Below are 56,133 nucleotides of genomic sequence, written 5' to 3'. Positions count from 1 at the left end.
GTCCACTGTCAGCGTCTCTCCCTTGACCAGCTCAGCGTTGGCCAGCAGCGCATCCACCACGTTCTGCGCGGCAGTTACGGTGGTCCGGATCCGGTCGCTGACGTTGAGTCCGGCGTCCTTCCGGGCCTGCTGGATCGCGCGGACCGTGTCGCGCGCCAGGCCTTCGGCCTCCAGCTCGGGGGTGACTTCGGTGTTTAGGACGACAAACCCGCCGCCGGGCAACACGGCAACGGCCGCCGAACCGCCGTCGGATTCTGCCACCACTGTCTCCAGCGTGTACTCCTGGGGCTCCAGCTGCAGCCCACCCGCGGTGACTACACCGCCGTCGTCCACTGACCAGTCGCCGGACTTCGAACCCTTGATGGCTACCTGGACGTTCTTGCCCAGGCGCGGGCCGGCGGCACGGGCGTTAACCACCAGCTTCTGCTCGATGCCGAATTCCTCCGGGGAAGCCGTGGCGGCGTCCAGCAGGCGGACGGACCGGAGGTTGAGTTCATCGGCGACGACGGCGGCAAAGCCTTCCAGCGCGCCGGCGCCGGGTGCCACCACGGTGAGTTCCTGCAGCGGCAGGCGGACACGCAAATTTGCTGCCTTGCGGAGCGAGGACCCGGTGGAGCAGATCTGCTGGACCCGGTCCATGGCTTCCACCAGGGAGGGGTTGGCGGGGAAGAGGTCAGCGTCCGGCCAGTCGGCGAGGTGCACGGACCGGCCGCCGGTCAGGCCGCGCCAGATCTCCTCGGAGACCAGCGGCAGGAGGGACGCCGCGGCACGGGTGATGGTCTCCAGTGCGGTGAACAGTGCGTCGAACGCGTCCTGGTCCTCGTCGAAGAACCGTTGCCGGCTGCGGCGGACGTACCAGTTGGTGAGCATGTCCAGGTAGCTCCGCAGCGAGTCGCAGGCGCCGGAGATGTCATACGTGTCCAGCTGCGCGGTCATGCTGCGCACCAGGTCGCCGGTGTTGGCCAGCAGGTACTGGTCCAACGTGTCCCGGTAGCCCTCGTAGCGCAGTTTGGCGTCGTATCCCGCGGCAGTACCGTCAACTACGTTGGACGCGTTGGTGTACAGGGTGAAGAAGCTGTACACGTTCCACAGCGGCAGGATCACCTGGCGAACGCCGTCGCGGATGCCCTGTTCGGTGACGATCAGGTTGCCGCCGCGCAGGATGGGGCTGGACATGAGGAACCAGCGCATGGCGTCGGAGCCGTCGCGGTCCAGGACCTCGGACACGTCCGGGTAGTTGCGCAGGCTCTTGGACATCTTCTGGCCGTCGGAGCCCAGGACGATGCCGTGGCTGATGACGTTCCGGAACGCGGGCCGGTCGAACAGCGCCGTGGACAGGATGTGCAGCATGTAGAACCAGCCGCGGGTCTGCCCGATGTACTCGACGATGAAGTCGGCCGGGTTGTGGGTGTTGAACCAGGCCTCGTTCTCGAACGGGTAGTGGACCTGGCCGTACGGCATGGAGCCGGAGTCGAACCAGACGTCCAGGACGTCCTCCACGCGGCGCATCATGGACTGGCCCTCTTCGGGGGTGCGGGGGTCGTCCGGGTTGGGCCGGGTGAGCTCGTCAATGAACGGGCGGTGGAGGTCCACCTCGCCGTCCTTGTTCAGCGGCAGCCGGCCGAAGTCGGCTTCGATCTCCGCCAGGGATCCGTAGACGTCGGTGCGCGGGTACTCGGGGTCCGTGGACTGCCACACCGGGATGGGGCTGCCCCAGAAGCGGTTGCGGCTGATGGACCAGTCGCGGGCGTTTTCCAGCCACTTGCCGAACTGGCCGTCCTTGACGTTCCCGGGGATCCAGTTGATCTCCTGGTTCAGCTCGGACATCCGGTCCTTGAATTTGGTGACCTCCACGTACCAGGAGGAGACGGCGCGGTAGATCAGCGGGTTGCGGCAGCGCCAGCAGTGCGGGTAGCTGTGCTCGTAGCTGGCCTGGCGGACCAGCCGGCCCTGGGCACGGAGCACCTGGGTGATGGGCTTGTTGGCCTCGAAGACCTGCAGCCCCACGATGTCGTGGAGGGCGCCGTGCTTGAACAGCGGCAGGAACTTGGCGCCCTCGTCCACGGAGAGCACCACGGGGATGCCCGCCTCCTCGCAGACCTTCTGGTCGTCTTCACCGTAGGCAGGCGCCTGGTGCACGATGCCGGTTCCGTCCGTGGTGGTGACGTAGTCGGCCAATACGAAGCGCCAGGCGTTCTCCATGCCGTACTTCTCGTTGTCGGCGAAGTCGTCCCAGAGCCGCTGGTACTCCAGACCCTCCAGCTCGGCACCCGTGTGGGTGGACACGACCGCGGCTTCTGCATCCTCGAAGCTGTCGTAGCCCAGGTCCTTGGCGTAGCTGCCCAGCAGGTCCGCTGCCAGCAGGAAGCTTCCCGTGACGGGGGCGTCCGCAGAGGCCGCCTTGATGCCGTTGGGGCCGGCGGGCAGCACGGCGTAGGTGATGGAAGGGCCGACGGCGAGCGCGGCGTTGGTGGGCAGCGTCCAGGGGGTGGTGGTCCAGGCGAGGGCCTGCACGCCTGCCAGCTTCCGGGAGAGTTCCGATTCCCCCGCGAGGATGGGGAACGTGACGGTGACGGTCTGGTCCTGGCGGTTCTTGTAGACGTCGTCGTCCATGCGCAGTTCATGGTTGGACAGCGGCGTCTCATCCTTCCAGCAGTAGGGCAGCACCCGGTAGCCGTTGTACGTCAGGCCCTTGTCGTGCAGCTGCTTGAAGGCCCAGAGAACGGACTCCATGTACTCGACGTTGAGGGTCTTGTAGTCGTTGTCGAAGTCCACCCACCGGGCCTGGCGGGTGACGTAGCTGCGCCACTCGTCGGCGTACTTCATCACGGAGGCGCGGCAGGCGTCGTTGAACTTGTCGATGCCCATGGCTTCGATCTGGGTCTTGTCCGTCATCCCCAGTTGCTTCATGGCCTCAAGCTCGGCGGGCAGGCCGTGGGTGTCCCAGCCGAAGCGGCGTTCCACGCGCTTGCCGCGCTGGGTCTGGTAGCGGCCCACCAGGTCCTTGGCGTAGCCGGTGAGGAGGTGGCCGTAGTGCGGGAGGCCGTTGGCGAAGGGCGGGCCGTCGTAGAACACGAACTCGTTGCTGCCGGGCTCGCCGCCGGGGACATCGGCGCTGCGCTGGTCGATGCTGGCCTGGAAGGTGCCATCCTGGTCCCAGTATTTCAGGATGCGCTCTTCGATCTCCGGGAACTTCACGGAGGCGGAAACGCCGGCGCTGCCGTTGGAAGAGGGGCTGGAGGCTGAGGCCTTGGGGTAAAACGTCATGTTCGACATCCTGGGTTGAGCGCGGTGAACCCCGGCCGGGCCGGATGTTCCGTTCAGGATGCGAGGACGGCTGCCGCGCCATCTTTGAAAGACTGCACGCCCACCGCGGTACCACCTCACTTACCGGCGCTGCGTGTGTCCGTGAGGAACACCTGCTGCCCCGGCCTCTCATTACTGCTGTGACGGGCTTACCCGTCCGGTTCTACTGGCGCAGCCGCCCTGCAGGGGCGCGTTGCGCGTTCTTCCGGAAGCTCACCGGTGATTGCCGGGTCATCGCCCTATCGAGTCTACTATCGCCGCGGCGTCCTGTGCCATTCGGAGAGGAGCACCATTCAGGCAGTTGCGGGGCTGACGCGGGAATGCTGCATTGCCTAGACTCGCCTCATGACAGCTCCCGGCCGCTCCGCGGGGCACCGCCGTTTGGCCGCGGTCTCCAGATGGCTGTTTCTCCCTGCCGCCCTGCCGGTGGCAGTGGTGGCCACCCTCCGGTCAGTGCCCGTCGAGTGGCCCGTCCTTGGCGTCCAACTGGTGGCGTTCACGCCCTGGGCCGCGGTGCCCGCCGCCGCGGCCCTGCTCCTGGCCTTCCTGGGGCGGAGCCGGTGGCGGCAGGTCCTGGCCGTTTGCCTGGCCGGCTGCCAGGCATTCTGGCTTCTCCCCCTCGACGTCCGGGGACCTGCCGCGGAGGCGGCCGGCCACCCCGTCCCGCTTGTCGCCATGAGCATCAACGCCGAGCTGGGCCAGGCGGACGCCGTCGGCATCGTGGACCTGGTCCGTGAACAGCACGTGGAGCTGCTGGCGGTGGAGGAGTACACGCCGGAACTGGCGCAGCGGCTCGCGGCGGCGGGTCTGGGCACTTTGCTCCCCCACCGGGTGGCACATGCGCGGGCACGGGCCGCCGGCACGGCCATCTACTCTTCGCACCCGCTGGAGGACGCGGGAACGGTGCCGGGAACGCGGTTCGCCATGCCGATCTCCCGCCTCGACCTTAGCGGCAGCAGCGGGGGCAGCCTGCGGGTGGTGGCGGTCCACGCCCTGGCGCCGGTGGGTGACGCCGTCGCGCAGTGGCGCAGCGACCTGGCCGCCGTGGCCGGATCCGGCGGCGGTTCCGGTCCCCTGCTGCTCGCAGGGGACTTCAACGCGACCTGTGATCACCGGGAATTCCGGGCGCTGCTGGTCGGGACAACCGGCGGCCGCAGCCTGGTGGATGTTGCGGCCTCCCTGGGCAGGAGGCTGGTGCCCACCTGGCCCATGCGCGGCTACCGCCTGCCGGGGATCGCGCTGGACCATTTGGTGACCAGCCGCGACATTTCCGCCTCCGGGTACTCAGTCCACCGGATCGAGGGCACGGACCATGCCGCAGTGGTGGCCACCCTGAACATCCACGTGCCCTAGCCCTTCCTGATGAGCTTGTGCGTGGCCGCCTGCGCCACCGGCCGGATGACGATCTGGTCGAGGTTGACGTGGTGCGGGGCGCTGACGGCATACCGCACAACGTCGGCCACATCCTCTGCTGTCAGGGGTTTCTCCACGCCCCGGTACACCTTTTCAGCGGACTGCGCGTCTCCCAGGCGGTTGAGGGCGAACTCCTCTGTCTGCACCAGCCCCGGCGCCACCTCGATGACACGGACGTTGTACTCGGCTTCTTCGAGCCGCAGGGCGTTGGTCATGGCGTGCTGCCCGAACTTGGCAGCGTTGTAACCACCCCCGCCTTCGTACGCGTCCAGTCCCGCAGTAGAGGTGAGGTTCAGGACGGTGCCCTCGCCGGTGGCCCGCAGCATCGGAAGGAACGCACGGGTGAGCTTCAGTGTTCCAAGGACGTTGACCCGGAACATCCACTCCCAGTCCGCGGTGTTGGCGTCGCCTATCCTGTCCGCACCGCGGGCGCCGCCGGCGATGTTGATCAGCGTGTCGATACCGCCCGCCCCGGTGACCTCCGCCAGAAGCCGGGACACGTCGTCGTCCTCTGCAATGTCTGCAGGAATGGCGACAGCGCCCGTCGCTCGTTCCAGCGCCGCCAGGCGCTCGGCCCGGCGCGCCACGGCGAAGACAGTCCACCCGTCGGCGCGCAGCGCACGCACTGTTGCCTCTCCGATTCCGCTGCTCGCGCCGGTCACCAATGCTGCCTTTTTCTGCAAGTCCTCAGTCATGGCACCACCCTAGCGGGATCAGCCGGCGGGCCGTTCCTGGAGGTAATCCAGCAGGACACGGGCGTTGTTGGCTTCCGGGTTCTTGGCAGCGTAAAGGAGGGTGATCCGGGGGTGTGAGCGGGCCAGTTCCAGCAGCGTCTCCACGGCTGGGTTACCGTCCAGTTCACGCCGGTAGCGTTCGCTGAAGTCCGCAAACCGCTCCGGGCGGTGGTTGAACTCCTTGCGCAACTCCGTGGAGGGTGCCACGTCCTTGAGCCAAAGGTCGACGGCGGCGTTTTCCTTGGGCATCCCCCGCGCCCACAGCCGGTCCACCAGCACCCGGAAGCCGTCGTCGTCCGCCGGTGGCTCGTAGATGCGCTTCACGCCAAAGGCGGCCCGAAACTCTCCCATGGGCCGTATGCTATCCCGGTCCGCGTCCGCCTGCCCGGGATGGGTTGGGCGGGATGGAAGCAGGCATGAAAGAATTGCCCAATGGCTGAAGACACGCAGGGTACAGACACGCCCACCACCGCCCCCATCAACGTTCCGGATAAGCCGGCCCTCGAGGGCCTCGAAGCCGCGCTGACCCAGCGCTGGCTGGCCGAGGGAACCTACAAGTTCAACCCCGACACCACCCGGGAGCAGGTCTACTCGATCGACACTCCCCCGCCCACCGCGTCGGGATCCCTGCATGTGGGGCACATGTTCTCCTTCACCCAGACGGACGTCCAGGCGCGCTACATGCGCATGACCGGCAAGAACGTCTTCTACCCCATGGGCTGGGACGACAACGGCCTGCCCACCGAGCGCCGTGTCCAGAACTACTACGGTGTCCGCTGCGATCCCGCCATCCCGTACAACGCCGGCTACCGTCCCCCGGCGCAGCCTGCCAAGAACCAGCGCGATTTCGACGTCGTCTCGCGGCAGAACTTCATCGAACTCTGCGAGGAACTGGCGGTCGAGGACGAGAAGGTCTTCGAGAACCTGTTCCAGACCCTGGGCCTGTCCGTCGACTGGGACCTGACCTACCGCACCATCGATGACACTTCCCGCGCGGTGTCCCAGCGCGCCTTCCTGGCCAACCTGGCCGCCGGAGACGCCTACATGGCCGAGGCTCCCACGCTGTGGGACGTCACGTTCCGTACCGCCGTGGCCCAGGCCGAGCTTGAGGACCGCGAAGTTCCCGGCGCTTACTACCGGTATCCCTTCTTTGCAGAAGACGGCACCAAGGTGTTCATCGAGACCACGCGTCCGGAGCTGCTGGCCGCCTGCGCCGCCCTGGTGGCAAATCCCGACGACGAGCGGTACCAGCCGCTGTTCGGCAAGACCGTGAAGTCCCCGCTGTTCGACGTTGAGCTCGAGGTCAAGGCCCACCCGCTGGCAAAGGCGGACAAGGGTTCGGGCATCGCCATGGTCTGCACCTTCGGTGACCTGACCGACGTCACCTGGTGGCGCGAACTGCAGCTCCCCACCCGCGCCATCATGGGCCGCGACGGCCGCATCATCGCCGAAAACCCCGAGTGGATCACCACCGACGCCGGCAAGGAGGCGTACGCCGCCATCGCCGGCAAGACCGCTTTCTCCGCGAAGGAAGCCGTGGTGGAACTGCTCAAGGAAGCAGACCTGCTGGACGGCGAACCGAAGAAGATCACCCACCCGGTGAACTTCTTCGAAAAGGGCGACAAGCCCCTGGAAGTGGTCACCTCACGCCAGTGGTACATCCGCAACGGCGGCCGCGACGAGGACCGCCGGGAACGCCTGATCGGCCGGGGCAAGGACATCGACTTCCACCCGTCCTTCATGCGCTCACGCTATGAAAACTGGATCGCCGGCCTGAACGGTGACTGGCTGGTCTCCCGCCAGCGGTTCTTCGGCGTCCCCATCCCCGTCTGGTACCCCCTCGACGCACAGGGAAACCCGGACTACGACAACCCCATCCTGCCCTCGGATGAGCTGCTCCCCGTGGACCCGGCCGCTGACGCAGCTCCCGGCTTCGACGAGGCGCAGCGGGACCAGCCCAACGGCTTCACCGGTGATGCGGACGTCCTTGACACCTGGGCAACGTCGTCCCTGACGCCCCAGATCGTGGGCGGCTGGAGCCGGAACGAGGACCTGTTCGGCAAGGTGTACCCGTTCGACCTGCGCCCGCAGGGCCACGACATCATCCGCACCTGGCTGTTCTCCTCGGTGGTCCGCGCCGACGCCCTCCAGAAGAACGCCCCCTGGAAGCACGCGGCCATCTCCGGCTGGATCCTGGACCCGGACCGCAAGAAGATGTCCAAGTCCAAGGGCAACGTGGTGGTGCCCACGGACGTCCTGAACGAGTACGGTTCGGACGCCGTCCGCTACTGGGCCGCCTCGGCACGGCTGGGCGCAGACACGGCCTACGAGATCGCGCAGATGAAGATCGGCCGCCGCCTGGCCATCAAGCTCCTGAACGCCTCCAAGTTCGTGCTGAACCTGGGCGCCACCGAGAACTCGGTGCTGTCTGGCGACCTTTCCGTCCTGGCGAACCCCCTGGACCGGGCGCTGCTGGCCCAGCTGGCCGAGGTCGTGGCACAGTCCACCAAGGCATTCGACAACTACGACTACGCCCGCGCCCTGCAGCTCACGGAATCGTTCTTCTGGCAGTTCACGGACGACTACGTTGAGCTGATCAAGGACCGTGCGTACGGGGCGGCCGGCGAATCCGAGCAGGCCTCCGTGCTGGCCGCGCTGGCCACAACGCTGGACACCCTGCTGCGGCTCTTCGCCCCGTTCCTGCCCTTCGCCACCGAGGAGGTATGGAGCTGGTGGCGCAACGGGTCCGTGCACCGCGCCCAATGGCCTGCCGCACTGGAAATCCCCGGCGGCGACACCACCATGCTGGCAACCGTGGGCGTGGCCCTCAGCGGTGTCCGCAAGGCCAAGTCCGAGGCCAAGGTCAAGCAGCGCACGGAAGTGCTGTCCGCAACCATCACCGCCCCGGAAGCGCTCACCGCACAGCTGCAGGCAGGGCTGGCTGACTTGAAGGCCGCGTCCAATGCCCGGGAGATCACCCTGGCTGTCGGCGACGGCGACCTCACGGTCTCCGACGTTGCCCTGGCACCGAGCGACGAGCCCGCCAAGGCCTGACAGCAGACCGGATCCGCATCAGCCTGATTCCAGGCAAAAGGGGAAGCCCCATCAGCGTGTTGCCGTTGGTGGGGCTTCGACTTTTTCGGCCATCCGGTGACGTGCTCTGATGGTCTGGCAGGATCCTCTGATATTCAGGTCTTACTACCCCGTCACTGGTAGCTTGCATTCAACTTTGCCGATGGCTGCGTCAACTTACATATCACTGAATCTTTGGTTCCTGCGTCCCCTTCTTTCGAAGTGGTAGGAACTATTGTTCTCCTGCGCCGGACCACGTGCAAGGGCCCCGGGATAACTACATTCAGGTAGTTCTCCCGGGGCCCTTTCAGCGTGCTGCAGCCTGGCGTTTAGTTGAATTCCGGGCTCTCCGTGCGGCTGCGCTTCAACTCGAAGAAGTGCGGGTAGGCAGCGATGGCCGTGGTGGCATCCCAGATCCTGCCGGCTTCCTCACCGCGGGGAATACGGGTGAGGACGGGCCCGAAAAACGCTGTTCCGTTGAAGGCAACCACAGGGGTTCCAACGTCCTGCCCCACCAGCGAGATGCCTTCCTCATGGCTGGCCCTGAGTTGGCCGTCGTAAGCGTCAGTGGTGGCAGCATCCGCCAAGGAGGCGGGGAGGCCGCACTCCGCCAGGGCCTTGGTGATGACCTCGGCACGGTTTTTTTCGCCGTGGTTGTGGATCAACGTTCCCATGGCGTCGTACAGCGGCTTGATGACCTGCGGCCCGTGCTCTTCCCGGGCGGCGATGATCACGCGGACCATGCCCCAGGCGTTGTCCATCGATTCACGGTAGCCGGGGTTCAGGTCACGTCCCTCATTCAGGACAGCGAGGCTCATGACGTGCCATTCCGTCTCGATGTCCCGGACGGCTTCGACTTCTCCGATCCAGCGGGAAGTGACCCATGCGAACGGGCACAGGGGGTCGAACCAGAAATCGGCTTTGTTCTTTGCAGGTGAAGTCACAGAGGTCCTCTCGGTCAGGCAGACTTGCGGCGCTTGGCCACGTGCGGAATCATGGTGGGCTCGGCGCCCCGCAGAACCACGTCCTCGGTGATCACCACGCTGGCCACGTCCTCGCGGCTGGGAAGATCGAACATCACGGGAAGCAGGACTTCCTCGAGGATGGCGCGCAGACCGCGGGCGCCGGTGCCCCGTTCCAGGGCCTGTTCGGCAATGGCGTCCAGGGCGGCGTCGTCGAACACCAGTTCCACGCCGTCGATCTGGAACATCTTCTGGTACTGCTTCACCAAGGCGTTCTTGGGGGTGGAAAGGATCTGGATCAGGGCGTCGCGGTCCAGGTTGGACACCGTGGTGATCACGGGGAGCCTGCCGATGAATTCCGGGATCAGGCCGAACTTCAGCAGGTCCTCCGGCATGACCTCACCGTAGGAGTCCACCTTCTTGCTGGCCTCGTTGAGCGGAGCACCGAAACCGATGCCCTTGCGCCCGGAGCGGGAGCCGATAATCTCCTCCAGGCCCGCGAAGGCACCGGCGACGATGAACAGGACGTTGGTGGTGTCGATCTGGATGAATTCCTGATGCGGGTGCTTCCGCCCGCCCTGCGGCGGCACCGACGCCACGGTCCCTTCGAGGATCTTCAGGAGTGCCTGCTGCACCCCCTCGCCGGATACGTCACGGGTGATGGAGGGGTTCTCGCTCTTGCGGGAGATCTTGTCAATCTCGTCGATGTAGATGATGCCCTGTTCGGCCTTCTTGACGTCGTAGTCAGCGGCCTGGATGAGCTTGAGGAGGATGTTCTCCACGTCTTCGCCCACGTACCCGGCCTCGGTCAGGGCGGTAGCGTCCGCGACGGCGAACGGGACGTTCAGCCGGCGGGCGAGGGTCTGGGCAAGGTAGGTCTTGCCGCAGCCCGTGGGGCCGATCAGGAGGATGTTCGACTTGGCGATCTCGACGTCGTCGTGGTGGCCGCCGTCCCCCAGGTTTCCGGACTTTGGCGCATGGCCGGCCTGGATCCGCTTGTAGTGGTTGTAGACCGCGACGGCGAGGGAGCGCTTGGCGGGCTCCTGGCCGATGACGTATTCCTGCAGGAAGTCGAAGATTTCACGCGGCTTAGGCAGTTCAAAGCTGCCGAGGTCGGCGACCTCCGCAAGTTCCTCTTCGATGATTTCGTTGCACAACTCGATGCATTCATCGCAGATGTAGACACCGGGGCCGGCAATAAGCTTGCGCACCTGCTTCTGGCTCTTTCCGCAGAAAGAGCACTTCAGCAGATCCGTGCTCTCGCCAATCCGAGCCATATATGAACCCCTTAGTATCCTGCTGCCAGGCAGCCCTGCACCATTGCTGAAATGTATCCCGGCCGGCACGGCCCGGTTTGTGACAACATCCACTCTAGGTCACATTCGGCCCCAAGGGTGGAATGAAAAGGCCGGTGCGGCCAAATGAGAACTGGACCGCACCGGCTTTGGGTACTGCTACCTCGTGATCGCCTGGGGCTTGATCTTGCGTGAATCAAGGACCTGGTCGATGAGGCCGTATGCCTGGGCCTCTTCGGCGGTAAGGATCTTGTCGCGCTCGATGTCGTTGTTGACCTGCTCCGATGTGCGTCCGGAGTGGTGCGCCAGGGTGTCCTCGAGCCAGGACCGCATGCGCATGACCTCTGCTGCCTGGATTTCCAGGTCGGACGCCTGCCCGCCCTGGCCGCCGGACAGTGCCGGCTGGTGGATCAGGACACGGGCGTTGGGCAGTGCAAGCCGCTTTCCGGGCGTACCTGCCGCCAGCAGGACAGCAGCCGCGCTGGCGGCCTGCCCCAGGCAGACGGTCTGGATCTCGGGGCGGATGTACTGCATGGTGTCGTAGATCGCCGTCATGGCCGTGAAGGAGCCGCCGGGCGAGTTGATGTACAGCGTGATGTCGCGGTCGGGGTCCGTGGACTCCAGGACCAGCAGCTGGGCCATGATGTCGTCAGCTGAGGCGTCATCCACCTGGACACCGAGGAAGATAATGCGGTCCTCGAAGAGCTTGGTGTAGGGGTCCTGGCGCTTGAAGCCATAGGGGGTGCGTTCTTCGAACTGCGGCAGGACGTAGCGGCTGGACGGAAGATTCCCGGCTGACCACCCGAAGTTGTAGTTCATTGTGTTTGCTCCTGATCGAAGGGGTTCTGGGTGCCGGTTAGTTCTGGGAGGCTGATTCGCCGGAGGAACCGTTGGACGTTCCGCCGCCGCCTGAGACGGAGCCGGCGTGCGCCGCGATCTTGTCGAAGAAACCGTATTCGAGGGCTTCCTTGGCTGTGAACCACTTGTCGCGGTCGTTGTCCTTGAGAATGGTGTCAACGGTCTGGCCGGTCTGCTCTGCGGTGAGTTCCGCCATGACCTTCTTCATGTGCAGGATGAGTTCGGCCTGGATCTTGATGTCGGATGCGGTGCCGCCGATGCCGCCGGAGGGCTGGTGCATCAGGACGCGGGCGTTGGGCGTGGCGTAGCGCTTGCCCTTGGTGCCCGAGGAGAGCAGGAACTGTCCCATGGATGCGGCCAGGCCGGTGGCGACGGTCACGACGTCGTTGGGGATGAACTGCATGGTGTCGTAGATGGCCATGCCTGCCGTGACGGAGCCGCCGGGCGAGTTGATGTAGAGGTAGATGTCCTTTTCCGGGTTCTCGGCGGAGAGCAGGAGCAGCTGCGAGCAGATCGCGTTGGCGTTGTCGTCACGCACCTCCGAGCCCAGCCAGATGATCCGCTCCTTGAGAAGGCGGTTGTAAATGTAGTTGTCCTGGGCTGCAGGATCGACGGTCGCCATCCGGGGGGCCTCCGAGTGCTGTGACATGTTTATTTACCTCTCACTGGTGACGGTGACATCACTGAAAATCACTACTTGGACACTAACCGGTTTCACGGGTGTTTTGTTCGCGCACCGACGGCTGTTCGCTGACGGCGCACGATCATCGAATCAGCAGCGGGCGGCTTTCGGTCAAACGCGAACGGCCCCCGGATCGGAAGGATCCAGGAGCCGTTGCTGCGGTTCGGTAAGGGCTATGCCTTGGCGTCTGCCGTGGTGTCCTCGGCTTCGACAACCTCAGCCTCGGCGGCGTCGGTTGCGTCGACGTCGGCCGCTTCTGCGGCAGGTGCCTCTTCGCCGGCGGGGCGGACGAAATCGCTCAGGTCAACAGCCTTGCCCTCGGTGTCGGTCACCGTGGCCTGGCCCAGGACGACGGCCAGTGCCTTGCGGCGGCGGACCTCGGAAACCATCATGGGGACCTGGCCGCTCTGATCGATGATCTGGGCGAACTGGTTGGGGTCCATGCCGTACTGGCTGGCCGTGGTGACGATGTAGTCGATCAGCTCGTTCTGGCTGACGTTGACTTCTTCCTTTTCCGCGATGGCGTCGAGGATGATTTCGTTCTGGAAGGCGCGGGCCGTGTTGGCGCGGACCTCTTCGCGGTGCTCTTCGGTGTCGTGCTCGCCGTCGCCGTGGCCGTTGCCCTCCTGGAAGTGGGCTTCGAGCTGCTCTTCGACAACGGAGTCCGGAACCGGGACCTCAACCAGCTCAACCAGCTTGTCCAGGACCTTGTCGCGGGCTTCAACGCCCTGCTCCACGACCTTGGAGTCCGCAGCCTGCTTGGCCAGGTCTTCGCGGAGCTCGGCGAGGGTGTCGAACTCGGAGGCCAGCTGGGCGAAGTCATCGTTCGCTTCGGGCAGTTCGCGTTCCTTGACGGCCTTTACGACAACCTTGACCTGGGCGGCTTCGCCGGCATGGTCGCCGCCTACCAGGGTGGTGTCGAAGATGGCGTCTTCGTCAGCGCTGAGGCCGGTTACGGCCTCGTCCATGCCCTCAAGCATGGTTCCGGCGCCAACCTGGTAGGACAGGCCGGCAGCGGAGTCGACCTCTTCGCCGTCGATGGTGGCGGTGATGTCGATGGTGAGGAAGTCACCGTCGGCAGCGGGGCGGTCAACGGACTTCAGCGTGCCGAAGCGGCCGCGCAGTTCGTCAAGGGCCTTGTCCACGTCGGCGTCGGAGGATTCCGCAGCCGCAACCTGGACCTCGATGCCGGCGTAGTCCGGGAGCTCGATCTCGGGGCGGACGTCAACCTCGGCGGCGAACTTCAGGCCGCCGTCGGTGGCGGAGGGGTCGGGGACCTCGGTGATTTCCACCTCGGGACGGCTCAGGGGGCGGATGCCGGATTCCTGCACGGCAGCCTGGTACCAGCCGTTGAGGCCGTCGTTGATGGCGGTCTCCAGGACGTAGCCACGGCCGACGCGCTGGTCGATGAGCTTGGCGGGAACCTTGCCCTTGCGGAACCCGGGAACCTGGATCTGCGACGCAACAGTCTTATAGGCCGAGTCGATGCTGGGCTTCAGTTCCTCAAAGGGGACCTCAACATTGAGCTTGACCCGCGTGGGGGTGAGGTTCTCGACAGCGCTCTTCACGGTCTAAGTACTCCTGGGTTGTGGGATGGGTTTCTGCAACGCAATGTGTCCAGGCCGACTGCTCCTGGCAGCAGAGTCGGGGTGACAGGATTTGAACCTGCGACTTCCTGCTCCCAAAGCAGGCGCTCTAGCCAAGCTGAGCTACACCCCGTAAGTGCACAGGCAAGTCTACGGTGATACGCGCCGGGATTGCACATTTGACACGTAGGCCATGGATTAGGTTTAGTTGTATCCGGCTTGAACAGCCAGCCCGGAGTTTCCGCCGAAAAGCGGATCTTCCTTCGGGGACGTAGCTTAATGGTAAAGCCTCAGTCTTCCAAACTGATTACGCGGGTTCGATTCCCGTCGTCCCCTCCAATAACAAATAAGGCCCCTCATTCGAGGGGCCTTATTTGTGTCTGTTCTCCTACCCCTGCGGCTGCTGGCAGGACGGGCACCAGTAGAGGTTCCGCCCGGCATGGTCGGCCATGAGCACGATGGTGCGGCAGACCCGGCAGGGCAGCCCGTGCCGTTTGTAGACGAAGTGGACATCGTCGCGGTGGGGGAAGTGCGCGTTCTTGGCCGGCACCGGCATCCCTGCCGCGGCTGCCTTGGCGGCCGTGGTGCCATCAAGGGTCCAGTATTTCGGCGGTGTGGTGATGATCCGCCCGTCCGTCACGCCGTCGTTCATGACGGCGACGATGTCCCGCCACAGCCTGCGGGCGTCGTTGTCCGGAAGGGCGGTCCCGGGCAGCAACGGATCGAGGCGGCGGCGGAACAGGACTTCGGCGCGGTAGACGTTCCCGACGCCGGCAACCACCTTCTGGTCCATGAGCAGGGCCGCGAGCGCGGTCTTCCGGGCCCGGACATTGGCGGCGAAGCGGCCGGCGTCGCCCCGGAGGTTGCGCAACGGGTCGGGCCCCAGCCGCGCCAGGACGGCGTCGGCCTCTGCTGCGGTGATGGTTTCGCAGGTGGTGGCCCCGCGAAGGTCCGCCCAGCCGTGGCTGCCGGCGAGCCGGACACGGACGGCACCTACGGGTGCCGGCGGACCTGCGTAGGGCGCGCCGCCGTCGTCGTCCCCGTCGGCGAAAGCCTCCTGCTCCCCTACCCGCCGGGGCGCACCGATGCTGGAGGCACCGGTGAAGGTGCTGTCCCCGCCGAAGCTCCAGGCGCCGTATAGGCCGAGGTGGACGTGCAGCACCAGCGAGTTGTCGAAATGCAGGAACAGGTGCTTGCCGTGCGCCTCGGCAGCGACCATGGTGTAGCCGTCGAGCAGCGCCGCTCCCCCGCTGAACCTGCCCTGCGGACTGGACACAGCCAGCGCCTCGCCGGTGAACACGTCCCCGAACTGGCGCGCGAGGCGACGGACCGAATGCCCTTCAGGCACTACTCGATGACCTCGCCGGTGGCTTCAAAAACCGCGATCTTTTCGATCCTGCGGACATGGCGTTCGTCGTTGCTGAAGGGTTCGGCCAGGAACGCCTCGACCAGTTCGGTGGCTTCTTCCACCGTGTGCTGGCGGCCGCCCAGGGCCACGACGTTGGCGTCATTGTGCTCGCGGGCCAGGGTGGCGGTGGAGAGGTTCCAGGCGAGGGCGGCGCGGATGCCCTTCACCTTGTTGGCGGCAATCTGTTCGCCATTGCCGGACCCGCCCAGCACGATGCCCAGAGCGTGGACGCCGGCCTCCCGGTCGGCCACCACGGCAAGGGCGGCGTTGATGCAGAACGAGGGGTAGTCATCCTGGGCGTCGTAGACCTTGGGCCCGTGGTCCACCACCTCGTACCCCTTCCCAATCAGGTGGGACACCAGGTGGGCGCTGAGCTCCATGCCTGCGTGGTCGGTGGCGATGTGGACCCGCGGGAAGGCAGGGGTAGTGGTCACGTGCTAAGTCCGTTCGGTTGTGGGAGCCGGCGGCCACCCGGGTGGAGGCCGGAATGACACCGATAAGGATACTAGGGCAGCCCGGAGCCGGGGGTCCGGCCTTCCGGCGGGGGCGGCGGGCCGCCGCCGCGGCGGGCCCTGGCGGCCACCCGGGTAAGGACGTCGGCAAGCTGCGCGGCTGAGTCCTGGCTGCCGCCACTGACGGCAAGGCGCTGGCCGTCAGTCTTGCTGACGACGACGGCGGGGCCGCTGCTGACAAGCATGGCTGCGGTTCCGTCGTGGTGCCGGTAGCCCCACCCGCCATAGTCCGCGGCCCTCACCTCGGCGGCATTGGCGTCGGAAATGGCACCGGCCGGCACGTTCATGACCGGCACCACCCCGGCCAGCAGGACCTTGAGTCCGCGCCGGTCCGCCCTGATGCGGGCGAAGAGGAACGCTGTCCCCACCAGGGCCAGGACCACGAGCAGGATCCCCAGCCAGGGCACCACGACGGCAATGAGGGCCGCCGGGAACAGGGAGGCGATGCCGATCATGACGAAGACGGAACTGCGGGCATGGACCCAGAGCCTGATGCTGTCCCGGGCAAGGTCCGGGTCAAGTTCCTTGGCGATGGCGACCTGGAGCGCCCTGTCATCGTCCGGTGACCATTGCCGGTCAGCCTTGTACACCATGGCCATGGTCACGCCGAGCGATACCGCTGCACCGCTGCCCAGGGCCAGGACGGTCATGTCCACGTGCGACTGCCGGGCGTCGGCAAGTCCGGTCTGTCCGATCAGGCCCGCGGCAAGGGCGGAGGTGATGAACAGGCTGAGGAAGAGACCGGCACCCATCATGATCCGCCGCATCATGACCGGCCGCCCAAGGGGCACCGCCTGGAGCAGGACCAGCCAGCCGGCAACGACGATTCCGGCGGCGCCACCCCCCACGTAGGCGCCAAACGGTGCGAAGGAGGCACCGCCGTCGTCCGTCCAGCGGATGGCGAGTGGCTCCGGAAGGTCCGGGCGCAGCAGCGATGCGCAGTAAACGAAGGCGGCGGCCAGGACCACGGGGAACCCGACGGCGAAACGCAGGGCCTTGGCATCCACCGAATCCAGCAGCTTTCCCATGCAATTAACGCTACCCCTGCGGCGGTCCGGCCAACCCCCAGGCCCCTTTGGAGCAGGCTGTGAGCTGCGCAACTTGCCAAGGCCTGCAGGGATGAAAGAATGCAACACAGTGCCGGAACCGGGACCACCGGCCGGCAGCCGCAACTTCTCTGGAGGCCCTCTTTTGCCAGGCATGAACCTGACGCGCGCCGAAGCCCGTGAGCGCGCCGAACTGATCACCGTCGAGTCCTACGATGTCAGCCTGGACCTGACCCGCGGCGGAGAGGTCTTCGGCAGCACCACCACCGTGAAATTCACGGCGGCGCCGGGATCCGCCAGCTTCATCGACGCTGTCACCCGCACGGTGCACAGCGTGACCCTCAACGGACGGGTCCTTGACCCCGCCACGGTGTCCGATGGCGTACGCATCCAGCTGCCGGACCTGGCAGAGCATAACGAGCTGACGATCGTGGCCGACATGCCCTACATGAACACCGGGGAAGGACTGCACCGGTTCGTGGACCCGGTGGACAACGAGGTCTACCTGTACACGCAGTTCGAGGTCCCCGATTCCCGCAGGATGTTCACCGTCTTCGAGCAGCCGGACCTGAAGGCGACGTTCGCCTTTACCGTCACCGCGCCGTCGCACTGGGATGTCATTTCCAACTCCCCCACGCCCGCTCCCGTGGAGGCCGGGCCCGCCGAAGACGGTGCTTCCCGGTCCGTGTGGACGTTCGCACCCACGCCCCGGCTGTCCTCCTACGTCACGGCCCTGATCGCAGGTCCATACCAGTCTGTCCGCAGCGAGGTCTCCAGCTCGGACGGCCGGGTGATCCCCCTCGGTGTCTTCGCCCGGAAGTCGCTGATGCAGTACCTGGACGCGGACAACATCTTCGAGCTCACGCGGCAGGGTTTCGGGTTCTTCGAGGCGCAGTTCGGCTGCCCCTACCCGTTCGAGAAGTACGACCAGCTGTTCGTTCCCGAGTTCAACGCCGGCGCCATGGAGAACGCCGGGGCGGTGACCATCCTCGAAGGCTACGTGTTCCGCAGCAAGGTCACCGGCGCCCAGATCGAGCGGCGTGCCATCACTGTCCTGCATGAGCTGGCGCACATGTGGTTCGGCGACCTGGTGACCATGCGGTGGTGGAACGACCTGTGGCTCAATGAGTCCTTCGCCGAATACATGTCCCACCTGGCGGCGGTGGAAGCCACGTCCTTCACGAGCGCCTGGACCACGTTCGCCTCCGTGGAGAAGTCCTGGGCGTACCGCCAGGACCAGCTGCCCACTACGCATCCCATCTTCGCCGAGATCAACGACCTGCAGGACGTTGAGGTCAACTTCGACGGCATCACCTACGCCAAGGGCGCCTCGGTGCTCCGGCAGCTGGTGGCCTGGGTTGGCCCCGAACAGTTCATGGCAGGCGTCCGGGAGTACTTCGCCAAGCACGCCTGGCACAACACCGAGCTGCAGGACCTGCTGGTGGAGCTGGAGAAGGCCAGCGGCCGCGACCTGGACCGCTGGGGCCGGCAGTGGCTGGAGACCGCCGGCGTGAACACGCTGGCGCCCGAGCTGAATGTGGACGCCGATGGGACGCTGCGGTCCTTCGCCATCCTGCAGTCCGCTGTTCCGGAGTGGCCCACGCTCCGGCCGCACCGCCTTGCCGTGGGGTTCTACAACCTTGACGACGCCGGCAAGCTCATCCGGGTGCACCGCGAGGAGCTGGACGTCGACGGCGAACGCACCGAAGTGCCGGCGCTGGCCGGCCTGGCCCGGCCGGACCTGATCCTCATCAACGATGACGACCTGGCCTACGCCAAGGTGCGCCTGGACCCCGCGTCCCTGGCCACCGCCACCGCGCACCTTAAGGATTTCGCCGCAAGCCTGCCACGGACCCTCGTCTGGAACTCCGCCTGGGACGCTGCCCGCGACGGCGAGACCCCGGCACGGAAGTACGTGGAACTGATCCTGGCCAACGTTGCTGCGGAGACGGATTCGTCCGTGATCCTGGTCCAGCTCCGGCAGCTGGCCACCGCCCTTAACTTCTATGTGGCCGAGGAACACCGTGAAGCCGCCACGGTTGCAGCCGTGGACCGGTTGTGGGATTTGGCTTCGGCCGTCCCCGGCGGCTCCGACGGCCAGTTGCAGTTCATCAAGTGCTTCGCGCTCCTGGCCCGCAGCGCGTCCCAGCTGGACCGAGTGTCCGGGCTGCTGGACGGATCGGTGGTTTTGGACGGGCTCACCGTTGACCAGGACCTCCGCTGGGAGCTGGTGGCGTCACTGGTTGCCGGCGGCCGGATGGGGCAGGACGGCATCGACGCCGAGCTCCAGCGGGACAACACCTCCAGCGGCCAGAACGCAGCCGCCCTGGCCAAAGCTGCCATCCCCACGCCTGAGGCGAAGGCCGCGGCCTGGGAATCGATCGTGGTCAAGGGAGAGCTGTCCAACGCGCTGCAGGGGTCGGCGGTGACCGGCTTCATGCGGGTGCTGGACCGCTCGCTGCTGGAGCCGTACTCCGAAAAGTACTTCGCCGCGGTGCCGGGCATCGTGGCAACCCGCACCCACGCACTCGCCCAGCAGATCGTCGTCGGCCTCTACCCTGCGCTGCTGACCACGCAGGCCACCATCGACAGGACGGACGGCTTCCTGGCGTCGCTGCCGGCCGAAAGTGCCGCGCTGCGGCGGATGATGCTGGAAAACCGCGACGGCGTTGCCCGCGCCCTGCGTGCCCGTGCCGCCGATGTCCGGCAGGAGGGGAGCCCGGCGTGAGCCTCAGCGAACACCGGTACTCTCTGACGGTCCAGTGGACGGGCAACCGGGGTGATGGCACCTCGTCCTACCGGAGCTACTCCCGCGACCATGACGTGCTTATTCCGGGACTGCCGGTTTTGAAAGGCTCGGCAGACCCCACGTTCCATGGCGACCGGGAACGCTACAACCCGGAGCAGCTCCTCCTGGCTGCGCTGGCGCAGTGCCACATGCTCTCCTACCTGCACGTGGCGGTGAAGCACGGCGTGGTGGTCACGGACTACCGGGATGAAGCCACCGGAGAGATGCGGCTCAACCGGGACGGCAGCGGCCAGTTCGAGCGGGTCACCCTGCACCCGCACGTGACGGTGGCCGATGCCGGACAAGCGGAACTGGCGACCTCGCTCCACCATGAGGCCAACCAGGTCTGCTTCATTGCCCGGAGCGTGAACTTCCCGGTGGAGCACCAGCCCGTGACGGTGGCTCCCTAAGCTGCCCCGTCCTGGAGCAGCTTGACGAGCCGTTGCTCGGTGGCGGGCTGCAGGCCGGCCTTCCGGGGCCGGTCCAGCCCGCGGACGCGTTCATCTTCCAGGGTGTCGGCCAGGGTTTCCTGCCAGGGCCGCAGCACCATCCCCGCCGCCTTGGCTGCCTTATTGCTGCGCGCCATGAAGCCCTCGTGATGGGGCGGGAGCCAGAGCGGAAGGGAATCGGGACCGGACCAGTAGTTGACCCCCTGCTCCACCAGCCAGTCCTCATTGGCGGTGGTAGTGGTGGCGTTGGCGGCGGACGCCTCGCAGCAGGCACCCAGGAGGTCGGCAAAGGGCACCGGATCACCTGTTGCGTTCAGCGGGCCGGTGGTTCCCTGTTCGGCTGCGCGCAGGATCCAGGCCGCCAGGTCCCGGACGTCGATGACCTGCGTGGGCTGCGGGCCGATGTCCGGGACGAGCACCGCCCCCGCGTTGCGGGCAAAGCGGGCCGGCCAGTAGCCGTAGCGGTCGGTGGGGTCGCCGGGGCCGCCGACCAGTCCGGCTCGGCACAGGTGTGCGGTGCCGTTCATGGCCTCCAGGGTGGCTTCCTCGATGGCTGCCTTGGACTCGCCGTAGTTCTCCGCAGTGGAGGGTGTTCCGGGGGCAAGCGCCGGCAGGAGGACGGCGTCCTCTGCCGCGCCGGGAGTGGAGTGGTCCGCATAGGCTGAGCAGCTGGAAACGAAGGTCCAATGCCCGGCCCTGCCGGCCAGGGATGCAAGGGCGTGCCGGGCAGGTTCAGGGTCCCGGGCAACGTCGACCACGGCGTCCCACGTGCCGCCCAGGCCCGAGTAAGCGGCAGGGCCTGCCGCCCGGTCCGCCCTGGCCCACCTGGTGCCCGCCGGAGGTTCACCTGACACTCCCCGCGCCAGGCATGTCACGTCGTGTCCGGCAGCAACCGCCTGCCTGGCAATTTCCCGTGAGAGAAAGGCCGTTCCGCCGAGGATGAGGATGCGCATTGCTCCACGCTACGGCGCTAGGGTTGAAAGAGAACAGAGCAATATCCCAAGGAGTTACACACATCTATGGTCAGCATGTTGTCCATCCTTCCCGACGCCGCGAGCCAGCCCAGTGGCGTGAGCGTCCCAGGTATCGTGATCAGCCTGGGCGTCGGCGTTGCCGTCTGGCTCGTGGCCACGTTCGTCATTTCCCGCATCACCAGGCGGGTGGCGTCGGGGAGCAATTTCTTTAAGAAGCCAACCTTCAAGTGGGCAGCTCCGGCCTTTCGCGCCCTTGACCACGAACGCCGCGTCCAGCGTGCCGAAACCATCGGTTCACTGCTCAACAGCGTGGTGGGCGTGCTGGTGGTGATCATCACCGGCATGTACGTGCTGCAGAACCTGGACATCAACATTGCCCCGCTGCTTACCAGCGTGGGAATCCTTGGTGTGGCCATCGGCTTCGGCGCCCAGCAGCTGATCCGCGACTTCCTGGCCGGGATCTTTATTACCATTGAAGACCAGTACGGTATCGGTGATGTGATCGAAACCAGCGAAGTGGTGGGCGTGGTGGAGTCCATGGGACTGCGCATCACCCGCGTCCGCTCGGACGACGGCGCCATCTGGTACCTGCGCAACGGCGAGATCCTGCGGGTGGGCAACCGGTCGCAGGGGCGCTACGTTCCACTGCATGAGTCCGACGACGGGACAACCGACCAGGGCTCGGCGCACGTTGAGACCAAGAAGACTGACCAGAAAGCCGGAGACTAGCATGTCGCTTCCCATCGAGCCGCGCCCCGGGCAGCGGCCCCAGTTGATGCAGAACGACCCCTTCAGCAAGCCGGACTACACGGACAGCTTCTACGACGCCGTGGGCGGCCACGACACCTTCGTGAAGCTCATTGACGTCTTTTACGACGGCGTGGCCACCGATCCCGTGCTGCGGCCGATGTATCCGGAGGAGGACCTTGCCCCGGCGAAGCGCCGTTTCCTGATGTTCCTCGAGCAGTACTGGGGCGGGCCCACGACGTACGGCGAGGAGCGCGGCCACCCGCGCCTGCGCATGCGGCACATGCCCTTCAAGGTCACACCGGAGGCAAAGGACCGGTGGCTGTTCCACATGCGCACCGCCGTGGACGCCCTGGAACTGCCGCCGCTATACGAAGGAACGTTGTGGGACTACATGGAGCGGGCCGCGCTGTCCATGGTGAACAGCCCGTCCGGCTCCTAAGTCTTTTTCCGGCCGGCGCCTGGCGGTCTGGCCTAGAGCAGGCCGCTGCCGGTCCGTGCCAGGACGTGGCCGCGGGGTCCGGTGAGCCGAAACCAGCGGCCCGCCCGGTAAAGCTTCTGGTCGCCGTCTCCCAGGAACCCCAGCGCGAAGGCCGCGAAGGCCGCGCCGGCGGGCAGGCCGGCGTCGTCCAGTTCCCGTCCCCACACCGAGGCCCGTGCGTTGTTTACGATCAGCGCGCCCGGTTTGTCCGGCACGATCCCTGCGACCTCGGCGATGCCGGCCTCCGCTGCCGCCCGCAGGCGCGCATCGCTGACGGACCCCAGCAGCTCCCATCCGGCCCGTGGAGCGCCTACTCCGGTCCAGGACTCGGTGACAGTGGTGGGCGGAACCGGCAGCTCGACGTCGCTTTCACCTGCACGCGCAAGCCGGTCCAGGACGGACGACAACGCAACGGTGACATCTGTTCCGGACGGCTCCGCCAGCGCCATCGTGCGCAGGCCCAGGATGGTGGGGGTCGCTTCGCCAAGGAGCCGGGGCCGCAGGACGCACACGTACGCGGCAAGCACGGAGCCGGCGGCCTGCAGGCGGATGGCACCGTCGTCAATGGCTTTGGCCCGGGTGGCGAAGGTCTTCAAGTCGGCCAGATCACGTGGATCGGCGAAGCGGAAGGACGAGGTGAGAAGTTCAGTCACATCTAGAACACTACCGGTTGCACTCCGGTTGAGTGGTTTGCGGGCCGCCGTCTAGAGTCGGACCATGACTGAAGCCGAAGCCGGACTGCTGGCGCCGCCAAGTGGCGATCCCACCTCATCCCTGATTGAACTGCTGGACCTTGGTGAGCTTAAGGGCGCCCGGACTGATGAGGACATTTTCCTTGGCCCCTCACAGCGGCAGCCGCACCACCGGGTGTTCGGCGGGCAGGTGCTGGCGCAGTCACTCGTGGCATCGATCCGGACGGTGGATCCCGAACGGTTCGTCCACTCCATGCACGGCTATTTCCTGCGGCCGGGCGATGCCAACAAACCCATTACCTTCGGCGTGCAGCGGCTGCGCGACGGCCGGTCGTTCTCCGCCAGGCGCGTCCACGCCTATCAGGACGGCGTGCCGATCCTGTCCATGATCGCCTCCTTCCAGGGTGAAGACGAAGGGATCGAGCACTCCTCGGCCATGCCGGACGGAATCCCGGACCCTGAGTCCCTGCCCAGCACTGCGGACCTGCTGGGAAAGTTCGACCATCCGGTGGCACGGCACTGGGCGTACGAGCGGCCCTTCGACATCCGGCACGTCAACCCCGCGCTGTATGTGTCAGCGGCCGGGCCGCGGGATGCCAGCAACGCCGTCTGGATGAAGACATTCGGGCCGATGCCGGACGACGCCAACCTGCACCGCGCAGCCCTTGCCTACGCCAGCGACTACACGCTGCTCGAATCCATTCTTCGGCGGCACGGCCTGAGCTGGATCACCCCTGGCATGAATGTTGCCAGCCTGGACCACGCGATGTGGTGGCACCGGCCTGCGCGGGTTGATGAATGGCTGCTCTACGTCCAGGAGTCCCCCAGCGCCCATGGCGCGCGCGGCCTGGCAACCGGCAAGATCTTCAACCGCGAGGGCCAGCATGTCGCCTCGGTGGCGCAGGAGGGCATGGTCCGCATACCCACCGAAGCCGCAGGCGCCTAGCTTCGCAGTCACCGTAACCTCGCAGGCACGCTGACCTCTCAGGCACGCAGAAGGCCGGCACCCCGGACATTGTCGGGGTGCCGGCCTTCTGCGTGGTGTCAGGCCTTACCTGGTTTCCGCGCTGTTAGTCGCGGGTCAGGCGCCGGTGGGTGACGCGGTGCGGCTTGGCAGCGTCGGGGCCCAGGCGCTCCACCTTGTTCTCCTCGTAGGACTCGAAGTTCCCCTCGAACCAGTACCACTTGGAGGGGTTCTCGTCGTCACCTTCGTAGGCCAGGATGTGGGTAGCCACCCGGTCCAGGAACCACCGGTCGTGCGAGACCACCACGGCACAGCCGGGGAACTCGAGCAGCGCGTTTTCCAGGCTGCTGAGGGTTTCGACGTCGAGGTCGTTGGTGGGTTCGTCGAGGAGCAGCAGGTTTCCGCCCTGCTTGAGGGTCAGTGCCAGGTTCAGCCGGTTCCGCTCACCGCCGGAGAGGACGCCTGCCTTCTTCTGCTGGTCCGGGCCCTTGAAACCGAAAGCTGCGACATAGGCGCGGGAGGGCATCTCGACGTTGCCCACCTGGATGAAGTCGAGTCCGTCGGAGACGACTTCCCACAGGGTCTTGTTGGGGTCGATGCCGCCGCGGCTCTGGTCAGCGTAGGAGATCTTGACCGAATCACCGATCTTCAGCTCGCCGCCGTCGAGCGGCTCCAGGCCCACGATGGTCTTGAAGAGGGTGGATTTGCCCACACCGTTGGGACCGATGACGCCCACGATGCCGTTGCGCGGCAGGCTGAAGGACAGCCCGTCGATCAGGACACGGTCATCGAAGCCCTTCTGGAGGTTCTTGGCCTCCAGGACCAGGCCACCCAGGCGCGGTCCCGGCGGGATCTGGATTTCCTCGAAGTCAAGCTTGCGGGTGCGGTCCGCTTCCGCGGCCATTTCCTCGTAGCGGGCCAGGCGGGCCTTTGACTTGGTCTGGCGGCCCTTGGCGTTGGAGCGGACCCACTCGAGTTCCTCAGCGAGGCGCTTGGCTTGCTTGGCATCCTTCTTGCCCTGGATCTCGAGGCGGGCGCGCTTCTTCTCCAGGTAGGTGGAGTAGTTGCCTTCGTACGGGTACAAGTGGCCGCGGTCCACTTCAGCGATCCATTCGGCCACGTGGTCCAGGAAGTACCGGTCGTGGGTGACGGCGAGGACGGCACCGGGGTAGCTGGAGAGGTGCTGCTCGAGCCACAGTACACTCTCGGCGTCCAGGTGGTTGGTGGGCTCGTCGAGGAGCAGCAGGTCCGGCTTCTGCAGGAGCAGTTTGCACAAGGCTACGCGGCGGCGCTCACCACCGGAAAGGTTGGTGACGTCGGCATCGGCCGGCGGGCAGCGGAGGGCGTCCATTGCCTGCTCCAGCTGGGAGTCGAGGTCCCAGGCATCGGCTGCGTCGATGGCTTCCTGCAGCTTGCCCATTTCATCGAGGAGGGTGTCGTAGTCAGCATCGGGGCTGGCCATTTCCTCTGAGATCTCGTTGAAGCGCTGGATCTTGCCGTAGATCTCGCCCACGCCTTCCTGGACGTTGCCCAGGACTGTCTTTTCCTCGTTGAGGGGCGGTTCCTGGAGCAGGATGCCCACGCTGTAGCCCGGGCTGAGCCTGGCTTCACCGTTGGAGGGCGTGTCCAGCCCGGCCATGATCTTGAGGATGGTGGACTTACCGGCACCGTTCGGGCCCACAACACCAATCTTGGCGCCCGGGAAGAAGGACATGCTTACGTCATCAAGGATGAGCTTTTCGCCAACGGCCTTACGGGCCTTGGTCATTGTGTAGATAAATTCCGCCATGGTCTCAAATCTAGTGGGTTGGCGGGCAGATCTCACATTTGCAGCCTGAAAGTCAGCGGGATCAGGAGCCCACGAAGCACTTGCCGCTGGCCAGGACCGGAAGGACAGTGACAGTCACAGCGCCTTCGCGCACCTGGCCGATGACGCAGTCCCTGCCCTGCAGCACGGCAGCCTCGATAGCGTCCGCCTCCAGCCCGGTGGGCGTCCTGCTCTGCGAGACCTGAAGCACTGCCGGCGCGATGCCGGCCCCCGCCAAGGCGTCGCTGACCTGTGCCGTGGCCGGTTTGGGGGTTCCTGTTGCCAGTTTGGCCAGGGTTTCGGAGACGGTACGCTTCACGGTTTCGGTGGCGGCAGCGTCTGCTGCGGCACTGGCTGACGAGTTGGCACGGGCTGACGTGGTGGCCAGCGATTCCCGGCCGGCAGCACTGCTTTGGGCCGGATCGGGGGCCTGGGCCGCCGCTTCCTGCGTGCTGCGCGCTGCCGCCGTTTCCGTTTCCGTTGCCGTTGCCGTCAACGATCCATCGCCGCTGCCTTCAACCCGTTGGTTGTTCGCGGCGGGACCGGCGGAACACCCCGAAGCGAGAGCGGCCAGGACAACACAAGTCAGCGCTGCACCGGCCCGGTTTAGCTGCCGGCGGTAAGGGGTGGGACGCATGGTGCCATTGTGCCATGCGCCCGGTGGCCCAGCCTGTAGGGCCAGCCCTACGCGTCCGCCCGCACCAGTGGGGGAACGCGTGTTGGCGGGCGGACGGAAGGCGGCCGGGGGTGCCACCGATCCGTCCGCCCGGGACTGAACGGGAACGTTGATACCTGATTCGTGTTTCCTAGACTTCGGCGAGTTCCCCGGTATCCAGGTCAAGGGAAGCGAGTTCGCCGTCGTTGTCCTCGATGACGAGGGCTGCAGGGCCGTGGTCGTCGGGATGGCCGTCCTCATGGTCCTCGGGTTCGTCCAAGGCCGGGTCCTGCACGGGGGCATCCTCCGGGGACGGCGGCTGCTCCACGAGGGAGAGCGCAGGCCTGGAAGCGGTACGAATGAAGTTGGCCGATCCAAAGCTGAGGTCGTGCCCCACGGCATCGGCGTCGATGATGGTGGAGTGGTAAACCCGACCGTCCTTTTCCCACGTACGGATCTTCAGCTTGCCCACCACGATGACCGGCTGTCCCTTCCTGATGCTGCAGCCCAGGGTTCCGGCAAGGTTGCGGTAGCCCTGGACCGTGAACCAGTTGGTATGCCCATCACCCCAGGTCTTGGATGCCTGGTCGAAACGGCGGGCGGTGGAACCCAGCCGGAAGGAGGCTGTCGCCACTCCCCCTGGCGTGGTGGAACTCGTTATCTCCGTGGCGACGAAGCCCCGGATGGTGATGATCGTTTCGCTCATGTCTACGTCCTGTCTGGATGGTGGCGCCTGTAGCAGGCATGACCAGCATCGCGCCCGGTGACAGCTGACAGCGCGGTGGGATTTTCGTATGTGGACAAAGGTCCCCAAGTCGCCACGTGTGGAGGAGCAGTGGCGGCAGGTTGACGCTGCCGGCATCCCGGGCAATGTAAACTTTTTGAGGCGCCGGCTTGCAGGCCGGACGCTGATGCCTCAGTAGCTCAGGGGATAGAGCAGCGGCCTTCTAATCCGCCGGTCGGGGGTTCGATTCCCTCCTGGGGCACCTTGGTGGCAAACGCCCCGGTCTTCGGACCGGGGCGTTTGCGCCCCCAGCTATGCGTGCAGCCGGTGCGGGGCCTCCACAAGGGACCGGATCACGCTGCCGGCGGCCCCCAGCAGGGCACCAAATTCCCCCACCGCGGATACTGTTACTTGCCCGGAGTCGTACTTTCCCGGCGCATATTTCCGAAGGCTCTCCAGCAAGGGGGCACGCAGCCAGGGCTCGAGAACCGCGAAGTGGCCGCCGAGGACCACCGAATTGATATCAACCACCCGCGCCGTTGAGGCGAGCGCTATGCCCAGGCAGTAGCCTGCGCGTTCGACGGCCGACACCGCCCCAGGTTCCCGGGCCTCCAGTGCCTGCAGGAGCGCGGACATCGTGGCAGAGCGGGAGCCCCCGTCCGGGGCCAGTCCGGCAGCGGAGAATATGGCGTCCTGGCCGGCTACCGTCTCCAGGCAACCCGTCCCACCGCATGAGCAGTGGCCGCCGTCGGGGTCCACCACAATGTGCCCCACTTCGCCGGCATGCCCCCCGGGGCCGGTGAACAACTCGGAACCGATGACAATCCCGCCGCCCACGCCCACCTCACCGGAGACGAAAAGGAAGTTTGACGCCCGGTCCGGCCGGTGCCGCAGTTCCGCCAGGGCTGCGGCATTGGCCTCATTGAACAGGGCAACCCCAAGCGCTGTTTCGGGCAGCAGGGCGTCAAGGTCGAGGTCCACATTGGCCCAGCCCAGGTTGGGAGCGGTCAGCACGCGCGCCCTGGCCGGGTCCACCAGTCCGGGCACCGCCAGCCCGCCGCCCACGACGTCGACACCCTGTTCCCCGGCCGTGCTCCGCACCCTGGCTGCCAGGCCTGCGAGCGCGGCAAGCACCGGCCGGTCCGGGCTGTTCCGGTTATCGCGCTCCTGTACCTCGCGCAGCAGCACCTTCCCCGAAAGGTCAACCACGGCGGCGGAGATGTAGTCGACGTTGACCTCCATTCCCATGACCGCACGGCTGGGACTGAGCTCCAGCCCCACGCCCGGCCGGCCGCGACCCTGGGGGTTAAGCCCGATTTCGCGGATGACCCCGGCATCGAGGAGGTCCAGCACCAGGCTGGACACTGATGCCTTGGTCAGTCCGGTGGCGCCGGCAATTTGGGCACGGCTGGGGTGGGTGTCCTGCGGGAACTCGGCAATAGCGCCCAGGACCAGCGCAAGGTTGCTGCGCCTCACGTCCCCCACGTTTCCGGGGGCCGCGGATCCGGGCCCTGCCGCTGCTGGCGCCGGCATCACCATGACATAGCTCCTCGGTCAGGCGCTTCCGCCAAAATTTTCGGCGGTCTCAGCGCTGGACTATTGACCCAACCCTACGTCCGCTCATATAGTTCAGGCAATAAACTAAAGCTTCGCAATTCCGCGGCGCAACCCGATCGCAAGGACGCATCATGACTCTCTCCCCCACTCCCGCTGACAAATTCACTTTCGGCCTCTGGACCGTGGGCTGGACCGGCGCCGATCCCTTCGGCGTCGCCACCCGTTCCGCGTTGGATCCGGTCGAGGCAGTCCACCGCCTGGCAGAACTCGGCGCCTACGGCATCACCTTCCACGACAACGACCTTGTTCCCTTTGATGCCGACGCTTCGGAGCGTGACCTGATCCTGAAGAACTTCCGCGCGGCACTGGCGGAAACGGGGCTGAAGGTGCCAATGGTGACCACCAACCTGTTCAGCCACCCGGTGTTCAAGGATGGCGGCTTCACGTCCAATGACCGCTCGGTCCGGCGCTTCGCCCTGTCCAAGGTCCTGCGGAACATCGACCTCGCCGCAGAGCTCGGCGCCGAAACGTTCGTGATGTGGGGCGGCCGCGAGGGCAGCGAATACGACGGCTCCAAGGACCTGGCCGCCGCCCTGGACCGCATGAAGGAAGGCGTGGACACCGCCGCCGGCTACATCAAGAAAAAGGGTTACAACCTCCGCATCGCGCTGGAGCCCAAGCCCAACGAGCCCCGCGGCGACATCTTCCTGCCCACGGTCGGCCATGGCCTGGCCTTCATCGCCCAGCTGGAACACGGCGACATCGTGGGCCTGAACCCGGAAACCGGCCACGAACAGATGGCCGGCCTGAACTTCACCCACGGCATCGCCCAGGCGCTGTGGGCCGGCAAGCTCTTCCACATCGACCTCAACGGCCAGCGCGGCATCAAGTACGACCAGGACCTGGTCTTCGGCCACGGCGACCTCACCAGCGCCTTCTTCACGGTCGACCTCCTGGAGAACGGCTTCCCGGGCGGCGGCCCCAAGTATGACGGCCCGCGCCACTTCGACTACAAGCCCTCCCGCACCGACGGCTACGACGGCGTCTGGGAATCCGCCAAGGCCAATATGGCCATGTACCTGCTGCTGAAGGAACGCGCCCTGGCCTTCCGCGCCGACCCCCAGGTCCAGGAAGCCCTCAAGGCTTCAGGCGTCTTCGAACTCGGCGAAACCACCCTCGCCGCCGGCGAGAGCACCGCCGACCTGCTGGCGGACGCGGCCGCCTTCGAGGACTTCGACGCCGACAAGGCCGCGGAGCGCTCCTTCGCGTTCGTCCGCCTCAACCAGCTCGCCATCGAGCACCTCCTGGGCGCCCGCTAGGCCATGGCTCTCGTCGCAGGCATCGACAGCTCCACCCAGTCGTGCAAGGTGGTCATCCGCGACGCGGACACCGGAGCGCTCGTCCGCCAAGGCCGGGCCACCCATCCGGACGGCACGGAAGTGCACCCGGACCACTGGTGGACGGCCCTGCAGAAGGCCGTGGCGGACGCCGGCGGGCTCGATGACGTCAGCGCGGTCTCCGTCGGTGGCCAGCAGCACGGCATGGTCTGCCTTGACAGTGACGGCGCGGTGATCCGGCCGGCGCTGCTGTGGAACGACACCCGCAGCGCCGGCGCAGCCGCAGAACTCATCGCAAGTGCCGGCGGCGGCGATCCCGCCGCCGGCGCGCAGTACTGGGCACGCACCACCGGCACCGTCCCGGTCGCGTCCCTGACACTGACCAAGCTGCGTTGGCTGGCGGAGAACGAACCGGACAACGCAGCGAAGGTGGCCGCCGTCTGCCTGCCGCACGACTGGCTTACCTGGCGGCTGGCCGGATTCGGACCGGGAAGCGGAGCGGAGGGCTTGGCCGCCCTGGCAACTGACCGCTCGGACGCGTCAGGAACCGGGTACTACTCGACGGCGGAGGGCACCTACCTTCCGGACGTCCTGGCCGTGGCCCTTGGGCACGTGCCCGTCCTTCCCAAGGTCCTGGGACCGCTGGAAGCGGCGGGAAAGACGCCGGAGGGTGCTCTGCTGGCCGCAGGCGCCGGAGACAATGCCGCCGCCGCCCTGGGAGCAGGCGCCAAACTGGGCGACGTGGTGATGTCACTGGGCACCTCGGGTACCGTCTTTGCGGTCTCCGATAAACCTGCGGCCGATGCCTCGGGACTGGTGGCGGGATTCGCCGACGCCGCCGGCCATTACCTGCCACTGGTGTGCACCTTGAATGCCACCCGCATTTTCGATACCACCGCGGCCCTGCTTGGGGTGGATTTGCCGGAATTCAACCAGCTGGCATTGTCCGCCGGGGCCGGGGCGGACGGCCTCACGCTGGTCCCCTACTTCGATGGGGAGAGGACGCCCAACCTGCCCGATGCCACCGGCTCTCTGCACGGCATCACGCGGGCCAACTACACGCCCGCCAACCTGGCGCGCGCCGCCGTCGAAGGCGTGGTGTGCTCCCTCGCCGACGGTTTGGCGGCCCTGCAGGCCCAGGGCGTGTCCGCCCGGCGAATCCTCCTGGTGGGCGGCGGCGCCCAGTCGGCAGCCGTGCAGCATGTGGCAGCACGCCTGCTGGGAACGGCAGTCACGGTGCCCCAGCCGGGCGAGTACGTTGCCGACGGCGCCGCGCGCCAGGCTGCGGCGGCACTCACTGGACGGTTCCCTGCGTGGGCGGCAGCCGCCGTCGACCTTCCTTTGGGAACGGACGACGCCGGCGTGCTGGCCCGGTACCGCAGGTTCGCCTCGCTGTACGCCTAAGGCAGCAACAAAACGGTGCCCAGGAGAAGGGACCCGGACCAACGGTGGGAATACCACCCATGGTCCGGGTCCCTTCATGTGGGGCGCAGGCTCCTGCCAGCTGTGTTGGAAAAACGTGGCAGGAGCCTGCGGTCTTGCATCAGGTCAGGCGTACGGCAGGACAAGCTCCGCGTACCGCTCCTTGACCGTGGCCAGGACGGTGTTTCCGTCCGTGTCCCAGATCTCCTGATTGAAAATTTCCACCTCGATGTCGCCGGTGTACCCGGCGTCGCGCACCCAGGCGCCGATCGTGGCGAAGTCCACCACGCCGTCGCCCATGTATCCCCGGGAGAGCAGCGGGTCTGCGGCGATGGGCATGTTGAAGTCGCACACCTGGTAAGAGGCGATCCGGTGTTCCCGGCCGGCGCGTTCGATCTGTGCTTTCAGTTCGGGATCCCACCAGACATGGAAGGTGTCGAAGGCGACGCCCACCGTTGCGGACTCGAACGGCGCCGCGAGGTCCAGGGCCTGGCCCAGGGTGGAGATGAGCGCCCGGTCCGCGGCGTACATCGGGTGCAGCGGCTCCAGGACCAGGCGGACGCCGTTCTCCTCGGCAAAGGGGACGAGATCCGCGAGCCGGTCGGCCACACGCTGCCGGGCTGCCACCACGTCCCTCTCCCCCGGAGCCAGGCCGCCGACCACCAGGAACAGTTCCCGGGTATCCAGGGCCACGGCCTCGAGGATGGCGGCGCGGTTGTCCGCCAGGGCCGCGGCCTGCCCCTCAGCGTCCGCTGCGGTAAGGAAGCCGCCCCGGCACAGGGAGGAGACGCGCAGTCCGGCGTCCTTGATAAGGCGCGCCGCCTTGTCCAGGCCGGCTTCCGCTACGCGGTCGCGCCAGGGCCCGATGGCCGGGATGCCGGCCTTGACGCAGCCCTCAACCACTTCGGCGAGGGTCCACTTCTTGGTGGTGGCGCTGTTGATGGAGAGGCGGGAGAACGCGGACGTTCCTGATTCGGTGGTCATACTCCCACCCCGTTGATCCGCAGGTAGTCGGACATCCGGAAGGCAGCCAGTGCCGGGTCCCTCAGCAGACCCGCCTGGTCGGCGAGTTCGAAGGTCCTGGACAGGTGGCAGACCGAGCGCCCGGAGTGCAGCCCGCCCACCATTTGGAAGCCGGGCTGCTTGCCGTTGAGCCAGGACATGAAGGCGATGCCGGTCTTGTAGTAGAAGGTGGGGGCGCTGAAGATGTGCTTTCCCAGTTCACGGGTGGAGTCCAGGATTTCGCGCGCCCTGGCGGCGTTGCCGGCGTCGTAGTTCTGCAGGGCCACCGACGCGGCCGGGTAGATCGCAGCGAAGATGCCCAACAGCGCATCGGAGTGGTGGCTGCCGTCGCCGTCGATGAGCTCCGGGTAGTTGAAGTCGTCCCCGGTGTAGAGCCGGACGCCTTTGGGGAGTGCTGCGCGCAGGGCCACCTCGTGGGCGGCGTCCAGCAGCGAGACCTTGACGCCGTCCACCTTGTCCGCGTTGTCCCGGATCAGGCCCAGGAACGTTTCGGTGGCAACGGGAACGTCGTCGGATCCCCAGTAGCCGGCGAGCGCGGGGTCGAACATGGTGCCCAGCCAGTGCAGGATCACCGGCTGGTCAACTTCCTGCAGCAGCGTGGAGTAGACCTTGAGGTAGTCCTCGGGTCCGCGGGCCACCTTGGCCAGGGCGCGCGACGCCATGAGGATAACCTTGGGGCCGGCTTCGGTGATCACGGCGATCTGCTCGCGGTAGGCCTCCAGGACTGCCTTGAGTCCGGCTTCGCCTGCGGGCAGGGCGTCCAGGTCCAGTTGATCAGTGCCGGCCCCGCAGGAAACCAGGTCACGGACCGACTTGCCGGCGGTGGCCGGGTTGTTGGCCGCGACTACCGAGGCAGCTTCCACGCCGGTGCGCTTGATCAGCTGCTGGGTGGCGGCCCAGTCCAGGCCCATGCCGCGCTGGGCGGTGTCCATCGCGTCGGCGACGCCCAGGCCGTAGGACCAGAGCTCGTGGCGGTAGGCCATGGTGGCATCCCAGTCGAGCCGGGCCGGGGCTCCCGGGGTGTTGTCAGCGAGGACCTCGGGGATGACGTGGGCTGCAGCGTAGGCCCTCCGGGCGGTGAGCGGCGCGGTGGGGCGGGCCCAGGGCGTGGCGCCCTGGAGCCGGTACTCCCTGGTGCCGCCGTCGTAGGAGGGAAGGATAAGGGAAGTCATTAGAGCGTGATCTCCGGGATGTCGATAGTGCGGCGTTCGTCGTTGGACTGGAGGCCGAGTTCGGCGAGCTGGACCCCTCGGGCGGCGGACAGCAGGCCGAAGCGGTGTTCGCGGCCAGCGACCACGTCGCGGAGGAACTCTTCCCACTGGAGCTTGAAGCCGTTGTCCAGCTCAGCGTTGGCGGGAACTTCCTGCCACTGGTCGCGGAAGGACTCGGTGACGGGCAGGTCCGGGTTCCAGACCGGCTTGGGCGTGTGGGCGCGCTGCTGGGCGACGCACTTGTTCAGGCCGGCCACGGCTGAACCGTGCGTGCCATCCACCTGGAATTCCACCAGTTCGTCACGGTAGACGCGCACTGCCCAGGAGGAATTGATCTGGCCGACGACGTCGTCGCCGCCCGGGGTCTCGAGTTCGAAGATGCCGTAGGAGGCGTCATCGGCAGTGGCCTTGTATTCCTTGCCTGCCTCGTCCCAGCGGGCGGGGATGTGGGTGGCGGTCTTGGCATTGACGCTCTTGACCTTGCCGATGATGCCTTCGAGGACGTAGTTCCAGTGGCAGAACATGTCCGTGGTCATTCCACCGCCGTCTTCCTTGCGGTAGTTCCAGGACGGGCGCTGTGCTGCCTGGATGTCGCCTTCGAACACCCAGTAACCGAACTCGCCACGGATGGAGAGGATGCGGCCGAAGAAGCCCTCGTCCACCAGGCGGCGGAGCTTGACCAGGCCCGGGAGGTAGAGCTTGTCGTGCACGACACCGGCAGTAACGCCGGCCTCCTTGCCGATGCGGGCCAGCTCGATGGCCTCTTCCAGCGTTTCCGCGGTGGGCTTCTCCGTGAAGATGTGCTTGCCTGCCAGCATGGTCTTCTTGAGGGTGGCGGCGCGGAGGCTGGTCATGGACGCGTCAAAAACGACGTCGACAGTGGGGTCGTTGATCACGGCATCCAGGTCGGTGGTCCATTCGGCGACCTTGTGCTTCTCGGCAAGCTCGCGGATCCTGGCCTCATTGCGGCCCACCAGGATGGGTTCAACCTGGACCCGGGTACTGTCCGCCAAGGTAAAGCCGCCGGCATCGCGGATGGGCAGGATGGAGCGCAGCAGGTGCTGACGGTAGCCCATCCGGCCGGTGATGCCGTTCATGGCGATACGGATGGTTTTGGTTTCGAAGCCCATGTGTCCTCCACGGTGAGTGAGCAATGTAGTCAAGCGGTTCGGGAAAGCGCGTTCCCGCTGCTTCCATGATGCACGGCGCGGTGACACTTGGCAAGCGCTTTCCGGAAGTAGTTTGAACTGACATAATGTGATCAGCCTTCGAGCCCGTACAAGACCAGGAGATGCAGTGGCCGCAAGTACCCTTACCGAGGTGGCCCGCCTTGCCGGCGTTTCCCCCGCCACGGCCTCCCGCGTGCTGAACGGATCCGCCCGCACGCCCGGCAAGGACATTGCCGAACGGGTCCGGCAGGCGGCCGAGTCCCTCGGCTACATCCCCAACGCCCAGGCCCAGGGGCTGGCGAAATCCAGTTCCGGCCTCATCGGACTGATCGTCCATGACATCGCCGACCCCTACTTCGCGGCCATCGCCCGCGGTGTCCAGGAAGCCGCACGGGAACAGCGCAAGATGGTGCTGCTTGCCACCACCGGCGGCGGTCCGGCGGAGGAGAAGGAAGCGGTGGCCGCCTTCGCGGCCCGGCGTGCAGACTCCATCGTGATCGCCGGGTCCCGCTCGTGCCGTGAGGAGGACAAGGACGGCAACGCCGAGCTGGCAGCCGAACTTGACCGGTACTGCCGTAACGGTGGCCAGGTGGCCGTAGTGGGCCATCCCGTGGCGGGTGCGACTGCTCCCGAGGGGTACCACGTGGTGAAAGTCCCCAACCAGGAGCTCGCTGGCCGGCTTGCCACCGAACTCGCGGGCAGCTGGGATGGGGAGTTCGTCATTGTCGGCGGACCCGATGGTCTTTTGACCTCCGATGACCGGGTCCGCGGCTTCCAGGAAGGACTGGAGCGGGCCGGGCGCCGGCGGGCGGAAGTGCTCCGCAGCGCGTTCAACCGGTCCGGCGGATATGAGGCTGGGCTTGAACTGGCTGCCCGGATCAGGGCAAGGCAGCCTGAAGGCGGGGACGCCGCGGCACCAAAACTCTGCATCTTCGCCGTCAATGACGTGATGGCCATCGGGGCCGCGGCAGCGTTGCGGTCGGAGGGGCTCCGGATCCCCCGTGACGCAGCCATCGCCGGCTTCGACGATATTGAAACCCTCCGCGACTTCCGGCCGGCCCTTTCCACCGTCCGCCTGCCGCTGGAGGACATCGGGCGTTTGGCCACGCGGGCTACGGAACGGCGGCCGGCCGGCGGGGACGGCGAGGACGGCGACGGACCGGAAGGCACTTCACACGGTGGCATCACGGGCGAGGTCACGTTGCGGCGCAGCACCGAAGCGGCTGCCTGATGGTGCCACGGGGACTAACGGCAGTTCCGGCGCGTCCGGAAGCTGCCGGTGCCCGGCCCGCCATCCTGGTCCTGCCGGGCGGAGGATATGCCCGGCAGGCCGACCACGAAGCAGAGCCCGTTGCCGAATGGCTGGCGTCCCTGGGCGTCCATGCTTTCGTCCTCCGCTATCGGGTGGCCCCTGACCGGCACCCCGCCCCCTTGGAGGACGCCAAGGAGGCCATGCTCCACATCAGGAATGGAGAGCACGGATTGGCCGTGGACCCGGAGCGCGTCGGCGTCCTGGGGTTCTCCGCCGGCGGCCACCTGGCGGCCACCCTCAGCACGGCAGCTGCCACGGGAAACCGGGACCTTGACGTTCCCACAGCAGTCCCGGACCTTACGGTGCTTTGCTACCCGGTTGCATCACTGACCCACGAAACGCACCAGGGATCCGTGGTAAACCTCCTTGGCGACGCGCCGCCGTCGGACCTTCTGACGGCGCTCTCGCCGGAGCTGAACGTGACGCCCCTGACGCCGCCGGCGTTCCTCTGGCATACGGCCGACGACGACGCCGTTCCAGTGAGCAACAGCCTGAACTATGCCAGGGCGCTCTTTGCCGCCGGCGTTCCCGCCGAACTGCACGTCTTCCCGGCGGGACGGCACGGGCTGGGGCTTGCCGCGGACCAGCCCGGACCTGGGCAGTGGACCGCACTGTGTGAGGCTTGGCTGCAGCGCGCTGGGTGGACGGACAGACGCACCGGGGCCGCCACGGACGGCCGCAGCTAGCCGAGCGCCCGCCTAGCCCAGCGCCCGGATGGTCCAGCTTGCCTCATGGGACTTGCCGGGCAGCAGATGGATCACGTCCGTGCCCGAATGCAGGGCATCCGGCGGGCACGTCATAGGTTCAACAGCCAGGCCCAGCCGGTCCGGGCCGACGGGCTTGTCACCGGTGTGCACCTGGACCCAGGGCCACTCAGTGCCCCATTCGAGTTCCACCCCTGTACCTGACGGGTCCAGTACCCGTACCCGGGCCAGGCCGGCACCGTCCCGGGCAATGTCCGTGAAGGCATGGTCAATCTTCACGGGCCCCAGCCGCCGCGGCGAACGGAAGTCGAAGGCATCCCCATCCACCGGCCGCATGCCCACGGGCAGAAGCCGGTCAGGGGTTACCTCCAGGTAGGCGGCGGCCGGAAGTTCAAGCGACCAGTCGTCCAGCGGGGACGGCCCTGCCACCAGGTAGGGGTGGGGGCACACCCCGTAAGGCGCGGCAAGGGCGCCGGTGTTGGCCGCCCGGACCGTCCCACGGAGCCCGTCACCGGAGAGCGTGTAGGTGACGGCCAGTTCCAGGTCCCCGGGGTACTCCGGGCCGGCCGGAATGCGGCAACCCAGGACGGCGCGGTCCGCGGCTGCTTCCAGGACTTCCCATGTCCTGTGGATGGCAAGGCCATGCAGGGCAGCGCCGCGCTCCGGCTCGTTGACGGCGGCGGCATAGGACCTACCCCCGTAGGAGTAGGTGCCGTCCGCGAGCCGGTTGGGCCAGGGCGCGCAGATGACGCCGCGGTAGTCGGGCACAGCGCCGTCGGGGCCAAAGCCCACCACCAGGTCTCTGTCCCCGCAGCGCAGCTCGCGGAGCGCCCCGCCCCGAAGGGTGACGACGGCGGAGTAGGGTCCGTGGGCAAGGTGGACTTCGGTTCCTGGCATGGTTCCCTCTGCGTCGTAGTGTGTTAGCGCTCACCAGCCTACCCCACCGATACAGTCTTCAGCTGGCTAAAGTTGCCCCATGGACACGGCCGCCGACCAGGACCTTATTGCCTCCATCAGGGGTGCGCTCCGGGAGATCGCCGACCCTGCACGCGCCGCGGAAGCGCAGGCCTACATGAAGTCGGCGCTCCCATCGCTGGGCGTACGGGTGCCCGGGGTGCGGCGGGTCGTGGCGCAGGCGGCGCGGACGTATCCGCCGCAGTCCGCGGCGCAGCTGCGCGCCACGGTCCTGGACCTGTGGCGCACCTCCACGTTCCGCGAGGAAAAGTACGCTGCGATCGACCTGACGGCGGACCGGCTGGTGGCCGCGGACCTGGACATGATTCCCGCTTACGAGGAAATCATCCGGACAGGCGCGTGGTGGGACTTTGCCGATGGCGTATCCGGCCGGATTTGCACATTGCTGCAGGCGCACCCAGGGGAAATGTCCAGGCTCCTCCGGCAGTGGAGCCAGGACCCGGACCTTTGGATCCGCAGGGCCGCCATCACAGCGCAGCTGCGCGCCAAGGCGGCCACCGACACGCAGCTGCTCGGCGCCGTCATCGAGCCGAACCTTGCGGACCGGGAGTTCTTCATCCGCAAGGCGATCGGCTGGGCGCTGCGCGAGTATGCCAAGACCGCGCCGCAGTGGGTGGAGGCGTTCGCCGCCCGGCACCGGGACGCCATGAGTCCGCTGTCCCGCAGGGAGGCCCTGCGCAGGATCGGCGGCGGGGCCGCACGGCAATAGCGGCCGCTAGATCACGGGACGTTCGACGACGGGCTGGTGCGTTTTGCGGAACAGCCTGCGGGTGCCGGGGTCCCAGAAGATCAGGTACAGGGCAAAGAGCAGGGCGGTCAGCGCCGCGGCAACGCGGGCCAGGGCGAGGGCGAAGCCGAGGTCCTGGGTCTGGAGGTACGGGAAAACGTCCAACTGGTCCGAAATGGCGTAGATCATGAAGAAGGACACCACGAAGTACAGTGCCTTGACCTGCCAGTCGTTCCTGATGCCCGTCACGGCAAAGAGCGGTATGAGCCAGACGACGTACCAGGCCTGGATGATGGGGGCCAGCAGGACCACGGCGGCCAGGGCGAGCGTCAGGCGGCGCATAAGGCGGTCATAGTCACCCCTCAGGATCTGCCAACCGGCGATGCCCACGGCAAGCAGCTTCCCGGCGTCGAACACCCAGCCTGCCGGGACCGATCCGTCGAGGCCGAAGGCGTTGGCCAGGGACCCCACCACCATGCCAGTCAGGCCCACCGGGGCGTACCAGATGGAAATGCTGCCCGGTGCCGATAGCCCGTTGATCCAGCCGAAGCCGAACCCGTTGACCATGCTCATTGCGGTCAGCAGCACCAGGCTCAGGCCCGCTGTCAGCGCCCAATACGCCACTTTCCGGAGCCAGCCTGCATTCCTGCCTGCCCACAGGAGTCCGATGAACGGCAGGAAGAGGATGGTGATGGGCTTCACCGCGATGGACAGGGTCACCAGCACGATGCCGCGGACCTGGCGCCGTGTCGCGGAGTAGTACAGCCCGGCCAAGGCAAGCCCGATCATCAGGGAGTCGTTGTGGACGCTGGCGATGAAGTTTGTCAGGAAGAGCGGGTTGGCCACGGTCAGCCAGAGGGCCCGGTGGGGATTCACGCCGTGCAGTTCGGCGAGCCGGGGCACGTAGATGACGCAGAGGACCACTCCGGCCAGCGCCACCAGCCGGAAGAGCATGACACATGCCTCCGGTTGGACGTTGGTGGCCCAGACCACGAACTGCTCGATCCACAGGAACAGCTGGCCGTACGGAACCGGGGCCTCGGTCCACATCTTGTCGGCGCCCAGCTGGAAGTAGTTGGACAGGGCGGAAATGCCGTTTTCGTATGGGTTGAAGCCCTCCACCATCAGGCGCCCCTGCCCGATGTACGCATACACGTCGCGGCTGAACAACGGCACGCTGAACATCATGGGAAGTCCCCATGCCACCACTGCGGACAGGGTTGCCCGCCGGGCTTCTTCGCCCCACACGCGCACTTTCTGGCCAAGCCGCAGCCAGGCACGCACCAGCAGCATGCCTCCCACTGCCACCAGGACGATGGACAGCGCCACTCCGGGGGCCTCGGTGCGCATCCAGATGAAGACGGGCATCCGGCGCAGCTCCGAGACAGGGGCCAGCCAGCCCACACCGATGGAGCCAATCATCATGAACATGGAGCCCAGGAAGCCGGCAAGCAGGGGTGAGCGCGGATTGTCCACCTCGGCACTGCCCGCTCCGGCACTGCCGGCGGCCGCCATCTCCCCCGTTGCGGGCACAGGCGCCGTCATCTCAGGATTGTCCAATCTTCATGCGTTTTCCGCGGTTCACCCAGGGGCCCGCGCAGGCCGGCCGGGACACGATTAAAAGGCGGAAGGGCGACCCGCCGCGTACCCGAAATCCTAGCATCGGCAGGGCTCACGGACGTGTAACGGTAGGCTGGTCCGGTGCCTATATCTAACGAACGAATCGTCTGGATCGACTGCGAAATGACCGGCTTGGACATCAAAAACGACGCCCTGATCGAGGTGGCGGCACTGGTCACTGATTCAGAGCTCAACATCCTGGGCGACGGCGTCGACGTCGTCATCAAACCCGACGACGCCGCGGTGGCCCAGATGTCCGACTTCGTCCGTGACATGCACACCAAGTCGGGGCTGCTGGCGGAACTGCCGCACGGCAGGACGATGGCAGAAGCAGAGGCCGCGGTCATGGAATACATCTCCACCTGGGTTCCCGATCCGCGCAAAGCGCCGCTGGGCGGCAACTCGGTGGGAACCGACCGGGTGTTCCTCTCCCGCGATATGCCTGCCGTGGTGGAGCACCTGCACTACCGGGTCATCGACGTCAGCACCATCAAAGAGCTGTCGCGCCGCTGGTACGCCCGGGCGTACTTCCAGTCGCCGGCGAAAAAGGGCGGCCACCGTGCACTGGGAGACATCAAGGATTCCATCGATGAACTCCGGTACTACCGCGAGGCAGTGTTCGTCCCAGCACCCGGACCGGACAGTGCCACCGCCCAGAAGATCGCCAAGGGCATCACCAGCGCGGACGCCGCGGGACAGTCCGAAGAGTAATCTGCGCCACGTTTGATGAAATTTTGCTTCAAATCGCAGAAAGTGGACAAAGCACCCCTTCCGAGCAGGTAAGCTATTTGAGTTGCGTTTCCAGGGAGCCGCTCCGGTGGATTTCCCTTGAGGCACATGGTGGGCGTAGCTCAGTTGGCAGAGCGCCTGGTTGTGGTCCAGGAGGTCGCGGGTTCAACCCCCGTCGCTCACCCTCACGGGGCGGCACATTCAGCCGTCAACAAAGGAGGCCGCACCGGATATCCGGTGCGGCCTCCTTTTTCGTGCCCTGCCGGGTACGTGCATTGCAGCCGGGGACACCGCGAAGCCGAAGGACTACTGATATGACTGTTCTGCCGATCACCATCTGGGGCGAGCCCGTCCTGCACCGCCGGGCCAGCGAGGTGGAGGTCTTCGACGACGAACTGCGCACCCTGATTGCCGACATGTTCGAAACCAACGACGCCGCCAACGGGGTAGGGCTCGCCGCCCCGCAGGTCGGCGTCGGCAAGCGGATCTTCGTCTACAAGTACGCCAACGACGACGGCGCTCCCCCAGCCGGCGTCCTGGTGAATCCCGTCCTGACCCTGTCCAAGGTCTCCGGTGCTGCGCCTGACCCGGACGAGGAGGAAGAGGGCTGCCTGTCCTTCCCGGGCGAACAGTATCCGCTCAAGCGGGCCGAATGGGCCCGGGTGGAAGGTTTCGACGAGTTCGGGGAACCGGTCAAATTCGAGGCGACGGGCTGGTTTGCCAGGGTCATCCAGCACGAGTATGACCACCTGGACGGCAAGCTCTACGTCAACCGGCTGATGGACCGGTATTCCCGCAAGGCCATGAAGCAGGCCAAAAAGAACGGTTGGGGCGTGCCGGGGCTGACGTGGATGCCCGGCGTTGACCCGGATCCGTTCGGCCACTGACGCCACTGGCCCCTGCCTGGCGGATGCCGTTCAGCCTGCGGTGACGGTCTGCTGCTGGGGGCAGGAGGCAAGGACGCGCTTCATGGCGTCCTTTTCGGCGTCCGTCACCCAGAGCCCGTACGCAGCCTTCACGGAAATCTGCCGGGCCACATAGTGGCAGCGGATCGCCGTGTTTTTCGGCAGCCAGGTGGCGGCGTCCCCCGCGCTTTTTTGCTGGTTGGCGGCGCCGTCCGCGGCGATAAGGTTCAGGGGATCGTTTGCCAGGCTCTGGCGTTCCTTCGGACCCAACCGCTGGGCGCCCTTTTGCCAGGCATCACCCAGTGCCACCACATGGTCGATCTGGACCGCACGGCTGCTGTCGGAACCGCGCCGGAAATCGACGTCCTGGCCTGTATACGGTTCCCGGAAGTGCCCGGCCGTTACCTTGCAGGACGATCCCTCGGAGAAGACAACATCAGCGAGGTCCCTGCGAAGTATGTCATTGCGGGTGTCGCAGCCGTTCCGGTCAACATCGAGCCATGCCTGGCCGAAGGCTTCCCGGCTGTAATCGGTGTTGGGCGCCCTGCCCTTCACGGCCAGGCCGTCCAGGGCCGCGAGGGCACTGCCGCCCGGCACCGGATTGGGCTCCTGGACCGGTTTCATCCAGGCGGCGTCGAAGACCGGAGCTTCCGTTGGCCCGTCCCCCGCGGGTCCGCCGGCCGCGAACTGGCCAGCGGTGAAGAACCAGAACAGCGCGGCAATGATGGATACGGCGGCGGCGGCAAGAAGCGCCCAGGCCTGCCGCGAACGGCGGCGTGCGCGGCGGTAGGCGGACCAGCTGATGGTCACGGGGCGGGCGCCGGGAGGCGAAAGTCAGGCACCCCAAGAGCCTAGGACAAAGGGCACGCCCGGCCGCTGATATCCACACTGTTGGGGACGAGTGATGGGTCACAAGGCCGTGCGGCCGGCGGGTTACTGTTCCCTGGTGACCCTTCTCAGGTCTTCTTCCGCGATGGCCAGCAGGTTCTCGAGCTGGCGCACCCGCTCATCGGTGACGTCGCCGGTTTTCTGGGCGGCACGGGCGCGTTCCAGCAGCCGCACGGCTTCCTTATGGTTGGCTTTGGCCACGTCCAGTGCGTGCTCGAGGGTGGTTTCGTGCTGAAGTGTCGATTCGTTGTCCATGCCACCAGTGTGGTCCCGTTTCCCGGCTGATTCCAGAGAATCAGCCGGGAATTCGCAGGATGCCGGCGGATTTGGCTAGACGGCGATCGCGGCCAGGGCGGCCGCGCTTTCCTTGGCGGGGAACGACGGCGGGTTCACGCCTGCCATCTCTTCCATGACGCGGACCACCTGGCAGCTGTAGCCGAACTCGTTGTCGTACCAGACGTAGAGCACCAGGTTCTTGTCGGTGGACACGGTGGCCAGTCCGTCCACGATGCCGGCGCGGCGGGAGCCCACGAAGTCCGTGGAGACGACCTCGGGCGAGTCGATGTAGTCGATCTGCTTGCGCAGGTCGGAGTGCAGCGACATTTCGCGCAGGTAGTTGTTGACCTCGTCCTTGGTGGTGCCGTTTTCAAGGGTGAGGTTCAGGATGGCCAGGGATACGTCCGGGGTGGGGACGCGGATGGAGCTGCCGGTGAGCTTGCCCAGGAGTTCGGGCAGGGCCTTTGCCACTGCTTTGGCGGCACCGGTTTCAGTGATGACCATGTTCAGTGCAGCGGAGCGGCCGCGGCGGTCGCCCTTGTGGAAGTTGTCGATCAGGTTCTGGTCGTTGGTGAAGGAGTGGACGGTTTCGACGTGGCCGTGGACCACGCCGAACTTGTCGTTGATGGCCTTCAGGACCGGGGTGATGGCGTTCGTCGTGCAGGACGCCGCGGAGACGATCTTGTCCGTGTCGGTGATGTCCCGGTGGTTGATGCCGTGGACGATGTTCTTCAGCTCACCCTTGCCCGGTGCGGTCAGCAGGACGCGGGCGACGCCCTTGCTCTGCAGGTGCTGGGACAGGCCTTCGGCGTCGCGCCAGCGGCCGGTGTTGTCCACCACCAGGGCGTTGTTGATGCCGTAGGCGGTGTAGTCGATGGTGGCGGGGTCGTTCGAGTAGATGACCTGGATCTGGACGCCGTTGGCCGTGATGGTGTTGGCGGCCTCGTCGATGCGGATGGTGCCCTCGAAGGACCCGTGGACCGAGTCGCGGCGCAGCAGGCTGGCGCGCTTGGAGAGGTCGTTGTCGGAGCCCCGTCGGACCACGATGGCACGCAGGCGCAGGCCGTGGCCGCCGCCTGCCTTTTCGATGAGGAGGCGGGCCAGGAGCCGGCCGATGCGGCCAAAGCCGTAGAGGACGACGTCGGTGCTGGTGCGGTCGTCGCCGCCGCGCTTTCCGACGATCTCGGCGAGCTCTTCGCGGAGGAATTCCTCCAGGGTGGCGCCGTTGCCTTCTTCCTTGAACTTCTGGTTCAGGCGGGCGATGTCGATCGCGGCGGCGCCAAGCTCAAGTCCGGCCAGCGTGTTCAGCAGGGGCGCCGTGTCCTCCAGGAGCAGTTCGTCCTTGCTCATCCGGCGCGCGAAGCGGTGCGCCTTGAGGATGTTCATGGTGGACTTGTTGATCAGGCTCCGGCCGTGGATGCTGGTCACCACGTTGTTTTCGCGGTACAGCCTGCCGATCACCGGGATCATGGCCTCGGCGAGGGCCTCCCGGCCCATCCACGTATCAAGACAAGAATCAGACGTCTGGCTCACAGAAATACCTTCCTCGGTTCAGCCGTGTACGTCGTCGTACACGGATGTAGGCCACCTGATGATGTCCAGGGGCACCGGCGCCTGCAGGGATGGCCCCCAGGCACCTGGATCGCGTGCAAAGAAAAACCGCCGGCTGCGGGCGCAACTTTCGGCGGTAGAACTCCTGCGTCCGGGATCCATTCTAATTTGGCGCGCTGCAGGGAGCACGCCCGCGCTGCGTGAAATCACTCACATGGCCCGGGAGGCCGCGAAGCTGCTGCGGCTGCTGCCCTCAGTTGTGGATAGCGGAGTAGAGGTTCAGGCTGGCGGAGAACACCAGCCAGGAAAAATACGGCAGCACCAGGTACCCGGCGGCGGCGTCCACCGGGCCGAACCGCAGGATCAGGAACGCCAGGGTTGCGGTGAGCGCACAGATGACCGCGAAGGCAACCCACAGGGCCACCACTCCAAGCATGGGATACATGGCGAAGAAGGTTGCCGGCCATGCTGTGTTGAGCAGCAGTTGCACCACATAGCCGGCCAGGGTAGCCCCGGACAGGCGCCCTTTGCGCCAGACCAGCCAGGCGGCCGCCGCCACGCCCGCGTACAGCACCATCCAGGTGGTGCGGAACATCCACGACGGCGGCATCCACGGCGCTTTCAGTGAGCCCGCGTACCAGCCGTTGGAGTTAAGGATGATGGGAACCGAGGCGAGTACCCAGGCCAGGGCGGACAGAGCCAGGAAACCGGCAAGGGCAATAACCTGTGAACGGATGCCGGGAATGCCCCCTGCGGGTGCGGGACGGGTTTCAGGAATAACGGGCACGATTCAGGATCCCCGACGCATAGGGTGTGGTCAAAGGCGGTTTAAGGATGGGACAGCCGATACGCCGGGTTCTGTTCTCCCCTGCCGTTACCGGAAAGGGAGCGACGGCCATCCATCTACGAGTACCGTTGCCGGCACCCTCCAGCGGCCTACCCGGACACTCGGGCGGGCAGCCCTCGAACGTGTCCTGTCTGGCCTTGCTCCGGGTGGGGTTTACCTAGCCTTCCCGGTCACCCGGGAAGCTGGTGGTCTCTTACACCACCGTTTCACCCTTACCTGCCCTTCCCGGCCGTGGCCGGAAATGCAGGCGGTCTGTTTTCTGTGGCACTGGCCTGCGGGTCACCCCGAGTGGGCGTTACCCACCACCCTGCCCTGCGGAGCCCGGACGTTCCTCGAGCCACTTGCGTGGCGCGCGGCCGTCTGGCTGTCCCATCCGGGTCCCAGTCTACCGGCGCCAACGCACCCCTTTTGCCGCCGGTAGGATCGGACGGTGCTGATTCTGCTTCCCCCTTCCGAAGGCAAGACACCCGCGCTCCGCGGCCCCGCCGTCGACTGGTCCGCCCTGGGCTTCCCGGAGCTCAACCCGTACCGGGCCAAGGTCCTTGAGGCGTTGGGAACGGTCAGCGCACATCAGGATGCCCTCGCCCTGCTGGGCGTCGGGGCGTCACTGCGCGACGACGTCGAACGCAATACGCGCCTGCACGCCGAGCCCGCGGCACCGGCGCACAGCATCTACTCAGGCGTCCTGTATGACGCGCTGGGATACCGGAGCCTGACGCCGGCCCAGCGGCGCAAGGCCGATGAATCGGTGCTGGTGGTGTCAGCCCTGTGGGGTGCCATTCGCTTCGGCGACAGCGTCCCCGCCTACCGGCTCTCCATGGCTACGGCACTGCCCGACGTCGGCCGGCTGGCTCCCTTCTGGAAGGCGCAGCTTGGCGACACCCTGGGCGCCGCAGCCCAGGGGCACCTCGTGGTGGATTGCCGGTCCAGCACGTATGCGGCGGCCTGGGCACCGCCGCCGGAACAGACCGTCTCGGTGAATGTCTTCACCGAGAGCGGCGGAGTGCGGAAAGTGGTGAGCCATTTCGCCAAGCACACCCGCGGCGAACTGGCGCGGCACCTGCTGGTTCGCCGCGGGAAAGCCCCCGCCGCGGCGTCGGACCTTTTGAAGGCTGCCCGCGAAAAGTGGCAGGCCGAGCTGGTGCCGGGGACCGCCCGCAAACCGCACGCCCTGAACATCATCCTGCCGGGCTGACCGCCCGGCAGGATGCATGCCGGCTGCTTAGGACCACTCGTCCGAGCGGACCAGGATGGCGCCGGAGTCCGGGCAGAAAACGACGTCGTCAGCCGCAGCTGCCTTGATCTCGGCGAGGTCACCGGGGCTGAGCTTCATGCCGGAGGCTTCGGACGTCCCGTGGAAGAGCCGGGCGGCACCGACTCCGCGCTTGGCCAACGTCTTTTCGTAGACCGCCACCAGGCCCGCCTCCAGGCCTTGGGCAAATTCGGTGCGCTGGCCACGAAGCCCTGCCGCTTCCGTTTCCACTTCGGCCAGGGCAGCATCAAGTTCGGCCCTGATGGTTCCAAAGGACCCCTGGATGTCATCGACAATCTGCTGCTGGGCCGCCTGCCGCTCCCGCAGCGAGTCCAGCCGCTCCATGACTTCCAGTTCCACGTCTTCAAGGTCGGAGCGCCGCTTGTTCAACGACGCGATGTCTTTTTGCAGCGCCACCAGGTCCTTGGACAGGCCGGTGCCGCTGTTGAGCCTGGCTTCGTCGCGTTCGATGCGTGCGGCGACCTGTTCGACATCGGCCTCTGCGCGCTTCAGCGCGGCCTCGGCGTCGTGCACGGCCACCTTGGCTGCGCCGAGTTCACCGTTGGCAACGGACAGGGCGGCCTCGAGGTCCTTGATGCGGGGATCGTTCTCCAGCGTGCGGCGGCGGTTGGCGAGGCCTTTCAACCGGGCGTCAAGGCCCTGCAGTTCGAGCAACTTCAACTGTTCCGCCGGTGCTGCCTTGGCCACATCTACCTCCGCTAAATCCCTTCCGGCCGGGGCCGGGCACCGAACCGGCGCTTCCTAGACTCTAGCCCGGAGTGAGGATGAAGTCCCAAGGGTCGCTGTTGGTGGTGCTCACCAGGATCTCCACGTCGTGGCCCTGGTCGGCCAGGACGTTGCCCAGGGCCGCGGCTGCGGCAGGCAGCCAGAGCCATTCGCTGGCAAAGTGCGAAACGTCCACCAGGTAGGGCCTACCGTTCAGGGCGGCCTCGCGCGCTTCCGACGCCGGGTGGTGCCGAAGGTCGGCGGTGACGTAGACGTCGGCATTGCTGGCCCGCACCTCGTTGAACAGCGAATCCCCCGCGCCGCCGCAGACCGCGATGCGCCGCACCAGGCCGTCTTTGTCGCCGGAAACACGCACGCCCCCGGCTACGGACGGAAGGATTCCGAAGACGCGCGCAGCGAAGTCACCAAGGCTCATGGCATCTGCGAGGTCACCCACGCGCCCAATGCCTTCCTCCGGCAGCCCGTTGGCCGCCACGGTCAGGGGGGCGACGTCCTGGAGTCCCAGGGCGTCAGCCAGGACATCGGAGACCCCTCCGACGGCGGAGTCCCCGTTGGTGTGCACGGTCAGCAGTGCCGTCCCCGACTCAATAAGCCGGTGCACCGCCCGGCCCTTGGCCGACGTGGCAGCCACCGACGTGACGCCCTTCAACAGCAGGGGATGGTGGGTGATGAGCAGCTCCGCTCCCCACTCAACCGCTTCCTCGATGACCTCCAGCGTGGGATCGACCGCAAACATCACCTTTGTGACGGGAGCGGAAGGGTGGCCTGCCACGAGCCCTACCTCATCCCAGTTCTCCGCCAAGGATTCCGGCCACAGCTCCTCAACCGCAAGCAGCAGTTCGGCCAGTGTGGGGGCGTCCCCGGAACCGGCCGGAGCTGGCGTGTCGGAGGAGGCTCCGCCGTCGTGATCTGCCTGGCCGGTAACGTCGGTGTCCACAGGTTCCATAGTCTTAGTTTTACCCCATCGGCTTCCCGCCTCCGCTGTTCTGCGGCACCGCGGCGGGCTGCCGGGGAATCTTCCGGCGCCGTCAACCATTGAAGAGGTCATGAAAACTTTTGTTCTTGGCGGAGGCTGCTTCTGGTGCCTTGACGCCGTCTACCAGAAGACCAGGGGCGTCACCTCCGTGGTGTCCGGCTACACCGGCGGGCACGATCCCCACCCGGACTACTACTCGGTCTGCAGTGGAACCACGGGCCACGCCGAAGTTGTGGCGGTGACCTTTGATGAGGACATCATCCCGGCGGAGGTTGTCCTGGACATGTTCTTCGCCCTGCACGATCCCACCACGCTGAACCGGCAGGGATACGACGTGGGCACCCAGTACCGCTCCTCGATGTTCTATGAAACCGACGAGGAGAAAATACTGTTCGAAGAAGCAATCGACCGCAACCAGGCGCTGTGGACGCATCCCATCGTCACCGAGGTCAGCCGGCTGCCGCGGTTCCATGTGGCGGAGGAATTCCACCAGGATTACTACGCCAAGCATCCGGAGCAGGGGTACTGCCAGGTGATCATCAACCCCAAGCTGGCCAAGGCACGGAAATATTACTCTGCATGGCTTAACGCTTAGCCCACCGTTACGCGGCCTCGTTAGGCTGACCTCAGTATTCACCCCTTAGAGATAGGCGTATTTACATGGCACGGATCTATGACGATGTAACGCAGCTGGTCGGCGGGACCCCGCTGGTTCGGTTGAACCGGCTCAGCGAGGGGCTGGACGCCACCGTTGCCGTGAAGCTGGAGTTCTACAACCCGGCCAACAGCGTCAAGGACCGTATCGGTGTGGCCATCATCGATGCCGCTGAAAAGTCGGGTGCCTTGAAGCCCGGCGGCACCATCGTCGAAGGCACCTCCGGCAACACTGGAATTGCCCTGGCCATGGTGGGTGCGGCCCGCGGCTACAAGGTCATCCTCACCATGCCGGAGACCATGTCCACCGAACGCCGGGTCATGCTGCGCGCCTTCGGTGCCGAGATTGTGCTTACCCCGGGATCCGAGGGTATGCGCGGCGCAGTGGAGAAGGCCCAGGAAATCGTGGCCAACACCGAGAACTCCATCTGGGCACAGCAGTTCGCCAACGAAGCCAACCCGGAGATCCACCGCAAGACCACTGCCGAGGAGGTCTGGGCCGACACTGACGGCGCCGTGGACATCTTCGTGGCAGGCATCGGCACCGGGGGAACCATCACCGGCGTCGGACAGGTCCTGAAGGAGCGCAAGCCGGGCGTGCAGATCGTCGCCGTGGAGCCCAAGGACTCCGCCATCCTGAACGGCGGCGCCCCCGGCCCGCACAAGATCCAGGGCCTGGGCGCCAACTTCATCCCGGAACTGCTGGACACCAATGTCTATGACGAGGTCCTGGACGCCACCCTCGAGGATTCGGTCCGCGTGGCCCGTGAACTCGGCATCAAGGAGGGCATCCTTGGCGGCATCTCGTCGGGCGCCATCGTCTGGGGCGCCCTGGAGCTGGCCAAGCGTCCGGAAAACGCAGGCAAGCTGATCGTGGCCGTCGTGTGCGACTTCGGTGAGCGTTACATCTCCACCGTCCTCTATGACGACATCCGCGGCTGATCAGTCCGCCGTCCGCCCGTTTCCTGTAGAAAGAACTTTGTGGGCTTTTTCGCAAGACTAAAGGAAGACCTCGACGCCGCCCGCTCCCATGACCCGGCGGCTCGAGGTTCTTTTGAGAACTTTTTCGCCTATTCCGGCCTGCATGCCATCTGGATCCACCGGCTGACCCACCGCATGTGGCAGAAGCCGGAGCTGCGGTTCCCGGCCCGGCTCCTGTCGCAGCTGGGCAGGTCCTGGACCGGCATCGAGATTCATCCAGGCGCCACCATTGGCCGCCGCTTCTTCATTGACCACGGCATGGGCGTGGTCATCGGCGAGACGGCCGAGATCGGCGAGGACGTGATGATCTATCACGGCGTGACGCTGGGGGGCCGTTCCTTGGCCAGGATCAAGCGGCACCCCACCATCGGCGACCGGGTGACCATCGGTGCGGGCGCAAAGATCCTGGGGCCCATCACCATCGGCCGGGACAGCGCCGTGGGTGCCAACGCCGTGGTGGTCAAGGATGCGCCGCCGGAGTCCATCATCACCGGGGTTCCCGCCAAGTGGCGGCACCGTGATGCACAGCGGGAAACGAAGCCCGCGGTGGACCCGGCAGAATACGACATCGAGTACCGGATCTGATGGTTTAGCAGGAACAACAAAAGGCGGGCAGGTCCCCGGTTTACCGGAGTCCTGCCCGCCTTTGTCATGCGGCGGCAGGTGCTAGTGCGTGTCCACCGCTTCAACCTCGGACTTGTCCTCGCCCCAGAGGGTGTGGAAGGTTCCTTCGGTGTCGATCCGGCCATAGGTGTGGGCGCCGAACAGGTCGCGCTGGCCCTGGATCAGGGCGGCGGCCACGCGCTTGCGGCGGAGGCCGTCGTAGTATGCCAGCGATGACGAGAACACCGGCACGGGGATGCCGAGCTGGACAGCGGTGGCAACAACGCGGCGCCAGGCCGGCAGGGCGTCTGCAATGGCCTTGGTGAACGCCGGCGCGAAGAGCAGGTTTGCCGGCTTCTCGTCGGCGGCGTAGGCCTTGGTGATGTCCTTGAGAAGCTCTGCGCGGATGATGCAGCCCGCCCGCCACAGGGACGCGATTTCGTCCAGCTTCAGGTCCCAGCCGTATTCCTTGGCTGCGGAGGTGAGCATGTCCAGGCCCTGGGCGTAGGAGACAAGCTTGGAGGCGTAGAGCGCCTGGCGGACGTCCTCGACGAACGTCTCCGGGATTTCCACCGTGGCCTCGTTGCCGGCCAGCAGCTCCTGGCCCAGCTTGCGCTGTGCGGCCTGGGAGGAGAGGGCACGGGCAAAGACAGACTCGGCGATGCCGGATACCGGCGATCCCAGTTCCAGGGCGGAGATGACGGTCCAGCGGCCTGTGCCCTTCTGGCCTGCTGCGTCAACGACGACGTCGACGAACGGCTTGCCGGTTTTGGCGTCAACGTGGCCCAGGACCTCGGCGGAGATCTCGATCAGGAACGACGACAGGTCACCCTTGTTCCACTCGGAGAAGATTTTTGCCTGCTCGGCGGGCTCGATGCCGGCGCCGGAGCGGAGCAGGTCGAAGGCCTCGCCGATGACCTGCATGTCGGCGTATTCGATGCCGTTGTGGACCATCTTGACGAAGTGCCCCGCACCGTCGGTGCCGATCCACGCGCAGCAGGGCTCGCCGTCGACCTTCGCTGAGATCTTTTCGAGCAGCGGGCCGAGGGCCTTGTAGGACTCCTTGGAACCGCCGGGCATGATGGACGGGCCGTTCAGGGCACCTTCCTCGCCGCCGGAGACACCGACGCCCACGAAGTGCAGGTCCTTCTTGGCCAGCGCGGCCTCCCGGCGGCGGGTGTCCTCGTAGTGGGAGTTTCCGGCGTCGATGATGATGTCGCCCGGTTCCAGCAGCGGCTCCAGCTGCTCGATGACCGAGTCCACGGGCTTGCCGGCCTTGACCATGATGAGGACGCGGCGCGGCTTCTCCAGGGAGTCAACCAGTTCCTGCAGGCTTTCGGTCCGGATGAAGTGACCCTCCGAGCCGTGCTTTTCCAGCAGTGCGTCCGTCTTCTCCACGGACCTGTTGTGCAGTGCAACCGTGAACCCGTTGCGGGCCAGGTTGCGGGCAAGGTTGGCGCCCATGACGGCGAGGCCGGTGACACCGATGTGTGCAGACATCAATAACTCCAATTCATTGTTCGCCTCGGCTGCCGGCTTCCGCGGACGGAAGTCACCGGGGCAGATCAGGGGGTCGGAATAAAGCATATATATTCTTGGTGTGACGCGAAAGTGGCAGCCACGGAATGGGACTGTTTGTGTCGGTTCCGGTCCAGGCCTGCTGCCAGCCACGTGGTTGCCAACAACTAGGCTTAGCAGCATGACCAGCAGCCTCCACCACCGTGCCATCGACAATCTGGGCACCCGGATCATCTCGGGGGAACTCCCTGCGGGCCACGTGATGCTCGCGGAGCAGTTGGAGGATGAGCTGAAAGTATCCCGTTCGGTGATCCGGGAAGCGGTCCGGGTCCTGCAGTCCCTGGGCCTGGTGGAAACCACCAAGCGGGTAGGGATCCGGGTGCTGCCCGCCAGCCGCTGGAATCCTTTCGATCCCCAGGTGATCCGGTGGCGGCTGGCAAGTAATGCACGGGGCGCCCAGCTGCGCTCCCTTGCCGAGCTGCGCGCGGCCGTGGAGCCTGCGGCTGCCGAGCTGGCCGCGCAGAACGCTCCGGCGGCGCTGCGGATGGAGCTCGTGGACGTAGCCCGGGCCATGCGGGAGGCCGGCAACAACGGCGAGGTGACCCGCTTCCTGGAGCTGGACATCCGTTTCCATTCCCTGCTGCTCTCAGGTTCCGGAAACGAGATGTTTGCCAACCTCATGGGCCAGGTTGCGGAAACCCTGACAGGCCGCACCGTCCACGGCCTGATGCCCGACCACCCCCATCAGGCTGCCCTGCAGTGGCATGAGGATGTGGCGGAGGCGATCGCCCGGGGTGACGCCGTGTCTGCGCGTGAAGCTTCGGACCGGATCATGCGGCGCACCATGTCGCAAATGGCCGATACCTGGACGGAACAGCCGCGGGTGTTTATCCCGGTTCGGCAGTAAGCATCAGCCGGAGCCGGGGAGCCCGTGAATCTTTCATGACACGTGACTTTTTGTTTCCGGGAGTTCACGGTATATTCATTCCAGGCCCTCCACCGCGGCATCCCCCAATAGTCGCGGTGGAGGGTTTTCCAATGCCCGGACCTACGCACCGGGCCAGGCCTCCCAGGCAGCACCGGCCACTTGTTCCCTCAACTGCCAGCCGCCGCCCAGTCCGTCCCGCTGGAGGTACATGGTGGTCAGGGCCGACCTGCCGTTGTTTCCCAGCCTGACCTGCACCTGCAGGACTTCGACGTCCACACCGCTGCTGCCCTTGGGCATCCGGCGGCTGGTTTCCCACCAGTTGATGCGCTCGAACCACCTCACGGGCTCGGCACCCACGGCCCATTCCCTGCCCTGGCTGAGCAACGCCGTCGGCATTCCATCGCTGTTTGTGTGCACTATGATCTGTTCCATTCCTGCAAGCTATGGCAAGGCACCGACAATCAGGCCCAGCGAGCGGCAGAGTGAGCGGCACAGCAAAAAACCCCGGTTCACCGCCATAAGGCGGTGAACCGGGGTTTTTCCTGGTGGGTCCTACCGGGATCGAACCGATGACATCCACGGTGTAAACGTGGCGCTCTACCAGCTGAGCTAAAGACCCAAATCACGCGGTTTCCGGCCGTTCCGCCGTAACCAACGAACATAGACTCTACCCGACGGGGGGCCGGAAACGCGAATCCATGGAACCCTACAGGGCAGGAAGTTCCGCGGCGAGGTAATCCAGTGCCTCACTGACACCGGATTCAAGCTTGATGGTTGCCTTGTCATCGCCGCGGGTAGTGCCCCGGTTGATGATGACTACCGGCTTGGATTCCTTGGCAGCGTGCCTCACGAACCGAAGGCCGCTCATGACCGTCAGCGACGAACCGGCCACAACCAGGGCCGCAGCCCCGTCAACCATTGCGTACGAGCGTTCCACCCGGTCCTTGGGTACGTTTTCCCCAAAGTAGACGAAGTCCGGCTTCAGCGTGCCGCCGCAGGCAGGGCAGATGGCCACCACGAAGCTGGTGATGAGGGCCTGGTCCTCTACGGTGGCGTCGGCGTCCGGGGCCATTTCCACCAGTCCGCCGGCCGCTGCCCGTTCAAGGAAGCCCGGGTTGAGCTCTTCGAAGACACCTGCCAGCAGGTGCCTGGAGTAGGTACGCCGGCAGTCCAGGCATACCACCTGGTCATACCTGCCGTGCAGATCCACCACGTTGCTGCTGCCGGCGTCCTGGTGCAGGCGGTCAACGTTCTGGGTAATCAGGCCGGTGAGGTAGCCTCGCCGCTCCAGTTCAGCGGCGGAATAGTGGCCCTGGTTCGGATCTGCGTGCCGCATGTGGGACCAGCCGATGTGGTTCCTGGCCCAGTACCGCTGCCGGTTGGCTGGGTCCCGGACGAACTCCTGGTAGGTCATGGGCGAGCGGGGCGGCGACTCCGGACCACGGTAATCCGGAATGCCGGAGTCGGTACTCAGCCCGGCGCCCGTCAGCAGGGCGAAGGGGGCGCCGGCGAGAAGGTCGCGGATCCGGGCCAGAACCTCGAGGTCACTGCCTGACGGCGGAGCGGGGGCCACCGGCGGCATACTGGCAAAGCCGGTCAGGCCTGTCCCCCGCCGCTGCCCAGCCATGCTTCCTCAGGCCTGCTTCAGATCCGCCAGGGCAGCACGGTATTCGCTGAAGTCGCGTGCCTGGCCGCGGGGGTTGACCACGCTGTAGCGGATCCTGCCGTCACCATCGATGATGAACGTGGCCCGCTTTGCCATGCCACTGTCGGCGTCGAACACGCCGTAGGCATCCGCCACGGCGCCATGCGGCCAGAAGTCTGCCAGGAGGTCGAAGGCGTAGCCTTCCTGCGCCGCGTAGGCGCGGAGGCTGAACTTGCTGTCCACGGACACGCCCAGGACCACCGCATTTGAATCCTCGAACAGGCCCAGATTGTCCCGGATTTCGCATAATTCACCGGTGCAGATACCGGAGAACGCAAAGGGGTAAAAGACCAGCGCCACATTTTGTCCCCGGAAAGAGGACAGCCTCACGGGCTCGCCGTATTGGTTGGCCAGCTCAAAATCGGGGGCTGCAGCGCCTATTGAAGGAACGGCTGCGGCGTTGGCCTCAACCGCTGCCGTCACTTGTTCTTCCTGCTGACCAGGCGGACCGCGCTCCAGTCCTTTGAGACACCGGCTGAGGTGGTGACATGCAGACCGGCCGTGGGAGCAGCTTCCTGGATCTCCGCCGGCGAAACGTAGCCGTCCCGGCCTGACTTGGGGGTAAGCACCCAGACAACGCCGTTTTCGCTCAGGGTGGTGAGCGAATCCATCAGGCTGTCCACCAGATCCCCATCGCCGTCACGCCACCAGAGGATGACTGCGTCCGCTACCTCATGGTCGTCCTCGTCCAGCAATTCGGCACCGGTGAGGTCCTCAATATCGTCACGCAAGTCGAAATCGACGTCGTCGTCGTAACCGAACTCCTGAATCAGATCCCCATTTTTGAAACCCAATTTTTCCGCCACATTTACCGAAGTGGCGGCGTCGGCCTCGCTCACGTGTTCCTCCAATACCTCATATATGCGGTGCGCATAGTGATTTCCATTACTCCCAAGCCAACACCCTTTGTGCCTGCGCTTCAAGCTGCCGCCCCCTGAGCTGCGCATATTCTGCGTCACATCCGGCTGCGGCACCCCCGTCGCAGGGGCTTTTCGTCACACAACCAGTATGACGAACGAAATACAACTGCAGCACCCGGGCTGCAGCTACGCATCGTGTTGCCGTCAGGGCTAGAGTGGCTGATGACAACTATGCCTGCCGGACGACAACCATGTGACTCCGTGCAGACACAGGAGCGCTAGGAAGCTGCCCGGCACACATGACCGGGCTGTTGTAACCGATACGTCGCACACGGCGTATATACGCCGGGCAGTCACCCTGCCTGGCCTGAGTGCGCCGATTCATGCGCGCAAAGAGAGGTTGGACGTGGCTGCAGGAGAAGAGACCTCCCATATCCTCAGCGGGTTGACTAACCAGCTGCCTGATCGTGATCCGGAAGAGACTGCCGAGTGGGTTGAGTC

52 protein-coding genes, 5 tRNA genes and 1 other RNA gene (1 of these 58 only partly in view) are annotated in these 56,133 nt (G+C 66.1%); 22 read left to right on the top strand and 36 right to left on the bottom strand.

Annotated features, from left to right (window positions below; translation table 11 throughout):
- Positions 1-3,267 carry the 5' portion of an isoleucine--tRNA ligase gene (ileS, locus tag ACR65J_RS07610; protein WP_440167510.1) on the bottom strand. The gene continues 63 nt to the left of window position 1, outside the view, so 3,267 of the gene's 3,330 nt are visible here — the first part of the coding sequence; its start codon is at positions 3,265-3,267; its stop codon lies off the left edge, out of view.
- A 384-nt stretch (positions 3,268-3,651) separates the two neighbouring features.
- Between ileS and ACR65J_RS07605 the strand changes: the two genes are divergently transcribed.
- Positions 3,652-4,659, top strand: coding sequence for an endonuclease/exonuclease/phosphatase family protein (locus tag ACR65J_RS07605; protein ID WP_440167508.1), 1,008 nt, complete (start codon positions 3,652-3,654; stop codon positions 4,657-4,659).
- On the opposite strand, the gene ACR65J_RS07600 is transcribed toward ACR65J_RS07605, so the two are convergent.
- Both ACR65J_RS07600 and ACR65J_RS07595 read right to left on the bottom strand, forming a co-directional pair.
- On the bottom strand, positions 4,656-5,414 hold the full coding sequence (locus ACR65J_RS07600) for an SDR family oxidoreductase (protein WP_440167507.1): 759 nt from the start codon (positions 5,412-5,414) through the stop codon (positions 4,656-4,658). The genes ACR65J_RS07605 and ACR65J_RS07600 overlap by 4 nt on opposite strands.
- A gap of 18 nt (positions 5,415-5,432) precedes the next feature.
- Positions 5,433-5,804, bottom strand: a complete 372-nt coding sequence (locus ACR65J_RS07595) for a DUF488 domain-containing protein (protein ID WP_440167506.1) — start codon at positions 5,802-5,804, stop codon at positions 5,433-5,435.
- An 81-nt stretch (positions 5,805-5,885) separates the two neighbouring features.
- Between ACR65J_RS07595 and valS the strand changes: the two genes are divergently transcribed.
- Positions 5,886-8,507, top strand: a complete 2,622-nt coding sequence (gene valS, locus ACR65J_RS07590) for a valine--tRNA ligase (protein WP_440167505.1) — start codon at positions 5,886-5,888, stop codon at positions 8,505-8,507.
- Positions 8,508-8,854: 347 nt separating this feature from the next.
- Here the strand turns inward: valS and ACR65J_RS07585 are convergent, their stop codons facing one another.
- The 6 genes from ACR65J_RS07585 to ACR65J_RS07560 form a co-directional block, all read right to left on the bottom strand.
- Positions 8,855-9,469: a mycothiol-dependent nitroreductase Rv2466c family protein gene (locus ACR65J_RS07585; protein WP_440167503.1), complete on the bottom strand. Its 615-nt coding sequence runs from the start codon at positions 9,467-9,469 to the stop codon at positions 8,855-8,857.
- Between the two features lie 14 nt (positions 9,470-9,483).
- Positions 9,484-10,764 carry an ATP-dependent Clp protease ATP-binding subunit ClpX gene (clpX, locus tag ACR65J_RS07580; protein WP_440167501.1) on the bottom strand — a complete coding sequence of 427 codons (1,281 nt, stop codon included), beginning with the start codon at positions 10,762-10,764 and terminating at the stop codon, positions 9,484-9,486.
- A 177-nt stretch (positions 10,765-10,941) separates the two neighbouring features.
- Entirely contained in the window at positions 10,942-11,601 is a 660-nt protein-coding gene (locus ACR65J_RS07575; protein ID WP_018769476.1) for an ATP-dependent Clp protease proteolytic subunit, read from the bottom strand.
- A gap of 37 nt (positions 11,602-11,638) precedes the next feature.
- Positions 11,639-12,262, bottom strand: coding sequence for an ATP-dependent Clp protease proteolytic subunit (locus tag ACR65J_RS07570; protein WP_440167992.1), 624 nt, complete (start codon positions 12,260-12,262; stop codon positions 11,639-11,641).
- A 233-nt stretch (positions 12,263-12,495) separates the two neighbouring features.
- Positions 12,496-13,890, bottom strand: a complete 1,395-nt coding sequence (gene tig / locus ACR65J_RS07565) for a trigger factor (protein ID WP_440167499.1) — start codon at positions 13,888-13,890, stop codon at positions 12,496-12,498.
- Positions 13,891-13,966: 76 nt separating this feature from the next.
- Positions 13,967-14,041 (bottom strand) — tRNA-Pro (locus ACR65J_RS07560).
- A 132-nt stretch (positions 14,042-14,173) separates the two neighbouring features.
- On the opposite strand from ACR65J_RS07560, the gene ACR65J_RS07555 reads away from it, so the two are divergent.
- A tRNA-Gly gene (locus ACR65J_RS07555) sits at positions 14,174-14,247 on the top strand.
- Between the two features lie 49 nt (positions 14,248-14,296).
- Here the strand turns inward: ACR65J_RS07555 and ACR65J_RS07550 are convergent.
- From ACR65J_RS07550 to ACR65J_RS07540, 3 genes are all read right to left on the bottom strand, one after another.
- Positions 14,297-15,256: an Fpg/Nei family DNA glycosylase gene (locus tag ACR65J_RS07550; protein ID WP_440167497.1), complete on the bottom strand. Its 960-nt coding sequence runs from the start codon at positions 15,254-15,256 to the stop codon at positions 14,297-14,299.
- A complete protein-coding gene (locus ACR65J_RS07545; RefSeq protein WP_440167496.1) occupies positions 15,256-15,750 on the bottom strand; it encodes a ribose-5-phosphate isomerase in 495 nt (164 codons plus the stop codon). Before ACR65J_RS07545 ends, ACR65J_RS07550 begins: the two co-directional genes overlap by 1 nt.
- A gap of 71 nt (positions 15,751-15,821) precedes the next feature.
- Positions 15,822-16,856, bottom strand: a complete 1,035-nt coding sequence (locus ACR65J_RS07540) for a hypothetical protein (RefSeq protein WP_440167494.1) — start codon at positions 16,854-16,856, stop codon at positions 15,822-15,824.
- Between the two features lie 172 nt (positions 16,857-17,028).
- On the opposite strand from ACR65J_RS07540, the gene pepN reads away from it, so the two are divergent.
- The gene (gene pepN / locus ACR65J_RS07535) at positions 17,029-19,602 is read left to right on the top strand and encodes an aminopeptidase N (RefSeq protein WP_440167492.1); all 2,574 of its coding nucleotides are present in this window, start codon (positions 17,029-17,031) and stop codon (positions 19,600-19,602) included.
- Positions 19,599-20,072, top strand: a complete 474-nt coding sequence (locus ACR65J_RS07530; RefSeq protein WP_440167491.1) for an OsmC family protein — start codon at positions 19,599-19,601, stop codon at positions 20,070-20,072. The genes pepN and ACR65J_RS07530 overlap by 4 nt, the downstream gene beginning before the upstream one ends.
- Here the strand turns inward: ACR65J_RS07530 and ACR65J_RS07525 are convergent.
- Complete coding sequence (locus ACR65J_RS07525; RefSeq protein WP_440167489.1) at positions 20,069-21,064, bottom strand: NAD-dependent epimerase/dehydratase family protein; 996 nt, start codon at positions 21,062-21,064, stop codon at positions 20,069-20,071. The genes ACR65J_RS07530 and ACR65J_RS07525 overlap by 4 nt on opposite strands.
- A 66-nt stretch (positions 21,065-21,130) precedes the next feature.
- Here ACR65J_RS07525 and ACR65J_RS07520 point away from each other — a divergent pair, with 66 nt between their 5' ends.
- Together ACR65J_RS07520 and ACR65J_RS07515 are read left to right on the top strand one after the other, a co-directional pair.
- The gene (locus ACR65J_RS07520; protein WP_440167487.1) at positions 21,131-21,814 is read left to right on the top strand and encodes a mechanosensitive ion channel family protein; all 684 of its coding nucleotides are present in this window, start codon (positions 21,131-21,133) and stop codon (positions 21,812-21,814) included.
- Between the two features lies 1 nt (position 21,815).
- Positions 21,816-22,274, top strand: a complete 459-nt coding sequence (locus ACR65J_RS07515; protein WP_440167485.1) for a globin — start codon at positions 21,816-21,818, stop codon at positions 22,272-22,274.
- Between the two features lie 32 nt (positions 22,275-22,306).
- Here ACR65J_RS07515 and ACR65J_RS07510 read toward each other — a convergent pair whose 3' ends face one another.
- Positions 22,307-22,966, bottom strand: coding sequence for a DUF8185 domain-containing protein (locus tag ACR65J_RS07510; protein WP_440167484.1), 660 nt, complete (start codon positions 22,964-22,966; stop codon positions 22,307-22,309).
- 64 nt (positions 22,967-23,030) lie between these two features.
- Here ACR65J_RS07510 and ACR65J_RS07505 point away from each other — a divergent pair, with 64 nt between their 5' ends.
- The gene (locus tag ACR65J_RS07505) at positions 23,031-23,951 is read left to right on the top strand and encodes an acyl-CoA thioesterase (protein ID WP_440167482.1); all 921 of its coding nucleotides are present in this window, start codon (positions 23,031-23,033) and stop codon (positions 23,949-23,951) included.
- A 124-nt stretch (positions 23,952-24,075) separates the two neighbouring features.
- On the opposite strand, the gene ettA is transcribed toward ACR65J_RS07505, so the two are convergent.
- From ettA to ACR65J_RS07490, 3 genes are all read right to left on the bottom strand, one after another.
- Positions 24,076-25,758, bottom strand: coding sequence for an energy-dependent translational throttle protein EttA (ettA, locus tag ACR65J_RS07500; protein WP_440167480.1), 1,683 nt, complete (start codon positions 25,756-25,758; stop codon positions 24,076-24,078).
- 61 nt (positions 25,759-25,819) lie between these two features.
- Positions 25,820-26,413 (bottom strand): DUF6993 domain-containing protein, encoded by a 594-nt coding sequence (locus tag ACR65J_RS07495; RefSeq protein ID WP_440167479.1) that lies wholly within the window; start codon positions 26,411-26,413, stop codon positions 25,820-25,822.
- 169 nt (positions 26,414-26,582) lie between these two features.
- Complete coding sequence (locus ACR65J_RS07490; protein ID WP_440167477.1) at positions 26,583-27,137, bottom strand: single-stranded DNA-binding protein; 555 nt, start codon at positions 27,135-27,137, stop codon at positions 26,583-26,585.
- A gap of 207 nt (positions 27,138-27,344) precedes the next feature.
- On the opposite strand from ACR65J_RS07490, the gene ACR65J_RS07485 reads away from it, so the two are divergent.
- Positions 27,345-27,417: transfer RNA gene (locus ACR65J_RS07485), tRNA-Arg, on the top strand.
- Positions 27,418-27,467: 50 nt separating this feature from the next.
- On the opposite strand, the gene ACR65J_RS07480 is transcribed toward ACR65J_RS07485, so the two are convergent.
- Positions 27,468-28,694 carry an ROK family protein gene (locus ACR65J_RS07480; protein ID WP_440167475.1) on the bottom strand — a complete coding sequence of 409 codons (1,227 nt, stop codon included), beginning with the start codon at positions 28,692-28,694 and terminating at the stop codon, positions 27,468-27,470.
- Positions 28,695-28,843: 149 nt separating this feature from the next.
- On the opposite strand from ACR65J_RS07480, the gene xylA reads away from it, so the two are divergent.
- The gene (xylA, locus tag ACR65J_RS07475; RefSeq protein WP_440167473.1) at positions 28,844-30,031 is read left to right on the top strand and encodes a xylose isomerase; all 1,188 of its coding nucleotides are present in this window, start codon (positions 28,844-28,846) and stop codon (positions 30,029-30,031) included.
- A gap of 3 nt (positions 30,032-30,034) precedes the next feature.
- Positions 30,035-31,453 (top strand): xylulokinase, encoded by a 1,419-nt coding sequence (gene xylB, locus ACR65J_RS07470; protein WP_440167471.1) that lies wholly within the window; start codon positions 30,035-30,037, stop codon positions 31,451-31,453.
- 144 nt (positions 31,454-31,597) lie between these two features.
- Here the strand turns inward: xylB and ACR65J_RS07465 are convergent, their stop codons facing one another.
- From ACR65J_RS07465 to ACR65J_RS07455, 3 genes are read right to left on the bottom strand one after another with little or no spacing between them, the layout of a single operon-like run.
- Positions 31,598-32,455, bottom strand: a complete 858-nt coding sequence (locus ACR65J_RS07465; protein ID WP_440167469.1) for a sugar phosphate isomerase/epimerase family protein — start codon at positions 32,453-32,455, stop codon at positions 31,598-31,600.
- Positions 32,452-33,666 (bottom strand): dihydrodipicolinate synthase family protein, encoded by a 1,215-nt coding sequence (locus tag ACR65J_RS07460; protein ID WP_440167468.1) that lies wholly within the window; start codon positions 33,664-33,666, stop codon positions 32,452-32,454. Before ACR65J_RS07460 ends, ACR65J_RS07465 begins: the two co-directional genes overlap by 4 nt.
- The gene (locus ACR65J_RS07455; RefSeq protein ID WP_440167465.1) at positions 33,666-34,835 is read right to left on the bottom strand and encodes a Gfo/Idh/MocA family protein; all 1,170 of its coding nucleotides are present in this window, start codon (positions 34,833-34,835) and stop codon (positions 33,666-33,668) included. The genes ACR65J_RS07460 and ACR65J_RS07455 overlap by 1 nt, the downstream gene beginning before the upstream one ends.
- Before the next feature lie 166 nt (positions 34,836-35,001).
- On the opposite strand from ACR65J_RS07455, the gene ACR65J_RS07450 reads away from it, so the two are divergent.
- Positions 35,002-36,105: a LacI family DNA-binding transcriptional regulator gene (locus ACR65J_RS07450; RefSeq protein ID WP_440167463.1), complete on the top strand. Its 1,104-nt coding sequence runs from the start codon at positions 35,002-35,004 to the stop codon at positions 36,103-36,105.
- On the top strand, positions 36,105-36,872 hold the full coding sequence (locus ACR65J_RS07445; protein WP_440167461.1) for an alpha/beta hydrolase: 768 nt from the start codon (positions 36,105-36,107) through the stop codon (positions 36,870-36,872). The genes ACR65J_RS07450 and ACR65J_RS07445 overlap by 1 nt, the downstream gene beginning before the upstream one ends.
- 12 nt (positions 36,873-36,884) lie before the next feature.
- Here the strand turns inward: ACR65J_RS07445 and ACR65J_RS07440 are convergent, their stop codons facing one another.
- Entirely contained in the window at positions 36,885-37,787 is a 903-nt protein-coding gene (locus ACR65J_RS07440) for an aldose 1-epimerase family protein (protein ID WP_440167459.1), read from the bottom strand.
- Positions 37,788-37,866: 79 nt separating this feature from the next.
- Between ACR65J_RS07440 and ACR65J_RS07435 the strand changes: the two genes are divergently transcribed.
- A complete protein-coding gene (locus ACR65J_RS07435) occupies positions 37,867-38,574 on the top strand; it encodes a DNA alkylation repair protein (RefSeq protein ID WP_440167457.1) in 708 nt (235 codons plus the stop codon).
- Between the two features lie 6 nt (positions 38,575-38,580).
- On the opposite strand, the gene mptB is transcribed toward ACR65J_RS07435, so the two are convergent.
- On the bottom strand, positions 38,581-40,137 hold the full coding sequence (mptB, locus tag ACR65J_RS07430) for a polyprenol phosphomannose-dependent alpha 1,6 mannosyltransferase MptB (RefSeq protein WP_440167456.1): 1,557 nt from the start codon (positions 40,135-40,137) through the stop codon (positions 38,581-38,583).
- Between the two features lie 156 nt (positions 40,138-40,293).
- On the opposite strand from mptB, the gene orn reads away from it, so the two are divergent.
- The 3 genes from orn to def all read left to right on the top strand — a co-directional run bounded on the left by orn (position 40,294) and on the right by def (position 41,828).
- Positions 40,294-40,923 (top strand): oligoribonuclease, encoded by a 630-nt coding sequence (orn, locus tag ACR65J_RS07425; RefSeq protein WP_440167455.1) that lies wholly within the window; start codon positions 40,294-40,296, stop codon positions 40,921-40,923.
- Positions 40,924-41,052: 129 nt separating this feature from the next.
- Positions 41,053-41,125, top strand: a tRNA-His gene (locus ACR65J_RS07420).
- 130 nt (positions 41,126-41,255) lie between these two features.
- Complete coding sequence (gene def, locus ACR65J_RS07415; RefSeq protein ID WP_440167454.1) at positions 41,256-41,828, top strand: peptide deformylase; 573 nt, start codon at positions 41,256-41,258, stop codon at positions 41,826-41,828.
- Between the two features lie 30 nt (positions 41,829-41,858).
- On the opposite strand, the gene ACR65J_RS07410 is transcribed toward def, so the two are convergent.
- The 5 genes from ACR65J_RS07410 to rnpB all read right to left on the bottom strand — a co-directional run bounded on the left by ACR65J_RS07410 (position 41,859) and on the right by rnpB (position 45,780).
- A complete protein-coding gene (locus tag ACR65J_RS07410) occupies positions 41,859-42,656 on the bottom strand; it encodes an HNH endonuclease family protein (RefSeq protein ID WP_440167452.1) in 798 nt (265 codons plus the stop codon).
- A gap of 123 nt (positions 42,657-42,779) precedes the next feature.
- A complete protein-coding gene (locus ACR65J_RS07405; protein ID WP_440167450.1) occupies positions 42,780-42,989 on the bottom strand; it encodes a hypothetical protein in 210 nt (69 codons plus the stop codon).
- A gap of 75 nt (positions 42,990-43,064) precedes the next feature.
- A complete protein-coding gene (locus ACR65J_RS07400; protein WP_440167448.1) occupies positions 43,065-44,543 on the bottom strand; it encodes a glyceraldehyde-3-phosphate dehydrogenase in 1,479 nt (492 codons plus the stop codon).
- Between the two features lie 271 nt (positions 44,544-44,814).
- On the bottom strand, positions 44,815-45,348 hold the full coding sequence (locus tag ACR65J_RS07395) for a TspO/MBR family protein (protein ID WP_440167446.1): 534 nt from the start codon (positions 45,346-45,348) through the stop codon (positions 44,815-44,817).
- A 44-nt stretch (positions 45,349-45,392) separates the two neighbouring features.
- An RNA gene (gene rnpB / locus ACR65J_RS07390) (RNase P RNA component class A) lies at positions 45,393-45,780 on the bottom strand.
- Positions 45,781-45,838: 58 nt separating this feature from the next.
- On the opposite strand from rnpB, the gene ACR65J_RS07385 reads away from it, so the two are divergent.
- Positions 45,839-46,603 carry a YaaA family protein gene (locus ACR65J_RS07385; RefSeq protein WP_440167444.1) on the top strand — a complete coding sequence of 255 codons (765 nt, stop codon included), beginning with the start codon at positions 45,839-45,841 and terminating at the stop codon, positions 46,601-46,603.
- Positions 46,604-46,630: 27 nt separating this feature from the next.
- On the opposite strand, the gene ACR65J_RS07380 is transcribed toward ACR65J_RS07385, so the two are convergent.
- Both ACR65J_RS07380 and ACR65J_RS07375 read right to left on the bottom strand, forming a co-directional pair.
- A complete protein-coding gene (locus ACR65J_RS07380; protein ID WP_440167442.1) occupies positions 46,631-47,368 on the bottom strand; it encodes a zinc ribbon domain-containing protein in 738 nt (245 codons plus the stop codon).
- Between the two features lie 61 nt (positions 47,369-47,429).
- Positions 47,430-48,353 (bottom strand): Nif3-like dinuclear metal center hexameric protein, encoded by a 924-nt coding sequence (locus tag ACR65J_RS07375; protein WP_440167440.1) that lies wholly within the window; start codon positions 48,351-48,353, stop codon positions 47,430-47,432.
- A 100-nt stretch (positions 48,354-48,453) separates the two neighbouring features.
- Here ACR65J_RS07375 and msrA point away from each other — a divergent pair, with 100 nt between their 5' ends.
- From msrA to epsC, 3 genes are all read left to right on the top strand, one after another.
- Positions 48,454-48,978, top strand: coding sequence for a peptide-methionine (S)-S-oxide reductase MsrA (gene msrA / locus ACR65J_RS07370; RefSeq protein ID WP_440167438.1), 525 nt, complete (start codon positions 48,454-48,456; stop codon positions 48,976-48,978).
- A gap of 65 nt (positions 48,979-49,043) precedes the next feature.
- On the top strand, positions 49,044-49,979 hold the full coding sequence (gene cysK, locus ACR65J_RS07365) for a cysteine synthase A (RefSeq protein ID WP_188572526.1): 936 nt from the start codon (positions 49,044-49,046) through the stop codon (positions 49,977-49,979).
- Between the two features lie 39 nt (positions 49,980-50,018).
- Positions 50,019-50,603: a serine O-acetyltransferase EpsC gene (gene epsC, locus ACR65J_RS07360; protein WP_159631761.1), complete on the top strand. Its 585-nt coding sequence runs from the start codon at positions 50,019-50,021 to the stop codon at positions 50,601-50,603.
- 81 nt (positions 50,604-50,684) lie between these two features.
- Here the strand turns inward: epsC and gnd are convergent, their stop codons facing one another.
- Positions 50,685-52,121 carry an NADP-dependent phosphogluconate dehydrogenase gene (gene gnd, locus ACR65J_RS07355; RefSeq protein WP_440167436.1) on the bottom strand — a complete coding sequence of 479 codons (1,437 nt, stop codon included), beginning with the start codon at positions 52,119-52,121 and terminating at the stop codon, positions 50,685-50,687.
- Between the two features lie 199 nt (positions 52,122-52,320).
- Here gnd and ACR65J_RS07350 point away from each other — a divergent pair, with 199 nt between their 5' ends.
- Entirely contained in the window at positions 52,321-53,046 is a 726-nt protein-coding gene (locus ACR65J_RS07350) for a FadR/GntR family transcriptional regulator (protein WP_440167434.1), read from the top strand.
- Between the two features lie 141 nt (positions 53,047-53,187).
- Here ACR65J_RS07350 and ACR65J_RS07345 read toward each other — a convergent pair whose 3' ends face one another.
- The 5 genes from ACR65J_RS07345 to ACR65J_RS07325 all read right to left on the bottom strand — a co-directional run bounded on the left by ACR65J_RS07345 (position 53,188) and on the right by ACR65J_RS07325 (position 55,611).
- Positions 53,188-53,499: a hypothetical protein gene (locus ACR65J_RS07345; protein ID WP_440167433.1), complete on the bottom strand. Its 312-nt coding sequence runs from the start codon at positions 53,497-53,499 to the stop codon at positions 53,188-53,190.
- 111 nt (positions 53,500-53,610) lie between these two features.
- A tRNA-Val gene (locus ACR65J_RS07340) sits at positions 53,611-53,686 on the bottom strand.
- Positions 53,687-53,773: 87 nt separating this feature from the next.
- Positions 53,774-54,694, bottom strand: a complete 921-nt coding sequence (locus ACR65J_RS07335; protein WP_440167432.1) for an NAD-dependent protein deacetylase — start codon at positions 54,692-54,694, stop codon at positions 53,774-53,776.
- A 6-nt stretch (positions 54,695-54,700) separates the two neighbouring features.
- Complete coding sequence (locus ACR65J_RS07330; protein WP_440167430.1) at positions 54,701-55,195, bottom strand: peroxiredoxin; 495 nt, start codon at positions 55,193-55,195, stop codon at positions 54,701-54,703.
- Entirely contained in the window at positions 55,192-55,611 is a 420-nt protein-coding gene (locus ACR65J_RS07325; protein ID WP_440167428.1) for a DUF3052 domain-containing protein, read from the bottom strand. Before ACR65J_RS07325 ends, ACR65J_RS07330 begins: the two co-directional genes overlap by 4 nt.
- Positions 55,612-56,133: the final 522 nt, after the last annotated feature.

It is taken from the genome of Arthrobacter sp. SAFR-044 (assembly GCF_059414985.1).
Note: the sequence above shows the minus strand (reverse complement) of the source record. Positions and strands in the feature narration are given on the sequence as shown.

Coding starts and splice junctions, on each gene's coding strand:
- ACR65J_RS07465 (WP_440167469.1), bottom strand. CDS start 32,455: ATGACCACCGAATCAGGAACGTCCGCGTTCTCCCGCCTCTCCATCAAC.
- msrA (WP_440167438.1), top strand. CDS start 48,454: ATGAAAACTTTTGTTCTTGGCGGAGGCTGCTTCTGGTGCCTTGACGCC.
- xylB (WP_440167471.1), top strand. CDS start 30,035: ATGGCTCTCGTCGCAGGCATCGACAGCTCCACCCAGTCGTGCAAGGTG.
- ettA (WP_440167480.1), bottom strand. CDS start 25,758: ATGGCGGAATTTATCTACACAATGACCAAGGCCCGTAAGGCCGTTGGC.
- ACR65J_RS07405 (WP_440167450.1), bottom strand. CDS start 42,989: ATGGACAACGAATCGACACTTCAGCACGAAACCACCCTCGAGCACGCA.
- ACR65J_RS07575 (WP_018769476.1), bottom strand. CDS start 11,601: ATGAACTACAACTTCGGGTGGTCAGCCGGGAATCTTCCGTCCAGCCGC.
- def (WP_440167454.1), top strand. CDS start 41,256: ATGACTGTTCTGCCGATCACCATCTGGGGCGAGCCCGTCCTGCACCGC.
- cysK (WP_188572526.1), top strand. CDS start 49,044: ATGGCACGGATCTATGACGATGTAACGCAGCTGGTCGGCGGGACCCCG.
- ACR65J_RS07540 (WP_440167494.1), bottom strand. CDS start 16,856: ATGGGAAAGCTGCTGGATTCGGTGGATGCCAAGGCCCTGCGTTTCGCC.
- ACR65J_RS07445 (WP_440167461.1), top strand. CDS start 36,105: ATGGTGCCACGGGGACTAACGGCAGTTCCGGCGCGTCCGGAAGCTGCC.
- ACR65J_RS07440 (WP_440167459.1), bottom strand. CDS start 37,787: ATGCCAGGAACCGAAGTCCACCTTGCCCACGGACCCTACTCCGCCGTC.
- ACR65J_RS07525 (WP_440167489.1), bottom strand. CDS start 21,064: ATGCGCATCCTCATCCTCGGCGGAACGGCCTTTCTCTCACGGGAAATT.
- xylA (WP_440167473.1), top strand. CDS start 28,844: ATGACTCTCTCCCCCACTCCCGCTGACAAATTCACTTTCGGCCTCTGG.
- ACR65J_RS07605 (WP_440167508.1), top strand. CDS start 3,652: ATGACAGCTCCCGGCCGCTCCGCGGGGCACCGCCGTTTGGCCGCGGTC.
- ACR65J_RS07515 (WP_440167485.1), top strand. CDS start 21,816: ATGTCGCTTCCCATCGAGCCGCGCCCCGGGCAGCGGCCCCAGTTGATG.
- ACR65J_RS07455 (WP_440167465.1), bottom strand. CDS start 34,835: ATGGGCTTCGAAACCAAAACCATCCGTATCGCCATGAACGGCATCACC.
- ACR65J_RS07435 (WP_440167457.1), top strand. CDS start 37,867: ATGGACACGGCCGCCGACCAGGACCTTATTGCCTCCATCAGGGGTGCG.
- ACR65J_RS07375 (WP_440167440.1), bottom strand. CDS start 48,353: ATGGAACCTGTGGACACCGACGTTACCGGCCAGGCAGATCACGACGGC.
- ACR65J_RS07335 (WP_440167432.1), bottom strand. CDS start 54,694: ATGGCTGGGCAGCGGCGGGGGACAGGCCTGACCGGCTTTGCCAGTATG.
- gnd (WP_440167436.1), bottom strand. CDS start 52,121: ATGTCTGCACACATCGGTGTCACCGGCCTCGCCGTCATGGGCGCCAAC.
- mptB (WP_440167456.1), bottom strand. CDS start 40,137: ATGACGGCGCCTGTGCCCGCAACGGGGGAGATGGCGGCCGCCGGCAGT.
- ACR65J_RS07460 (WP_440167468.1), bottom strand. CDS start 33,666: ATGACTTCCCTTATCCTTCCCTCCTACGACGGCGGCACCAGGGAGTAC.
- ACR65J_RS07520 (WP_440167487.1), top strand. CDS start 21,131: ATGGTCAGCATGTTGTCCATCCTTCCCGACGCCGCGAGCCAGCCCAGT.
- ACR65J_RS07570 (WP_440167992.1), bottom strand. CDS start 12,262: ATGGCGACCGTCGATCCTGCAGCCCAGGACAACTACATTTACAACCGC.
- valS (WP_440167505.1), top strand. CDS start 5,886: ATGGCTGAAGACACGCAGGGTACAGACACGCCCACCACCGCCCCCATC.
- ACR65J_RS07600 (WP_440167507.1), bottom strand. CDS start 5,414: ATGACTGAGGACTTGCAGAAAAAGGCAGCATTGGTGACCGGCGCGAGC.
- ACR65J_RS07350 (WP_440167434.1), top strand. CDS start 52,321: ATGACCAGCAGCCTCCACCACCGTGCCATCGACAATCTGGGCACCCGG.
- clpX (WP_440167501.1), bottom strand. CDS start 10,764: ATGGCTCGGATTGGCGAGAGCACGGATCTGCTGAAGTGCTCTTTCTGC.
- pepN (WP_440167492.1), top strand. CDS start 17,029: ATGAACCTGACGCGCGCCGAAGCCCGTGAGCGCGCCGAACTGATCACC.
- ACR65J_RS07490 (WP_440167477.1), bottom strand. CDS start 27,137: ATGAGCGAAACGATCATCACCATCCGGGGCTTCGTCGCCACGGAGATA.
- ACR65J_RS07480 (WP_440167475.1), bottom strand. CDS start 28,694: ATGGTGATGCCGGCGCCAGCAGCGGCAGGGCCCGGATCCGCGGCCCCC.
- ACR65J_RS07495 (WP_440167479.1), bottom strand. CDS start 26,413: ATGCGTCCCACCCCTTACCGCCGGCAGCTAAACCGGGCCGGTGCAGCG.
- ACR65J_RS07505 (WP_440167482.1), top strand. CDS start 23,031: ATGACTGAAGCCGAAGCCGGACTGCTGGCGCCGCCAAGTGGCGATCCC.
- ACR65J_RS07595 (WP_440167506.1), bottom strand. CDS start 5,804: ATGGGAGAGTTTCGGGCCGCCTTTGGCGTGAAGCGCATCTACGAGCCA.
- ACR65J_RS07345 (WP_440167433.1), bottom strand. CDS start 53,499: ATGGAACAGATCATAGTGCACACAAACAGCGATGGAATGCCGACGGCG.